Origin of the sequence: Bacteroides sp. AF20-13LB (assembly GCF_003603065.1) — a bacterium.
Classification (GTDB): domain Bacteria; phylum Bacteroidota; class Bacteroidia; order Bacteroidales; family Bacteroidaceae; genus Bacteroides; species Bacteroides uniformis.
Genome location: NZ_QTMH01000012.1, coordinates 85055 through 142725, shown reverse-complemented (window position 1 = coordinate 142725; position 57671 = coordinate 85055). Strand labels below are relative to the sequence as shown.

Annotated in this window: 45 protein-coding genes, 1 tRNA gene and 3 pseudogenes (1 of these 49 cut by a window edge); 10 read left to right on the top strand and 39 right to left on the bottom strand. The window is 47.4% G+C overall.

Annotated elements, in window-relative coordinates; all coding sequences use genetic code 11:
- From DWX62_RS15830 to DWX62_RS15820, 3 genes are all read right to left on the bottom strand, one after another.
- Positions 1-503 carry the 5' portion of a RagB/SusD family nutrient uptake outer membrane protein gene (locus tag DWX62_RS15830; RefSeq protein ID WP_057256579.1) on the bottom strand. The gene continues 1177 nt to the left of window position 1, outside the view, so the window shows 503 of its 1680 coding nt (coding positions 1-503); its start codon is at positions 501-503; its stop codon lies beyond the left edge, outside the window.
- A gap of 24 nt (positions 504-527) precedes the next feature.
- A complete protein-coding gene (locus DWX62_RS15825; protein WP_227187248.1) occupies positions 528-3701 on the bottom strand; it encodes a TonB-dependent receptor in 3174 nt (1057 codons plus the stop codon).
- Between the two features lie 211 nt (positions 3702-3912).
- Entirely contained in the window at positions 3913-6288 is a 2376-nt protein-coding gene (locus tag DWX62_RS15820; protein ID WP_035447362.1) for a TIM-barrel domain-containing protein, read from the bottom strand.
- 256 nt (positions 6289-6544) lie between these two features.
- Between DWX62_RS15820 and DWX62_RS15815 the strand changes: the two genes are divergently transcribed.
- Positions 6545-10456, top strand: a complete 3912-nt coding sequence (locus DWX62_RS15815; RefSeq protein ID WP_005830998.1) for a two-component regulator propeller domain-containing protein — start codon at positions 6545-6547, stop codon at positions 10454-10456.
- A 5-nt stretch (positions 10457-10461) separates the two neighbouring features.
- Here DWX62_RS15815 and DWX62_RS15810 read toward each other — a convergent pair whose 3' ends face one another.
- Genes DWX62_RS15810 through DWX62_RS15800 form a run of 3 tightly spaced genes read right to left on the bottom strand, consistent with a single transcriptional unit; the run spans position 10462 to position 15384 of the window.
- Positions 10462-12192: a glycoside hydrolase family 9 protein gene (locus tag DWX62_RS15810; protein ID WP_120173007.1), complete on the bottom strand. Its 1731-nt coding sequence runs from the start codon at positions 12190-12192 to the stop codon at positions 10462-10464.
- A gap of 40 nt (positions 12193-12232) precedes the next feature.
- Entirely contained in the window at positions 12233-14107 is a 1875-nt protein-coding gene (locus tag DWX62_RS15805) for a hypothetical protein (RefSeq protein WP_243636281.1), read from the bottom strand.
- A gap of 23 nt (positions 14108-14130) precedes the next feature.
- Positions 14131-15384: an AGE family epimerase/isomerase gene (locus DWX62_RS15800; protein WP_008662425.1), complete on the bottom strand. Its 1254-nt coding sequence runs from the start codon at positions 15382-15384 to the stop codon at positions 14131-14133.
- A gap of 339 nt (positions 15385-15723) precedes the next feature.
- Between DWX62_RS15800 and DWX62_RS15795 the strand changes: the two genes are divergently transcribed.
- Positions 15724-18258: a glycoside hydrolase family 9 protein gene (locus DWX62_RS15795; protein ID WP_120173005.1), complete on the top strand. Its 2535-nt coding sequence runs from the start codon at positions 15724-15726 to the stop codon at positions 18256-18258.
- Between the two features lie 154 nt (positions 18259-18412).
- Here DWX62_RS15795 and DWX62_RS15790 read toward each other — a convergent pair whose 3' ends face one another.
- Positions 18413-19834: a sialate O-acetylesterase gene (locus DWX62_RS15790; RefSeq protein ID WP_120173004.1), complete on the bottom strand. Its 1422-nt coding sequence runs from the start codon at positions 19832-19834 to the stop codon at positions 18413-18415.
- Between the two features lie 125 nt (positions 19835-19959).
- Entirely contained in the window at positions 19960-20280 is a 321-nt protein-coding gene (locus tag DWX62_RS15785) for a multidrug efflux SMR transporter (RefSeq protein ID WP_120173015.1), read from the bottom strand.
- 146 nt (positions 20281-20426) lie between these two features.
- On the opposite strand from DWX62_RS15785, the gene DWX62_RS15780 reads away from it, so the two are divergent.
- Positions 20427-20996, top strand: a complete 570-nt coding sequence (locus DWX62_RS15780) for a Crp/Fnr family transcriptional regulator (protein WP_120173003.1) — start codon at positions 20427-20429, stop codon at positions 20994-20996.
- Between the two features lie 125 nt (positions 20997-21121).
- Here the strand turns inward: DWX62_RS15780 and DWX62_RS15775 are convergent, their stop codons facing one another.
- Both DWX62_RS15775 and DWX62_RS15770 read right to left on the bottom strand, forming a co-directional pair.
- Positions 21122-23617 (bottom strand): leucine-rich repeat protein, encoded by a 2496-nt coding sequence (locus DWX62_RS15775; protein ID WP_120173002.1) that lies wholly within the window; start codon positions 23615-23617, stop codon positions 21122-21124.
- 826 nt (positions 23618-24443) lie between these two features.
- Positions 24444-25715, bottom strand: a complete 1272-nt coding sequence (locus tag DWX62_RS15770; protein WP_120173001.1) for an ATP-binding protein — start codon at positions 25713-25715, stop codon at positions 24444-24446.
- Between the two features lie 419 nt (positions 25716-26134).
- Between DWX62_RS15770 and DWX62_RS15765 the strand changes: the two genes are divergently transcribed.
- On the top strand, positions 26135-29479 hold the full coding sequence (locus DWX62_RS15765; RefSeq protein ID WP_120173000.1) for a DUF2723 domain-containing protein: 3345 nt from the start codon (positions 26135-26137) through the stop codon (positions 29477-29479).
- A 144-nt stretch (positions 29480-29623) separates the two neighbouring features.
- The gene (locus DWX62_RS15760; RefSeq protein WP_005831030.1) at positions 29624-30280 is read left to right on the top strand and encodes a polysaccharide deacetylase family protein; all 657 of its coding nucleotides are present in this window, start codon (positions 29624-29626) and stop codon (positions 30278-30280) included.
- A 143-nt stretch (positions 30281-30423) separates the two neighbouring features.
- On the opposite strand, the gene DWX62_RS15755 is transcribed toward DWX62_RS15760, so the two are convergent.
- Positions 30424-31320 (bottom strand): DUF4595 domain-containing protein, encoded by an 897-nt coding sequence (locus DWX62_RS15755; RefSeq protein ID WP_005831035.1) that lies wholly within the window; start codon positions 31318-31320, stop codon positions 30424-30426.
- A 321-nt stretch (positions 31321-31641) separates the two neighbouring features.
- Between DWX62_RS15755 and DWX62_RS15745 the strand changes: the two genes are divergently transcribed.
- Positions 31642-33531: an ATP-binding protein gene (locus tag DWX62_RS15745; RefSeq protein ID WP_061411979.1), complete on the top strand. Its 1890-nt coding sequence runs from the start codon at positions 31642-31644 to the stop codon at positions 33529-33531.
- Positions 33528-34160, top strand: coding sequence for a response regulator transcription factor (locus DWX62_RS15740; protein WP_009037552.1), 633 nt, complete (start codon positions 33528-33530; stop codon positions 34158-34160). Before DWX62_RS15745 ends, DWX62_RS15740 begins: the two co-directional genes overlap by 4 nt.
- Before the next feature lie 78 nt (positions 34161-34238).
- On the opposite strand, the gene DWX62_RS15735 is transcribed toward DWX62_RS15740, so the two are convergent.
- The 3 genes and pseudogenes from DWX62_RS15735 to DWX62_RS22360 all read right to left on the bottom strand — a co-directional run.
- Positions 34239-35471, bottom strand: coding sequence for a DUF4861 domain-containing protein (locus DWX62_RS15735; protein WP_005838041.1), 1233 nt, complete (start codon positions 35469-35471; stop codon positions 34239-34241).
- Between the two features lie 174 nt (positions 35472-35645).
- Positions 35646-36449 (bottom strand): gluconate 5-dehydrogenase, encoded by an 804-nt coding sequence (locus tag DWX62_RS15730; RefSeq protein ID WP_005831048.1) that lies wholly within the window; start codon positions 36447-36449, stop codon positions 35646-35648.
- A gap of 56 nt (positions 36450-36505) precedes the next feature.
- Positions 36506-36640, bottom strand: a pseudogene (locus DWX62_RS22360) (5-keto-4-deoxyuronate isomerase); the annotation flags it as partial.
- 508 nt (positions 36641-37148) lie between these two features.
- On the opposite strand from DWX62_RS22360, the gene DWX62_RS15720 reads away from it, so the two are divergent.
- Positions 37149-37412 carry a hypothetical protein gene (locus DWX62_RS15720; protein ID WP_057098000.1) on the top strand — a complete coding sequence of 88 codons (264 nt, stop codon included), beginning with the start codon at positions 37149-37151 and terminating at the stop codon, positions 37410-37412.
- Positions 37413-37671: 259 nt separating this feature from the next.
- On the opposite strand, the gene DWX62_RS15715 is transcribed toward DWX62_RS15720, so the two are convergent.
- Positions 37672-37929 (bottom strand): hypothetical protein, encoded by a 258-nt coding sequence (locus DWX62_RS15715; RefSeq protein WP_057097999.1) that lies wholly within the window; start codon positions 37927-37929, stop codon positions 37672-37674.
- Between the two features lie 100 nt (positions 37930-38029).
- On the bottom strand, positions 38030-38284 hold the full coding sequence (locus DWX62_RS21825; RefSeq protein WP_133303609.1) for a hypothetical protein: 255 nt from the start codon (positions 38282-38284) through the stop codon (positions 38030-38032).
- Positions 38285-38609: 325 nt separating this feature from the next.
- Here DWX62_RS21825 and DWX62_RS15705 point away from each other — a divergent pair, with 325 nt between their 5' ends.
- Both DWX62_RS15705 and DWX62_RS15700 read left to right on the top strand, forming a co-directional pair.
- A complete protein-coding gene (locus tag DWX62_RS15705) occupies positions 38610-38795 on the top strand; it encodes a DUF6722 family protein (protein ID WP_057097998.1) in 186 nt (61 codons plus the stop codon).
- Between the two features lie 152 nt (positions 38796-38947).
- The gene (locus DWX62_RS15700) at positions 38948-39148 is read left to right on the top strand and encodes a transcriptional regulator (protein ID WP_229095783.1); all 201 of its coding nucleotides are present in this window, start codon (positions 38948-38950) and stop codon (positions 39146-39148) included.
- A 474-nt stretch (positions 39149-39622) separates the two neighbouring features.
- Here the strand turns inward: DWX62_RS15700 and DWX62_RS15695 are convergent, their stop codons facing one another.
- The 23 genes and pseudogenes from DWX62_RS15695 to DWX62_RS22345 all read right to left on the bottom strand — a co-directional run.
- Entirely contained in the window at positions 39623-40105 is a 483-nt protein-coding gene (locus DWX62_RS15695; protein ID WP_117962908.1) for an HU family DNA-binding protein, read from the bottom strand.
- 263 nt (positions 40106-40368) lie between these two features.
- Positions 40369-40491 carry a hypothetical protein gene (locus tag DWX62_RS22500; RefSeq protein ID WP_255425204.1) on the bottom strand — a complete coding sequence of 41 codons (123 nt, stop codon included), beginning with the start codon at positions 40489-40491 and terminating at the stop codon, positions 40369-40371.
- 108 nt (positions 40492-40599) lie between these two features.
- Entirely contained in the window at positions 40600-41115 is a 516-nt protein-coding gene (locus tag DWX62_RS15685; RefSeq protein WP_117962981.1) for an N-acetylmuramoyl-L-alanine amidase, read from the bottom strand.
- A 113-nt stretch (positions 41116-41228) separates the two neighbouring features.
- Complete coding sequence (locus DWX62_RS22540) at positions 41229-41468, bottom strand: DUF4248 domain-containing protein (RefSeq protein ID WP_057098044.1); 240 nt, start codon at positions 41466-41468, stop codon at positions 41229-41231.
- 882 nt (positions 41469-42350) lie between these two features.
- On the bottom strand, positions 42351-42539 hold the full coding sequence (locus DWX62_RS15675; protein WP_229094247.1) for a hypothetical protein: 189 nt from the start codon (positions 42537-42539) through the stop codon (positions 42351-42353).
- A gap of 77 nt (positions 42540-42616) precedes the next feature.
- Positions 42617-42856 (bottom strand): hypothetical protein, encoded by a 240-nt coding sequence (locus DWX62_RS15670; RefSeq protein ID WP_120173014.1) that lies wholly within the window; start codon positions 42854-42856, stop codon positions 42617-42619.
- A 105-nt stretch (positions 42857-42961) separates the two neighbouring features.
- Complete coding sequence (locus DWX62_RS22150; protein ID WP_207389425.1) at positions 42962-44155, bottom strand: DUF4373 domain-containing protein; 1194 nt, start codon at positions 44153-44155, stop codon at positions 42962-42964.
- A gap of 2 nt (positions 44156-44157) precedes the next feature.
- A complete protein-coding gene (locus DWX62_RS15660; protein ID WP_057097992.1) occupies positions 44158-44397 on the bottom strand; it encodes a helix-turn-helix domain-containing protein in 240 nt (79 codons plus the stop codon).
- A 15-nt stretch (positions 44398-44412) separates the two neighbouring features.
- Positions 44413-45672 carry a site-specific integrase gene (locus DWX62_RS15655; RefSeq protein ID WP_120172998.1) on the bottom strand — a complete coding sequence of 420 codons (1260 nt, stop codon included), beginning with the start codon at positions 45670-45672 and terminating at the stop codon, positions 44413-44415.
- A gap of 174 nt (positions 45673-45846) precedes the next feature.
- Positions 45847-45917, bottom strand: a tRNA-Gln gene (locus tag DWX62_RS15650).
- Positions 45918-46041: 124 nt separating this feature from the next.
- A complete protein-coding gene (gene tyrS / locus DWX62_RS15645; RefSeq protein WP_005834072.1) occupies positions 46042-47334 on the bottom strand; it encodes a tyrosine--tRNA ligase in 1293 nt (430 codons plus the stop codon).
- Between the two features lie 107 nt (positions 47335-47441).
- Positions 47442-48107 carry a TatD family hydrolase gene (locus DWX62_RS15640; protein WP_009037550.1) on the bottom strand — a complete coding sequence of 222 codons (666 nt, stop codon included), beginning with the start codon at positions 48105-48107 and terminating at the stop codon, positions 47442-47444.
- The gene (gene yidD, locus DWX62_RS15635; protein WP_005831056.1) at positions 48104-48325 is read right to left on the bottom strand and encodes a membrane protein insertion efficiency factor YidD; all 222 of its coding nucleotides are present in this window, start codon (positions 48323-48325) and stop codon (positions 48104-48106) included. The genes DWX62_RS15640 and yidD overlap by 4 nt, the downstream gene beginning before the upstream one ends.
- A complete protein-coding gene (rnpA, locus tag DWX62_RS15630) occupies positions 48322-48738 on the bottom strand; it encodes a ribonuclease P protein component (protein WP_120172997.1) in 417 nt (138 codons plus the stop codon). Before rnpA ends, yidD begins: the two co-directional genes overlap by 4 nt.
- Positions 48739-48922: 184 nt before the next feature.
- Positions 48923-49675, bottom strand: coding sequence for a uroporphyrinogen-III synthase (locus DWX62_RS15625; protein WP_005834069.1), 753 nt, complete (start codon positions 49673-49675; stop codon positions 48923-48925).
- A 4-nt stretch (positions 49676-49679) separates the two neighbouring features.
- The gene (locus DWX62_RS15620; protein ID WP_005831062.1) at positions 49680-50411 is read right to left on the bottom strand and encodes a DUF4271 domain-containing protein; all 732 of its coding nucleotides are present in this window, start codon (positions 50409-50411) and stop codon (positions 49680-49682) included.
- Positions 50408-50995 (bottom strand): TIGR00730 family Rossman fold protein, encoded by a 588-nt coding sequence (locus DWX62_RS15615; protein WP_034526017.1) that lies wholly within the window; start codon positions 50993-50995, stop codon positions 50408-50410. Before DWX62_RS15615 ends, DWX62_RS15620 begins: the two co-directional genes overlap by 4 nt.
- 299 nt (positions 50996-51294) lie before the next feature.
- Complete coding sequence (locus DWX62_RS15610; protein WP_117878863.1) at positions 51295-52116, bottom strand: RHS repeat-associated core domain-containing protein; 822 nt, start codon at positions 52114-52116, stop codon at positions 51295-51297.
- Positions 52117-52308: 192 nt separating this feature from the next.
- Positions 52309-52581: a hypothetical protein gene (locus DWX62_RS15605; RefSeq protein ID WP_005831065.1), complete on the bottom strand. Its 273-nt coding sequence runs from the start codon at positions 52579-52581 to the stop codon at positions 52309-52311.
- 3 nt (positions 52582-52584) lie between these two features.
- Positions 52585-54006, bottom strand: a pseudogene (locus DWX62_RS15600) (RHS repeat-associated core domain-containing protein); the annotation flags it as partial.
- A gap of 83 nt (positions 54007-54089) precedes the next feature.
- Positions 54090-54356 carry a hypothetical protein gene (locus tag DWX62_RS15595; protein ID WP_225982726.1) on the bottom strand — a complete coding sequence of 89 codons (267 nt, stop codon included), beginning with the start codon at positions 54354-54356 and terminating at the stop codon, positions 54090-54092.
- A 2-nt stretch (positions 54357-54358) separates the two neighbouring features.
- A pseudogene (locus DWX62_RS22350) lies at positions 54359-56045 on the bottom strand (RHS repeat-associated core domain-containing protein); the annotation flags it as partial.
- 530 nt (positions 56046-56575) lie between these two features.
- Positions 56576-57671, bottom strand: a 1096-nt coding sequence (locus tag DWX62_RS22345; RefSeq protein WP_243636280.1) for an RHS repeat-associated core domain-containing protein, incomplete at its 5' end; no start/stop codon positions are given.

Sequence of the window (57671 nt, the reverse complement as noted above, 5' to 3'; positions counted from 1 at the left end):
AACATCGGTACCCTTCCGAAAAGTTTCGTCAGGTAAAGGTAGTTATAACCGCGGATGGCACGTGCTTGCGCTTCATAAACGGTCTTGGAATTGCTGTCCGCAAATATAGAGGCATCCGCCGTCTCCAGGCCAGCCAGGAAACGGTTTGCACGGTCCACTGCACGATAACTCATCCGCCATGCAGTCTCCAGGGAACCCTTATCGGGTTTCCAGGCATGACGCTGCCATTCCGCATCCCAACCGGAAGCCTGACAGTCCATCGTAGAATGGTTGGCAGCAAATACCTGAGGCTTGAATCCCCATGTTTCGTCATCACCGGAACCGTGCTGGTCCGTATAAAAGGTATCATAAAGTCCGTTCAATCCGGAAAGGACATTCTCCTCCGTTTTAAACATGAAATCCGCCGGAAGAATATCGTAATGATCCACTTCCAAATAATCGTCACAAGACGTTACGGTGCTTAAGGCCAGCACACCGATCAACAGTTTATATAAGTTTTTCATAATCATATTTTTTATCCGTTAGTATTAGAACTGTACACTCAGACCGAAAGTAACCGACATCGGGAACGGATAACGTCCTCCGTCAAATCCCGAATACAATACATTGGAGTCACCAACTTCCGGATCGCCGAACTTATTGTACGAAGAGATGGTACATACATTGTCGACACTGGCAAATACGCGTGCATTTTCCATTTTCACCGGTTTCAGCACATTCTTCGGGAATGTATATCCTATCTGAATATTTGAAATCTTCAGATAATCCCCCTTCTGGATGTAGGCGTCGGACACACGCATGTTCTTATTATAGTCTGTCTTGGTGATACGCGGATATTTGGCGCCGGTATTCGAAGATGACCATGCATTATTGATATATTCCTTCAGTACATTCTGATAACCGCCGTCGGGTGCATAGACTGAGGTCAAGCGGGCCGAAGAATAAGAAAGGATATCCATACCGGCTACACCGTACAAGTTCATCGAGAAATCAAAGTTTTTCCAGGAAGCGGTAAGGTTCATTCCGTAAGTGAACTTGGGATATCCATTGCCTATAACAGTACGGTCGGCATCGGTAATCTGCCCGTCACCATTCAAATCAACAAACTTATAGTCGCCGGGCTGGGTAGTCTTGTCCTGATATACACCACTTTCAACTCCCTTTTCAACCGCCAGCCTATTCATTTCATCAATTTCGGCCTGGGTTCTGAAAATGCCTTCTACCTTCCAGCCATAGTAGGAACCTACAGGATAGCCGTTCTGTGTAATGGAGTGGTTGTCCCAGTTGTCGCCATCTTGTGCTGACCCTGACTTGCTGAATATCGGATCGCCGACTTCAATAGCCTCGTTCTTCAGGGTAGACCCATTCAGCCTTATGCCGATATTCCAATCGCTGAAGCTCTTGTTCCACGCAGCAGTAAACTCGAAACCTGAGTTACGGATATGTCCCGCGTTAGTATAGACATTGGAGAAACCGGTAGAAGGACGAATCTGGCGATACAGAAGCAGATCCTTTGCGTCACGGATAAAGTAATCGGCAGAGAAAGAAAGCTCATTGTTCATAAAGGCAAAATCAATACCGATATTTGTCTGCTCATTGGTTTCCCATTTCAGGTTGGTATCAATTTCTTTCTGCTGGGCAATACCGGCACCGTTAATCACACTCGAACCATTAAAGAACCAGTACATTGCATTTGCCGAAGACAACTGTGCTATGGACAAGTTGGTACCATTGCCCGCATTACCGGTCTGTCCCCATCCGGCACGCAACTTCAAGTTACTGAACAGTTCTAAATCCTTAATGAACTTTTCCTCGGAAAGACGCCAAGCTACAGAAGCGGAAGGGAATGTACCATAACGATTGCCGGCACCAAAGTTCGAAGAACCGTCGCGGCGTACCGTTGCAGTCACAATATAGCGGTCGTTCAAAGTATAAGTCAGACGGCCGAAGTAAGAAAGGAATCTTGTCTTCAAATCCAGCCCACCATCCGTTTGCTTAGACGATGGGTCATTGGTCAATGAAATTTTGCGGATGTTGTCTGCCGGGAAATCGTTGGCACTGGAATTCAGCCAGGCACCGTTCGTATCGCTGGTAGAGAAACCGGCCATTGCACTTACGCGGTGATGCTCATTGGACCAGTCATAGTTCAAGAACGCTTCCAGACCGAGTGAAGTGGACTGGCTCTGGTTCAGCGAGAACGAGTCCTTACGGTCTTGAGTTCCAAAGGTTCTATCATTATAGGCTGTATAGCCATTATAACCTTTTGTATAATAATTATAACTGGCAATAGTTTTGAAGGTCAACCCTTTGTACAAATCGAGTTGTAGGAAAGCACTGGCGAGCAGACGGTCCCATTTATTGATGCTGTCGGCAGTCTTGGCAGCAGCAACCAGATTGTCAGCTCCCTTGTTCACATCCCCATTACCTTCTTTCTTGTAATGTCCCCAAGTACCGTCGGGCAACACAATAGGCATGGAATAGAAAACACCGTCCTCTACATAATCCATGGTTGGAATGGCTTGTGCATAGTTTCTCAGGTTGCCTCCTCCCATCTTTTCCGAATGTGCATAGTTCAAGTTCAAGCCTACATGCAGAAAGTCTTTCACTTTGTGAGTGATATTAGCGCGTGCCGTCAAGCGTTTAAAATTCGACTCAATCACGATACCCTGGTTGTTCAAATAACCCAGAGATAAGTTGGCTTGGGTATTTTCGCTGCCTCCCGAAGCAGAAAGGTTATAGTTCTGCTGTAATGCCGTGCGTGACATTTCATCCTGCCAGTCAATGCTGTTCAGTCTGCCTATGTAATCCTCGCCATATGCCAGATTGGTCATGGCAATACCGTCATTCTTGACGGCGGAACGTACAGCACTTGCAAACAAGCCCGCATCAGCCACATCAATCTTATTCGAATTGAACTGGAGGGCATAGTTGGCCGAAAAGTTCACCTTTGCCTTCCCCTTACCACCGTTCTTGGTAGTAATCATAATGACGCCATTGGCACCGCGAGTACCATAGATTGCCGTAGCCGAAGCATCCTTCAGAATTTCGATGGACTCTACATCATTAGGATTCAAGAAATCGATGGAAGTTCCTACCTGCACACCGTCCACTACATAGAGTGGGTCGGCAGAACCATTCACGGTTGCCACACCGCGGATACGGATGGAGAAACCTCCTTCCGGGTCACCGGAAGAACGGATGACAGATACACCTGCCGCAGCTCCCTGCAAACCTTGTCCCAAGTTCACCGGATTCCGCTTCATCATTTCCTCCGCATTCACGGAAGCCACAGAACCGGTGAGGTCGGATTTCTTCATCGTACCGTAGCCCACAACAACTACCTCATCCAAGGTTTCGGTATCCTCCTTTAAAGTAATTTTCAGAGCATTCATATTCCCGGTTACTTTGACCGTTCGCGCCAGATAACCGATGTAACTGGTCTTCAGCGTAGAACCTACGGGACACTGCAAGGAGAAGTTACCGTCCAAATCGGTAATCATACCGTTTGTCGTACCTTCCACAATGACATTGGCACCGATGATGGGCTCGCCTTTCTCATCCACCACTTGGCCCTTCACAGTAACTACACTCTGCTGTACGACAGTGACACCTGCAAACGGCTGTACGCTTGTTGCAAAGAGAGGTCCGGCACATGCCAGCGATACTGACATGATACCCAAATACTTCATCACATTTCTCATAAATACTAAATACTTAGGTTTAACAAATACCCCGGTCATAAGCACATCGGGAAAAAGATATGCGACACAATTTTGTGCCACTATAGAGGCACTGCCGTGCCATTGGGAAGGCACATCTGTGCCACCATAGTGGCACAGATTTCGGTAACTATATCCCTTTCTCTTCCATACCGACAGGGGTGAATTCAATATAGATTTTCAAAGATTAAGTTCAGAAACTCAGGGAAGTGCCTTCAACCTGGTTCAACAGTTGCGGTTTGGCCTTTCCACAATCCACTTTCACAACCTGAATACGGTTGTCGGCAGGTAGACAAACCAATCCTTCTGCCTGCTTCTTGTCAGCACTGTATACCTTCAGGCTCATTTTACTCCAATCCATCTCAGCAGTGGACTGCGCCAACTTCAGATGAGGAAGTACCGAACCGTCACGTACCAGCATGATTATCGGCAGACTGCCTGCTTCAATCCGGTGCCATCCGCCTTCGTAGACTTTCTCTGTCTGGTAGTCTATCCATTTTCCTTCGGGAAGGTAAACTGTGCGGCCCGTCATACCGGATTCAAGCAAGGGGGCAACCAGAATCTGCGAACCGAAGAGATACTCGTCATCCACTTTCCATGCTCCCGGATCATCGGGGAATTCTACAAACAAGGCTCTTAGCATCGGTAAGCCCTTTTCTGTACATTCCTTAGCCTGAGCATACACATAAGGCATCAGACGGTACTTCATCTCCGCACTCTTGCGGAAGACATCCTGCACACGCTTGCTGTCGTACAACCACGGCTCTGTCGGAGGTGCCCCATGCGCGCGGGTATGGGAAGTAAGAAAACCGAACGGTATCCAGCGGCAATACAAGTCCTCCGGAGTGGATTTTACAAAGCCGCCCATATCATGGCTCCAGAAGGAGAAACCGGACAAGCCGAAGGACAAGCCTGCACGAAGCGTACCCAGCAGACCCGTGTTCGTAGTTGCAGCATCACCGCCCCAATGCAATGGATAACGCTGGGAACCAGCCCATGCGGCACGTGCCCACATTATATTCTCGTTGTGCAACTTCTTGGTTATCTCGGACACTGCCATATCATAACGCACCGGATAGAGGTTATGCTCATACCATCCGCTCTTGCCGGAAGCGTAAATACCATTCAGTGGAGCAGCCTCGCCAAAGTCTACTTTAATGGCACTGACACCGATATTCAGCAATCCCGCCAGTTTGTCCTGATACCACTTTACTGTTTCCGGATTGGAAAAATCAAGCACCACATCTTCGTAGGGAAGTTCACCATTTCCATTTTTCACATACATGTCTTTCTCTATCAGTTCAGAGAAATAACGGTTTTTAGGAGTGAAATAAGGCAACTGCCACAAACATACATGGAAACCTTGAGACCTCAAATCCTTCAACATCTGCTGTGGATTCTGGAAACGGTTCTCGGAGAATTTATAGTCACACTGCCAGTCCACATCAAACCAGCCGGTATCGAAATGGATAACATCGCACGGATACTTGTTCTTACGGATATTGGCCGCTACATCATAACCTTCCTTTTCACTGAAATAGGTAATACGGCTCATCCACGTACCGAAAGACCACAAGGGGGGCATGCCCGGCTTTCCTACCAAATCGGTGTACTCGTCCAGAATATCTTTCGGCTCGCCGAAGAAAACGAACAAATCCAGGTTCTCGTCACCCATGAACATTTTGTTCAGCCCAATATAGGTAGCACCAAAATCACAAGTCACGGGAGCGGATGTATGCATAAACATACCATATCCCCGGTTACTCATAAAGAAAGGAATCGGTTTGTACATCTGGTCCGTCTCAGGCCCTTGTGGGTCTGTAACGAACAAGTTCACCTTCTGTCCGGCCTTGTTCAGCCCAGTGGCAGACTCTCCGCAACCAAAAATCATTTCATCTGCAGTCAAGGTAAATACCGGATTGATGCGGCGAGCATTGTCGCTTCCCCGCTTCACAAAACAGAACGGCGTATATTTTACCTGCGTAGAGTCCGCGTCGCTCAAAGCGGCAGTCTGGCTCAAGATACGTCCGGCTTTATCCTTCAAGACGATTCTCCAAGGATTCTTGTTAATCTGAATGGTTCCATAGTCGCTGGAATAGATAATCTTGTCATTCGTCTCGGTAACTTTCCAGCTTCCATCCCTGCCCGGTTCCTTTGCCAACATGATGGAAGCGGCAGGTTTGGGTTCCACCGGGGTCGTTAGCATACGGATACGTACCGTACGCGGAGTTACAAAGTCAATCTTGAATTTGAGGTTAGGGTCATTTTCATAGGCAGTGAAGGGGAAATCGAGCATTCTCATTTTACGGGGCTGTGCACCGTTGGTATTGAAGGCTTGGCGGGGCATCAGATGCCCGCGTTTCCAATTCACCAGCCCTTCACCCGACTTGGCATCGAATGACTCCAGGTGATCTGCAAAAAACAAGGTATTACTCAAGTCACGGAAATCGGTACTCATGTCCAGAGGTTGGTTCATCAAATACGAAGTACCGTCATTGACATGTGGCTGTGCCAACAGATTGCCACCGGCAAACAACAGCATCGCCACTGCTAAAAGTTCTTTCTTCATACTATTAGGATTTAAATGATCTCGCCTGCAAATGTATTTTTCTTAAAGGAAACACAGATGCCTTAAAAATGTCTTTTAATATCCGGTTTTGTTTCATAGAACCCATATAGGGCCATTGGAAACAAAATGCATACTATTTTTCACCAAACGGAGGATATCATCCCACACGAATACGCAAATCTTTCCTTGCTCGTTCGAAGGATTATATTTAAGTTTGCAGTTACAATATTGTTAATCCTTCTAATAAAGAAAATACATGAAACAACTGCTCCTATTCCTTATATGCAACCTGGCCTTCCTCCTTACTGTTCAAGGTAACTCAGCGGAAATCCCGCCGGCTGTCATGTTCAAGCAGCTCTCTACAACAGAAGGACTCTCCAACAACAGTGTCCGAAGCATCTACAGAGACAATAGGGGATTCCTCTGGGTGGGGACAGAATCAGGACTCAACAAATACGACGGCTACTCCTTCCAGCAGTATTACCAGAACAACTCCGACCTGCCGGACGATGCCATCAGCGAAATTTTCGAAGGACCGGACGACAATGTATGGATAAGGACTTCCAGCGGCTACAGTATCTATAATTATAAGACCGGTAAATTCGACAATGACTATAAACCCATACTCGATGGGCTGCAAATCCCCAGTAAAAACATTCTGAGGATGGGAAAAACATCCAAGAATGAGTTTTGGGCCTACGACTATTCCAAACTTTACATACGAAGCATGGACAACAGCTCCATCAAAGCCTATCCACTGGCAGTTGAAAAGATTTCAAACCTCTATATAGGTGTCCAGTTCATTTATATAATGTACTCCAACGGTACCCTATACAGTATCAGCAAGCAGACTTCCGAAGTCAAGGAAATAGCCATTCCCACCATCTATAGACCTTTGCTGGAGAATCATGAGCCACACATTTACATAGACCAAAACGAAAGCCTATGGGTATACACCTTCCAAAACAGCCTACTTTTGCACAAGAACAGTTTTACACAGCAATGGGAGGACATCAGCCTGAACAATAACACTCACATACAGTACAATCGCGTGCAACGCATCCTCGACCTGGGAGACGGCAACGTATGGATACTTACCAGCCATATGGGGCTGTTCGTTTACAACACCCTGACCAAATCGCTTACCAACTTGGTGCACAATCCATTGAAACCGCACACCATTGCCAGCAACAATCTGAATACCATTTACCGGGACAAAGACGGAACCATATACATAGGGAATTTCAAACACGGTATTTCCTATTATAGCCCCATGTCCCAAATCATACTATGCAACAAATCCCTGGAATATGATGATATCCTGACCTTCTGCGAAGACACCAGCCAGGAATACATTTACTACGGAACAGACGGTACGGGACTAATCCGACGTTCACTAGTGACCGATTCATACGAAAAGATAGCAACTCCCGCCAATATTGTAGTCGACTTATCCATCGACTCCAAAAACCGCCTATGGATAGGCACCTTCCAGAAAGGACTGCTATGCTACTCGAAAGGGCAAATCAAACAATACACAGTAAGTAACAGCCAGCTTCTCGAGAACAATGTGTATACAGTAAAGGTAGACAAACACGGATACATCTGGATAGGTACCATGAAAGGATACATACAGAGGTTAAATCCGGAAACCGGGCAGTTTGACACCATCTTGTACCGTCCGGGAGAATTCTTTGTCCGAGATATGTACTATGATAAAGACAGTACCCTTTACGTAGCGACCAAAGGAGGACTCATTATCATCGATACGGAAACCCAAGCCTATAATATCTACGCCGAAGCCGGCCGCTTCAAGGAGAACAATATGCTCACTGTCTATAAGGACAGCCGGGACCTTCTTTGGATAGGACATCCACACGGACTGAGTATATGGAACCAGAAGAACGACTCCATCTACTTCCTTGACCAGAAAAACGGACTTGCCGCCAACCTCGTCAGAGCCGTCACGGAAGACAACAACAACCAGATGTGGATTGGTACCGGCAACGGCATCTCACGAATCAAAATAACAAACGGTACATACGCCATCGTGAACTACTCCGTAAGCGACGGACTGATATGCAACGATACTAATGTCCACGCCATCCTCAAGCTACAGAACGGCAATATACTGATAGGCACGCCACAAGGTTACCAGACTATCATTCCACAAGACATCCTGACCACAAGTTATGATGCCAATATTTACCTTACCGGTATTGAGCTCAAATCCGGAATGACCCATCCGGACATCCTGAACGGCAGCTCACTTGAATGTGCACAACATCTTTCCTTCACTGAAAAGGAAAATTCATTCACTCTGTCCTTCTCTGCCCTCGACCTGGTGGAAACGGATAAGATAAAATATGCCTATAAGATTCATTCCAACTGGATTTATGCTGAAAACAACAAAGTAAACCTATCCATGCTGACTGCCGGAAACTATACTTTATCCGTCAAGGCATGCAACTCACAAGGCATATGGAGCCCCAACGTCAAGGAACTGAAAATAAAGATACTCCCTCCTTGGTGGCGCACTTGGTGGGCTTATACCATATATAGCGGTATCGTTTTGTGCATCCTTCTGTCCATTATCCGCAATCTGCGCTTACGCCAAAAGCAGAAACAAATCATGCAGGCCATCGAGGTGGAAAATGAAAGGCAGCAGAAAATCAACAATATGAAACTGCAGTTCTTTGCCAACATAAGTCACGAACTGCGGACCCCCTTGTCACTTATCATCAATCCGCTTGAAGAGTTTTTCGTAGACCATCCCGAATATCGTAAAGGCATTCTGGATATGGTCAAACAAAATGCCGACTATCTGCTGGAACTGATTAACCAACTGCTGGATTTCAGAAAGCTGGATGCCAAGGCTGAAACCCTGAAATGCAAACATGACAACATCCTTATCATTCTGAGTGAAATATTCCACTCTTTCGATCCGATAGCACAGAAACGGAACATCAGCTATAGCCTTACCGCTCCACAACATTCTGTATTCATGGATTTTGACTATGACAAGATACGCAAGATATGCACAAATATCCTGTCAAATGCATTCAAGTTCACTCCCAATAAAGGAAGCATCTCACTGGATATTGCCGTAAGAGGCACAAATCTGGAACTGACCTTTACCGACACCGGTTGCGGCATAGAGGATGAAGCCAAGGAGAAAATATTCCAAAGATTCTATCAGTCGGGCAAAAACCAGTCGAACAACGGAGGCAGCGGCATTGGACTGCACATTGTTTCCGAATACGTAAAGATGCATCAGGGTACTGTCTGTGTCAGGGATAACCAGCCTTGTGGTTCTGTATTCCTGATTGCCCTACCCCTACACCAGAACAGTAATGAAACCAAAAACGGAGAACCGGTCGAAGGACCGGAAATAAAAGAAGAATCCCATCCATTCACCATACTACTCGTAGATGACAACTACGACTTCTTGAAATTTCTCTCTGAAAGTCTTGCCAGGCAGTATCATGTATTAAAAGCCACAAACGGAAAACATGCACTGAATGTACTGGAAAAGGAAGATATTGATTTAGTGGTCAGTGACATCATGATGCCCGAGATGGATGGTCTGGAACTATGTTCAACCATCAAGAATGACATACGCTACTCCCATATCCCCATTATCCTCCTGACAGCTAAGGCAAGTGAAGAACACCAATTGGAAGGGCTTAGCGTTGGCGCAGATGACTATATCACCAAGCCTTTCAATATGGAAGTCCTCAAGCTGCGCATCAACAAGATTATCGAGATGAACGTCAAACGTCAGGAAATATTCAATCAGGACATTAAAATCGAGCCAAGCCGTATCACCATCACTCCCCTTGACCAGCAGCTGGTGGAAAAAGCTATCCAGATTGTAGAGGACAATATCAGCGAAACCGAGTTTTCCGTCGAGGAGCTTGCCAGCAGCCTGAATATATCACGCAGCTATTTCTACAAGAAAATGATTAAGATAACGGGAAAGAAACCCATCGAATTCATCAGGACCATCCGTATGAAACGTGCACAACAACTCTTGACAGAAAGCCAGATGCAAGTTTCGGAAATTGCATATACCTTGGGGTATAACTCCCCCAAGATATTCTCCAAACATTTTAAAGAAGAGTTCAACATCAGCCCATCCGAATTTATAAGGCAGCAGGCTGAATAGAAACATTATTTTGACATCAAAGCATCCAACGAAGACACCAACGCCACCAAAGCAGCACTCCAATTAATGGCTATTTCATTGGAAGCATACGAACCTTCCACATCTGCATAAGACTCATCCGGCAGATTGGAAGGATAGGGTACACCGTCTTGTTGGCCAGGATTGGGACCGCCAACAAGGAAACCGGGAAGAGGTGCCTCTATATCATCCGATGCAGAAAGACGATGGTGCGGATACAGAGGACTTTTCATCCCGAAACCGGTGACATAACAATATCCCGTGGCATTCTTTCCTAAAATGTAGTCCATATTGCGGTAGGCGTTCGTCAGGTACGACTTCTCACCCGTAAGCAAATAGGCGCAAACCAGTGAAGTGGCTTGGTTAGCACACCCTTCGGCAAGGCATCCCCAAAAGAAATCTTTGGCATCGTTGCCGTAAGGAGCGTGGAAAGGAGAGCGGTCAGCACCCCGCACAGCCTCGGCAGCATAGTCCAGTAGCAGGTCTTTCATGGCATTTGCCAACTCCACGTCTTCACCCTGATATTCCCTGCCCGGTTGCAGCCAGGCAAACACGCCCAACGCAGTGGTATTGCCCCAAGAAGGAGTCTTATATGCAGTGGGCAGATGCTTCTTCACTTGTTCCCGGTAAACGGGCTTTCCCGTAGCAAGATAGAGCTCGGAAGCCGCCCAGAAGAATTCGTCATCGGCACTACGATCACCGTAAGCTCCCGTAACCACGGCAGGTTGATATTGCTTGTTGAGGAGGTCCTGATGATAGAGCGCTTGCGGATGCGCTTCTGCCCAGGCGTAAGCACGTTCGGCAGCCTGCAAAGCCACTTCCGAAAAGCCAGGATAATCCTCTTCGTAAGGAGCAAACAACACGGAAGCTTGCGCTAAAGCCGCAGCATAGTCCAATGCCGCCGTTACTGATTTCTGAACTACATAACGGGGCTGCTTACACTCCGTAGGCTTGATAAATCCCTCGAACGAAGGGGTAGTCAGCTTGTGGTAGACTCCTCCGTCGGCAGGGTCTTGCATGGTCAGCATCCATTTCAGGTTATAGTACATCTCGTCCAGCAAATCGGGCGTGTGGTTTCCGCTTTCCGGGATGTTCACCCGTTGACGGATAAAATAGTCAGGAAAGCGGGCATAAATCGCCTGCATCAATCCGATGGAATAAGCGGAGTTCACAATGTACTTGTTATAATCTCCGGCATCATACCATCCTCCCGGAGAAGAAATCACCGCTCCCGCCTTACGTTCCGGCCCGGCAGCATTGGGATGTACCAGCACCTTGTCATCTGGATGGCCTGCCGGACGGCTCCACCGACCCGCATAAGTCGCTTCGATGGGCATACCCGTACGTTGGTAATAGAAAGATTTCAAAGCGGCATCGGCCAAAGGGGACAGCACCTTTTCCTTTACTTCGAATGCCACTGAATCGCCGTTAACCAACAGAAGATATCTTCCCGGTACCGTGATGTCACTGAAATCCAATATTGTCCTGCTCCTATCCGACCAAGCGGATGAAGCGGTATATCCGGGTTTGCCGGAAAGTAGCCGATTGCCCGTGGCTGCATCTACTATGGTAAATTCACGTACCTCACCGGCATTCACCACAGCTACTTTTTCCTGCTGGGGATAATACCCTAACTGATTCAAACGTACAGTTTCTGAAGGATGCCCTAAAGTGACCATTCCTCCCAGAACTGTAAACAGACATGTAGTTATATTCATATCACTATTCTTTATATATTAATATTATTCCATTTCAAAATTATTTATCCGACAATAAGGTAATGAAACTGATAGCCGGCAAGTGTACCCGTACCAGTCCATTCTCCACCTTCACTGCAGTTTCCTTCATGCAGTCTTTTGTATTGGTCACATAGACTTTCAGTTCCTTCACTTCTGCAGGGATACCGGAGATGACAGCCTCGCAATCCGCCCCATTATTGACCATATGGACGGCATATTCCCCACGCACCATATTTCCGAAAGCCGCACAGTTTAGTTTTTTCTTGCTGCTACTGACCGGAATGGCCAAGGCATCGGCCGGAGTGGAGGCCAGTTGCTTGATATTCCAGAAACGTTGCGTAGGACGCAAAGGACCTTTGGAACCATAAATGCCGTCTCCCCACAACAACGAATAGTCTGAAGTAAGCTGCCACTGCAAGATGGACAATGGCTGGCAAATGGCACAAATACGCGTATACAGATTGATTTCATAAAGTGCAAACGTCGACTCATTGAATATCTCGGCATAACCATGAGCAGCGGCATCCGTACTACCCTCACCAACCAAGAGTGGTACATTAATCGCTTTGGCAGCATCCGCCCACTTCTTTAACGTAACATCATCACAACCACGCCATGAATGGAAAGATACTGCACCAATATACTTATGAATCTCAGAATTGTTCAAAGCAGGAAGGATAAAATCGAAAGTCGTGGCATCCGAATTGTCGCCAAGCAGCATGCGGGTAGGAAGATTCAACCCTGCCAGATAAGCACCGAACTCCTTAATGAAATCTGCATGTTCTTGCGGAGTGTGGAGGACATCAATACCCAAATCCGATTCATTGAACGAGAACATGGAGAACTCAATACCATAATGCTGTTTGGCATACAACAGATAATCTGCCATGGATTTATAAATCTTCTCCTTTTTCCGGTTATCCAGACGATAAGCAATGACACCGCCTTGACGAGCATAACTTGCAGGACCTCCGTCAATGGCCCATGCAGGCGGAAACCAGCAGCTTAGTATTACCGGCATTCCCATCGCCTTCAAGCGCTTTGCCATGAGGAGACTTTCCTCCACCCGCTTGTTCAGTCCCCCATTCTGTGCCACGGCAATAGGATCGGATTCTTCTTCGGGTTGCCACAATCTCCACGGAAATTCCACACGGCCATAAGCTACGCGCAAGTTTTCCAGACAGTAATCTATCACTTTAGGGTCGGCAGCAGGATTCTGCAGGCGGAAATTCCCTCCAAAGCCTGCAAACAAACTTCCCGGATTCTGCATATCCAATGTAATTTCCGCGTCACTGTGATCTATCACTCCGGAAGCATGCAGTTCCATAGACAATGCTGTTCTCCCAGCCTTTTTCAGAATCGGCATTAGCGAGATATACACAACAGTACCGGTAGACTCTTTTTCAACCGTGGCCTTTACAGACTTATTGAACTTGAATTCCAACTTCCTATTGGCCGAAGTAACGGTCAGCTTCCTGCCACTTACCCTTACTTTGGCATCAATGTAGTTTTCCGGACTTAAAGCAATACAGTAATAGGCTGCCTGGTTCAAAGTAGTGTCCGACAGCGCATCAATAGAAATCTCCACCAAGCCTTTTCCCTTATCGGTCACTTTCTGATGGAACTTTACACCTCGCAGAGTAGCCGTCACTTCCTGCATATTCCCCTCACGATGGAAAACGGGACGGACCTGCTTCTCCTTTCCGGTAATCTCCATATCTCCTTTCAAGGTTCCGACACGCAGGGATGACTCAAAGTCTATCAATTCACCGTCTACGCGGACACCCGTGATATTGCTCCATGCCATCACTTCCGTCTGGGCAGAAAGCGGCAGAGATAATATACCACACAGCAATACAACTATTCCAAACTGGAAAATTCGTAAATTCTTCATAATATCAAATCTATAAAAGGTTGTCATTTCAGTCTGGTATCAATCTCAAACCCCATACGGCTGTTATGATAAGGACAATTCCACATACTTGCTTTAGGCTCCTTGTAGCGGGGAGTTCCATCTTCCAGCACCGTTCTGAACCATTCACCATACTCCTTGTCTATCATCCGTGATTTGATGAAGTTCCAGGTGCGGACGGCACTGTCCAGATAAGATTGTTCACCAGTCAGTTGCCAGGCATTGATACAGCCGACCACAGTTTCCGCTTGGCACCACCAGGAAGCGTCCTTCCTGATTTTGTCCTTATGTCGTTCATACATCATAGCTCCCATCGGGTTGATGCCCTCCTTCAAGGAAGCATCTGCAAGTTCCAATGCTACCTTCCTGCACCTCCCGATAACCTCCGGGTCACCCAGAGCCTCTGCAGCTTCCGTCAGCAGCCAAGAAGTTTCGATATCATGCCCGTAAGAGTCGATGTCATCCAGATTATTCCAATTTAAATCACAGTATGATATCAAGTGATGTGTTTGTGGGTTGTACAGCCTGGTTGTTATTAAGTCTATTACTTTTGCAAGGCGCTTGCAAAGGCTGTTATCCTTCCATACTTTATATAAAGCCGTGTATGCCTCTAATACATGGATATGTGTATTCATTGTTTTGGCAGCAATGCCATCTCCATCATACCCCAGCTTTTGGGGAGTTCCCCATTCGCGGGTAAAGGATTCTATATAGCCATCATTTACGGGATCTTTGACTTTGCTCTCCATTATCCGATAAAGCTCTATGGCTTTTTGCAGGCTTTCATTGTTGCCCGTTGCCCTGAAATGTTCGGACAACCCATAGATAGCATAAGAGCAGCCGTAAGTCTGCTTGTTCGTATCCAATGGGGTACCGTCCGCTTTTATCAGCCAATATACGCCTCCATACTGCGAATCAATGAAGTGATCTATGAAATACCGTTGCGCCCTGTCAGCCAATTTACGGTAGGCAGTATCGCCATACATCCGGTAGGCGGTTGAAAAAGTCCAAAGGATGCGGGCATTCAGTACACCACCTTTGGGAGCATCCGCTATCGGGGCACCGTCACGTCCCAATGAACCATAAAAGCCTCCGGAAGAATCTACGCTGTATCTTTCCCAAAAAGAGAGGATATTCTCTTTCAAGTCCGAGGTTATTTCATCTTTTAAAACCTTGTCTACGTGTGACTGTGCTTGCAGGAAAGGTGTAACCAGCAACCATACTGTAATCAGCAAAAAAACGGAAAACATACGTTTCATAATATAGCGATTTAAGGAGTTAGCCATAGTTACATTGCAAATGTACAAAAAAACAAATGGACACTACTCATTGCCATCCTTTTTCAAGGGATACAATTGGTTCCGATAAAGGCTATTTTTGGGTACTGAGTCCTTGTTTTACCAGACATCAGCTTCTATTGGCTCAAACGTGGGTATCCGGCAGCTCAAGCGCCATTGTCTGACAAATATAACAATGAATATCATAAAAATAGAGGAAAAAGACACATTTCATAACGTTATTGGCTACAAACAAAAGCCATCCGTTTCCTTTTTAGTCCGTATATTAGTAGAAAATTTTGTAACTCAAAAATAGATACTATGAGAAAGAAACATTTCCTATTTGCATCAGTCTTGGCACTGCTTTGCGGCAGCAGTGCGCTGCATGCGCAAGACTTCAAGCTGACATCCTCCGGTTATTTCAAGAATCAGGGAGTCGACATCATGGCTTTTGATGATATCTATCCCGAAGGACACCAAGGAGGGGTATGTATCATCATGAACGGACACCGTGTGGCGACGAATGGAGATATCCGTCTGGAAGCCACACCCGGACAATGGCAGCCCGTACCGAAACAGCTCGACCGGAAGCTCGGTGACAACAGCATCACCGCCACGCTGTGCTATCCCGACTCCTCACGCCATCTCACCGGATTCAACCCGATGATTTACCCGGACCTCCACCTTATATATACGATAAACGTGGAAAGCAAAGGTAAAAACATAGAGGTGACCGTAGACCTTGACCGCCCCATTCCCCAGGAATTCATCGGAAAAGTGGGCTTCAACCTTGAATTCTTCCCGGGTTCCCTCTTCGGCAAGCCCTGGATTATGGACGGTCAGAGCGGCATCTTCCCGCAACAACCCAACTCTCCCCTAATGACAACCCAACCCAACTATCTGCATACGGGAAATTATCATGACGGCAAGCAATCGCTGGCAGACATGGACAAACTGATAGGAAAAGGTTACAGCCCGATTGTGGCCGATGACATCATCAGCGAACCTTATGCCAAAGGCCGTAAGTTTACCTCCCGCCCCGACGACCCTTACAACAAAGTAACCATCGAATCATTGAGTGGTGACCTACAACTGTTTGACGGGCGTATGAACCACAACAACGGCTGGTTCGTACTGCGCAGCAACATAAAACCGGGTGTCACCAAAGGTGCCGTCAAATGGATTATCACTCCGAACGTAGTGGCCGACTGGATGTATCAGCCGGTTATCCAGACTTCACAGATAGGTTATCATCCCACTCAGGACAAGGAAGCCGTCATCGAAATGGATATACGTGACAACAGAAAGGAAACGGCACAAATCATCCGCATTGATGCCGACGGCGAAAAGGTTGTCAAGAACGTCACTCCTGCCAACTGGGGTAAATTCTTGAGGTATAACTATCTGAAAGTAAACTTCACAGATGTAAAGGAACCGGGGCTTTATAAGATTAAATACAATACCTCCGTGTCTCCCATCTTCCGCATCGACAATGACGTATATGCCCGTGGCGTATGGCAACCCGTACTGGAATACTTCCTTCCCGTACAGATGTGCCACATGCGCGTCAACGAGAAATACCGCGTATGGCACGACTGCTGCCACATGGACGATGCCCAGATGGCACCGGCACACAATCATATCGACGGCTACGACCAGAAAGAGGGCCTGTCCAAGTTCAAACCGGGTGAAGTGGTTCCCGGAGTGAACATAGGCGGCTGGCACGATGCCGGAGACTTTGACCTCCGCATCGAATCCCAAGCCGGAGAATCCTATATCCTGGCACTGGCCTACGAAGCTTTCCACCCGAATCTCGACGTGACTTCCATCGACCAGATAAACCGTGTGACGGAAATCCACCAGCCCGACGGTAAGAATGACTTGCTGCAACAAGTAGAGAACGGCGCCCTTACGGTAGTCAACGGCTACCTGGCACTGGGACGTCTCTACCGGGGAATCATCTGCAACGACCTGCGCCAGTACGTACTTCTGGGTGATGCCGCCGCCATGACCGACGGGAAAATCGGTAATGAAGATGACCGCTGGATATTTACGGAGGATAACCCCGGACGGGAACTGTCGACAGCTGCCCAGCTGGCTGCCGTATCACGTGTATTGAAAGGTTTCAATGATACATTGAGTGTGCATTGCCTCGACATTGCTCGCAAAGTATATGCTTCTACCGGAAGCGGCAACAACAGAGCCTTGTTCCCCAAAGTGCAGGCAGCCGTAGAGCTGTACCTCACCACCGGCGAACAACCCTATATGGACTTCATTCTGGACAACCAGGAGCTCATCATCAAGCAGATAGGCCGCATCGGCTGGTACACGGCACGTGTGGAAAAACTGTTCGCACAGATGAAGAACAAGAAAGCCAAAGCCTTTTCAGCAGCTTTCCGCAAAGCTTTGACCGGATATGAACAAGAACTGAACAAACAAGTGCAGGAGACTCCCTATGGCGTTCCCTACCGTCCGAACATCTGGGGTGCAGGCTGGGATATACAGCGTTTCGGCTTCCAGCACTACTTCCTGACAACCGCCTATCCGGAAATATTCCCGAAAGCACCGGTATTCAATGCCCTCAACTTCATCCTCGGATGCCACCCGGGCTCCAACCAGGCTTCCTTCGCCTCGGGTGTCGGCGCACAATCGGCCACTGTGGGCTACGGACTGAACCGCGCAGACTGGTCGTACATTCCCGGTGGGGTCATTTCCGGCACGGCGCTTATCCGTCCCGACTTCCCGGAACTCCTCACGTTCCCGTTCCTCTGGCAGCAAACTGAGTATGTGCTGGGAGGAGGTTCATCCCACTATATGTTCCTGGTACTTGCAGCAGAACAGTTGCTGAAACAATAAGAAAGACAGAGGGGGGAACAAAACCCTCTGGATGTTTTCTTTTAGGCGCGGATTACACGGATTTCACGGATTTAGTTTACTGCATCCGTGGATTCCGCGTAACCCGCGCCCAATATTATAGTATAATGAAAGTGTTTATATACTTTTCACTCTTTCACCAATTATCCGTACGGAACGGAATGGTAGGCAGTTCATTCCCACCGATCATCGTACCAATCTGGAAATCATGGAAACAATAGCGCACGCTGACGGGATGGGATACCTTTTCTGAAGAGATTACCACTTCATTCGTCTGCCAGTGCAGCCATACTTTGTCGGCAGGATGGAACACACGGTCCTCACCCGCCACTTCGAAACCGCGAAGGTCATAGTTGCGACAGATACCCATTTCCAAATGGTCGAAGGAAACCCATGCTTCACTGCCTTTAGCAGTCCATGACTTATATTGTGGGCCGAAACAGTGTATCTGCTTCAATCCATAGGTAAGGTTCAATGCCAGATAGCTCAAGCGTTGACCTACCTTTGTCTTGTTGCGGGGATGGATATTGTATATCTCATAAGGCTCTACAAGGTCGTTTGTAGAAATCATGGCACTGTTCGGAATCAGGCTTTGGGCACGGAATTGCGCTTCACGTAGGTAAGCAGCTTTCTCTTGCTGGGTACCTCCATAGGCGTACGGCGCTATTTCGGCAAAGTAGAAAGGCAATTCGCCCAGTCCCCATTCTTTGCGCCACAGCTGCACCATATCGGCCAGACGCTCGGCGTATGTTTCATGACGGCCTACGTTAGACTCGCCCTGATACCAGATGAATCCCTTTATGGTATAGTTCTGAAGCGGCTTCAGCATGGCATTGTACATCAGCATGGGGCGGTGCATGGGGTGCAGGCGTTCGATGGAATCGGGGTTGAGAGATATGTCTGGATAGTTTTCCAGCAGTTCACGGCTTATCCAACCTTCTACAGTGGCTCCACCGTAGGCACTGCTGATGATACCCACGGGAATACGGAGGGCACGGCTCAGTGAAGTTGCGAAATAGTAAGCTGTTGCACTGAAATCGGGTGCGGTCTCGATGGAGGAGAGGTTCCAACTACCTTCGCAGTCTGTTTGCGGTTCATACGTCTGATGCTTGGGAACGGTGAACATGCGCACACCCTTATTTTCGGCAGAAGCTATGATATCATCCACCCCATTCATGATGCAACAGCCGGCAAAGCCTTTCAGGGGCATTTCCATATTACTCTGGCCGGAGGCAAGCCATACTTCACCGATTAGGATATTCTTCAACGTAGTTTTTTCTCCGTCATCAAAGGTTATCTCATAAGGCGTGTATCCTGCTGCCGGAGTTTTCACGGCAAGCAGCCAACGTCCGTCCTTATCGGCACGGCAAGTGGAGGTTTGTCCGTTCCACGAGGGGGTTACACGTACTTCCGCTTTCGGCGTTGCCGTTCCCCACAGTTTTACTTCCGTCTGCTGCTGAAGAACCATATTGTCACTTACCAGTGCAGGCAGTTTTACCTTGGCGCCCAATGAAGCGGCGCAGCATAATAGAATCAATGCAAGAGTTTTACTTTTCATGGCATATTTGTGTTTACTACTTATTCAGAATTCAATAACGTGAGCAAAAATAGGGCTTTTTTGCTCACGTTCACCTTTTTCAAGTCAAAAGTTTACATCGCATTGTTCCGCAACAATCGTAGGAATCAAGTCATCTTTAAGCCTACAATAGAAGCTATCAACGTAGCAATAAAGAACAGACGGATGAAGGAAACCGGCTCATCAAAGAATACAATCCCCAATATTACCGTACTTACCGCACCTATCCCCGTCCACACGGGATAGGCCGTCCCGATAGGTAACGTATGCACCGCCTTGGCAAGCAGCAACATACTGATGGCCAGACAGACAAGAAAACCTGCACCCCACAGATAATATTCCGTACCCGTAACGCCTTTCATCTTTCCCAGACAAAAGGCAAAGCCTGACTCAAACAGTCCGGCTACAACCAAAATAATCCAGTTCATACTCAATTCTTCTGTTTCATTATACATTTAAAGAGGGAGCAAAGATAACCTTTCCCGTACTCCTGCCACTTTACATTTGATAAGAAGCACCGGATAAGGTCGAAAATCGTATCTTTGTCACACTAAGAACCAATACTTGCCTGATAATGAACAAATACGATATTATCCATACCATATATCCAATGCCAAAGGCATCTGTCGACAAGCTGGTGGAGAACATCACGGAAGTGGCTTACCTCAAAGGTTCCCTCATACTGGAAGCCGAAAAGACGGAGAGAAACATTTTCTTCGTCGGGAAAGGTATTGTCCGCGCCTACGTGGAAGCAAAAGGCAAAGAAATCACCTTCTGGATTGGTGCCGAGGGAGCCACAGTCGTTTCACTGAAAAGCTACATCGGCAACGCACCCGGTTATGAAACCGTGGAATGCATGGAGGACGTCATTCTTTACGTCTTGAAACAGAGTGTCCTGGCAAGATTGTTCCAAGAAGACATCCACATCGCCAATTGGGGACGCAAGTTTGCAGAGACAGAATTCCTACAGACTGAAGAGAAATTCATCCCCTTGCTGTTTACTTCCGCAGCCGAACGGTACGAAGTACTGCTGAAGAATAACCCGGAACTGCTGCAAAGAATCCCGCTGGAATGCCTTGCTACGTATCTGGGGATTACTCCGGTGAGTTTGAGCAGAATTAGGGCGGGGATTGGAAAACGATAAAACCATATCGTGAAGTGCCAATAAAAAGGCCCAATTTTCCCCCATTCTCAATTCTCCAACATCTACTATTATAACAAATTAATAGCAGACAACTCTTTAGTCAAAGATTGAATACCTCTTTGAAATTACAAACCTTTTATTATTTTAAATACAGAACTCCATGAGTCATTATTTTTATATTCAATGATATTACTTGCAGGAACACTTAATACAGCCGCTTCACTGATACCTAAGAAACTCATATTTCCTACCGTAGGAGGTATTGTAGTTCCTAATCTGAGTACGTTAAGTTCATCATTTCCATAAAAAGCAGCATCCCCTATTATTTGTAATTGTGTACAGTTTTCGGCATCAAATACTGTCATTTTTTTGCAATACGAAAAAGCACCATTATATTCATCGATACCACCTTCAATAAAAGAAAGTTTTGAGCCTTTTTCAAATGAAACGGATTTTAAAGCTGCACATCCTTTAAATGCTGTGGCACCTATTGACTCAACATTTGCAGGAATACGGATGGAGGTCAATGCTGTACAATCAGAAAATACCCCTAAATAAGCTTTATCATTATATTTGCCTTCTATTGATTTCAAAAGAGAATTATTTTCAAAAATTACGGTTTTCAAAGAAGTACATCCTTTGAACGCTGCTATATCAATTTTTGTCACTGATGACGGAATAATGATTTCTTTTAAAGCAGTACAATCTGCAAAGGCACCGTAATACCATTCATAAGACGTAGGAACATTATAGTACCCTCCACAACCCCCACCAATATGCTCCAAAACAGAACCAGACATAAATATCACACTTTCCAAAGCAATACAACCTTTAAATGCAGCAGGGCCTATTTTGCTTACTTTTGAAGGGATAGAAATACTAGATAATGCAGAGCAATTAATAAAAGCTCCATAAGCCTCTTCTGAAAATGGCCAAAAATCACCAGCAATTTCTTCAAGTTTTGAATCTAATTCAAAAATAACAGATTGTAAAGCAGAACAATTTGCAAATGTTGAAAAGCCTATCTTCTTAACATTCTTAGGAATTAAAATTGTAGTCAATGAAGTACAATCTGCAAATGCACCACGATAACATCCGCCACTACCTCGATAATCATAGGCGCCTTCTAACTCTTCCAGGTTCGAATATTCATCAAATGTTACTTTTGTCAATGATTCACATCCATGAAAAGCACCTCCTTTGATAATTTTCACACTTGCAGGAATATTTATTTCTTTCAACTTACTACAATCTTGAAAAACACCAGTAGGCATGCCTGAAGCACCATACCACCCTCCTTCTATTATTTCAACTTTAGAATCAGACTCAAATCTAACAGTTTCCATGTTTCTGCAGTAACCAAAAGCGCTATTACCAATAAATTCCACACTTGCAGGTATTACAATACTTTCTATTTTACTATCATGAAAGGCATTTTCACTTATTTCAACCAAAGATATCGGCAATAACAGTTTAGTCACATTCTTAGGTCCTTGTTTCATTTTTTGCATATCAACCTCCTGCATATCTAGTTCATTTAATAGAGGTAGATTTGAATTGATAAAATCAATATCATCACTATTCATCATCCCTGAGATTTTCAGCTTAGTAATAGCAGTCAATTCATAGTCAGACAGCAACCTTGATAAAGTTCCTGCAATCTTTTCATTTATCACTATTAATTCTTGCCCTTTCTGCTTAACAATAACCTGCTCCTGCAAATTTCCATTCTTTTCTTTAAAAATGAAAACAGCTTCACGCATAGCATTTGTTTTATTTGGAGCAATTGAATAATATAGGGTATGACTTGATAGAGAACGAGTTCTGTTAGAGATTATCCAATCCACATTGGGTTCCTTAACTTCAAAATCAAAGTTACTTTTAACTTCAATCGATATTGTTTCTCCTTCTGCTGATACCAAATATTCACTCTTAGTCAACAATAAAATGCCTCCTCCAGTCTGATATACCTTCAAAACCTCTTCCAATTCACCGCTTTGGAAGATTATTTCACCTTCACGTTTATCATACTCCTCACTCTTATCAATACCAAACACACATCTGTCCGGACTAATTGTACGCTTATGAATCCAACTTTGGTATTGCTCAGGAATAATAACTTCATAGGAAACATTTGCTTTTACCTCTACCTGAATTTCTCCTCCATTCTTATCTACCTCAAATTTTGCAGTAGTCAAAGTGATGGCATCTTTCTGCTTCTGCGTTACTACAATACTCCTCGTCAAGTCACCGGCTGTCAAGTTCAGTACCACATTACGGTCATCAACTCCTTCATTTCTTGCCACTCTAACCGATACTTGGTTTTCTCCAGCTTTGCCTTTATTGGGGAACACCGTACACCAGCTGACATCACCGCCTGACTGTGAAACATTTATCGACCAATCTTTATTGGTTGTAAAAGAAAGAATCGCTTCGCCACTATCCGAAGTGAAATCCAAGCTTTTAGTAAAGTAAATCTCACTATCAGGGTTAGGGATAATCTCTGCCGGAGCATCATCATCCGAACAACTGCTCAAAGCGGTCAACAGGCACAAGACTGCCATTGAGTACAACAAACGCACATAGATGGAACTTTTAGAATTCACTTTAAATAGAATCATAACCAGATAGTATTAGTCCTCGCGTTCCTCCGAGAATATAAAAAAAGACAGCGTGGAACTGCGTGCTATTCATCGTCTTTGAAGGTCCTAGGAAAACCCGATACACAAATGAACAGACAGCAGACCCACGCCGAAACCAGCGTAGGAATCGTCTGTGCCATTCTTGTGTATCTTGAAAATTTCCTAGGTTCTCAAAGACAAGAATGAAGCACAACGCTTCTTACAATATCATTTCACAAAACATTGAAGCTAAGGACACTTCCTTGCTTCGATGGCAAATTTAACGATAAAGAATGAAAACAAGAAAAAGATTGGAAAGTATTTTTAAGGCTGATACCTACAGAAGATAAATATGATTTTGTCATTCTGACACTTTGTATTTTCTATCGCACGAGAATCCCGTATTTCCGACCGATTATCCACACAGAAAGAAATACGAGAGCGAAAATCCATAAGTGTCAAGTTATAAGCATTATACCAAAACGAACGTCCTTCCAATAAATCGAAATCACACCTCCGAAAGCCCTGATACACCGAAAATGCAAAAGCAAAAGAACGTTTTACTAAAACAGAGTAACCGTTTTACTAAAACGCAATACCCCTTTTAGTAAAAAGCAATCACCCTTTTAGCTTAAAGGTGTAGCCAATTTCTGCATAAAAGCCCTACAAAAGCGGAAGAATATGCAAGAAGAACGCATCTTTATGACCCCAATATCCACAATATATCCTAAATTCGTCCTTCTGCCCAACCATGTGCGGCAGAGAAATCTACAGAAACATTACTTTTTGTCAAAAATATAAGGATATTACTGCCTTTCAGTACCTTTTACAACAACCCATGCAGTTCCCACGCCCGCACATGCCGTATTCCTTCATTGGATGGCAGACAGAAATCATCAAGCGAAACAACCAGTTTCTCATAATTATCTTGTATCGACTCCAACGAAGCATACTCACGACGCATCGTCTGCTCGTCAACCAACATATAAGTGGATTGCAGATAAACCGTGCGGTCGCCTTTCCGTGCCACGAAATCCACTTCCTTCTCTTTGGCACATCCGGTATAGACATCATAGCCTGCCCTGAGTAACTCCAGATAGACAAGATTCTCCAGTTTATAACCCACACCATAGGCTGTTCCGGGATAGAGGAAATTCTTAAAGGCAAGGTCGTTGATGTAATATTTCGCCGTACCGGACAGTATTTCCTTTCCGCGCAAGTCAAAGCGTTCACAACGATACGCCAAGAACGAGTCTTCGATATAGCCTATGTAGGCAGCCACGGCATCATAGCTCGTCTTCCGGCCCTGGCTCTTGAAATAGTTCACGATGTTGCCGATGGACACTAAATTAGAGGCATTGCCTACAAGAAACGCAAAAAGGTCCTCAAGCAGTCGGGGGTCACGTATGCTGTAGCGTTGGATGATGTCCTTCAGCAAGATGGTGTCCTTCAAGGCAGACAAGTAATTGCGCTGCACCTCCTGCTTTTCGGGCAAGACAAAAAGTTCCGGGATTCCGCCCGTATTCATATAGCCCATATAGCTCTCACGGTTCTGTTCCAGATGCCTTATCTCTGTATACTCCTGATAGCTGAAGGGATATACCGGAAATTGGACGTATCGCCCCGAAAGCAGCGTGGCAAGCTCACCGGACAGCATCCGTGAGTTGGAGCCGCTGATAAAGAGCTCGTACTCCTCGGTATAGTCCTGCGAATAAGAATTGACCGACTTTTCCCATTCTTCGATGAGCTGCACTTCGTCGATGAAAATATATATCCTCCCCTGAGGGTACAGTTCGCTTTTATAAAGCGTCACCAACTCTTCCAAATCCTTGTGAGTCTTCAAAAAAGCAAAGTCGCTCAGTTCCCGGTTGATGAACAAAGTGTTCTGCGGAGGGACACCGTTTCTTATCAGTTCCCTTGCTATCTGTCTCAACACATAACTTTTCCCAGCACGCCGCTGGCCGATGAGCACCTTTACAAGACGATTGCCTACGTAGTCCATGATTCTGCCGGTATAAGCTACCCGCATGAAACCGAAGTCAAAATCTCCTTCTGTCCAGAGATTGTACTTCCTAAGTATATCCATTCTTTCGTCCATAACCTAAACTTTAGTTGCAAAGATAACAATTTTCGGTTATAAACGAATATTTCTATCAACTCTTTCGTTCATAACCTAAAAAATTTGCGAAAAAGGCTAGATTTTCGGTTATAAACGAAAGATTCATTTAGACAAGCAAGGAGGATACTTCCTTTCCGCATCCCCCTTTATCGGCCGGATATTCCCTCTATAGAATCATCATTGTTGCATCTATATATCCACCGCGTTGCATCTATACTTCCACCGTGCTGCATCTATAGATGCAGCAAATCCCTTAACCTATCCTAATAATGCTGCTTATTGTCACCTATTTAGAAGCGAAATCATTATATTTGCGCCCATATATGCCAATACGTTGACTAAGCGATGGCAAAACAGCTTGTAAAAAACAAAACTGAATAATAACGAATTTCATCCGAATGAAACAGTACAAAACCGTAAACAACCTTGTAGGCTGGATTACCTTCCTCATTGCAGCGACGGTCTACTGCATGACCATCGAACCTACTGCAAGCTTTTGGGACTGCCCGGAGTTCATCACCACCGGCTATAAGCTGGAAGTAGGACACCCGCCCGGCGCACCGTTCTTCATGCTGGTAGCCAACCTATTCTCACAATTTGCTTCCGATGCCTCCACCGTTGCCAAGATGGTGAACTACATGAGCGCGCTGATGAGCGGCGCATGTATCCTGTTCCTTTTCTGGAGCATCACGCACCTGGTACGCAAACTTGTGGTGACAGACGAAAACAATATCACACGCGGACAGATGGTCACCATCATGGGTAGCGGTCTGGTGGGCGCACTTGCCTACACGTTCAGCGATACCTTCTGGTTCAGCGCTGTGGAAGGCGAGGTGTATGCCTTCTCCTCACTGTTCACTGCCGTCGTATTCTGGCTCATACTGAAATGGGAAGACGTCGCCAACGAGCCTCACAGTGACCGCTGGCTGATTCTCATCGCCTACCTGACCGGTCTGAGTATCGGCGTGCACTTGCTGAACCTGCTCTGCCTGCCCGCCATCGTACTGGTGTATTACTACAAGAAGGTGCCCAATGCCAATGCCCGAGGCTCCCTGCTGGCACTGCTCGCTTCGGGCATACTGGTTGCAGCCGTGCTCTACGGCATCGTGCCGGGTATCGTGAAAGTGGGCGGCTGGTTCGAACTGCTCTTCGTCAACACGCTGGGCATGTCCTTCAACACGGGTGTCATCGTATATATCATCCTGCTGGCAACCTGCCTCATCTGGGGTATCTACGAAAGCTACACCGAACGCAACAAGGCACGTATGGCACTCTCCTTCATACTCACCATCGCCATGCTGGGTATCCCGTTCTACGGACACGGTACCAGCTCGGTAGTTATCGGTGTCATTGTCATTGCCGCATTGTGGCTCTACCTCCGTCCGAAGACGCAGGCAGCCGTCAAAGAGAAATTCCGCGTATCGGCACGCACGCTGAACACCTCGCTGCTCTGCACCATGATGATTGTCATCGGATATTCCTCGTATGCACTTATCGTCATCCGCTCCACCGCCAACACGCCGATGGACCAGAACTCTCCGGAGGACATCTTCACACTGGGCGAATACCTGGGACGCGAGCAGTATGGCACACGCCCGTTGTTCTATGGCCCTGCCTTCTCCTCGCAAGTGGCGCTGGACGTGAAAGACGGTTACTGCGAACCGCGCATCAAGTACAACGGCACGAAGTTCATCCGCAAGGAGAAAGCTACACCCAATGAAAAGGATTCGTACATCGAAATCCCCGGACGCATTGAGTACGAATATGCCCAGAACATGCTGTTCCCGCGTATGTACAGCAGTGCCCATACACAACAATACCATGCCTGGCAGGACATCAAGGGTTACGATGTGCCCTATGACAAATGCGGCAACATGATTATGGTAAACATGCCCACACAGTGGGAAAACATCAAGTTCTTCTTCTCCTACCAGCTCAACTGGATGTACTGGCGCTACTTCATGTGGAACTTCGCCGGACGCCAGAACGACATACAAGGCAGCGGAGAAATTGAACACGGCAACTGGATTACCGGTATCCCGTTCATCGACAACTGGCTGGTGGGCGACCAGAGCCTCTTGCCTCAGGAACTGAAAGACAACAAGGGACACAACGTATTCTACTGCCTGCCCCTGCTGCTGGGTATCATCGGCCTGCTATGGCAAGCCTACCGTGGGCAGAAAGGCATCCAGCAATTCTGGGTGGTCTTCTTCCTCTTCTTCATGACCGGTATTGCCATCGTGCTCTACCTGAACCAGACTCCGAGCCAACCGCGCGAACGTGACTATGCCTACGCCGGTTCGTTCTACGCCTTCGCCATCTGGATTGGTATGGGTGTGGCAGGACTCGTCCGTCTGCTTCAAGACTATGCCAAGATGAAGGAACTGCCTGCTGCCGCCATCGTTTCCGTAGCCTGCCTCTTTGTCCCCGTGCAGATGGCAAGCCAGACTTGGGATGACCACGACCGCAGCGACCGCTACATGGCACGCGACTTCGGCCAGAACTACCTGATGTCCCTACAAGAAAGCGGCAACCCGATTATCTATACCAACGGTGACAACGATACCTTCCCCCTCTGGTACAACCAGGAGACCGAAGGTTTCCGTACCGACGCCCGCACCTGCAACCTCTCGTACCTGCAGACCGATTGGTACATCGACCAGATGAAGCGCCCCGCCTACGACAGTCCTTCTCTCCCCATCACCTGGGACCGAATGGAGTACGTAGAAGGCACCAACGAATACGTCCCCATCCAGCCTGAGTACAAGAAAAGCATCGACCAGCTCTATGCCGAAGCCGAGAAGCAGGCACTGGACGGTAATCCCGAAGCACTGGTCAATGTAAAGAAAGAATTCGGTGACAACCCGTATGAGCTAAAGAATATCCTCAAGAACTGGGTGCGCAACAAGAATCAGGACTTGAAGGTGATTCCTACCGACAGCATCGTCATCAAGGTAGACAAGGAAGCCGTGCGCCGCAGCGGCATGATGATACCGGGCGACTCAATCCCCGACTACATGCACATTTCGCTGAAAGGCAAACGCGCCCTCTACAAGAGCGAGTTGATGATGCTCGAAATGCTGAGCGAGGCCAACTGGGAACGCCCCATCTATATCGCTGTCAGCGTAGGCAGGGAGAACCAGCTGAATATGGAAAACCACTTCGTTCAGGAAGGTCTTGCCTATCGTTTCACTCCGTTCGACACCAGTAAGACGGGCGTGACAATAGACTCCGAAAAGATGTACGACAACCTGATGAACAAGTTCAAGTTCGGTGGCATCGACAAGCCAGGCATCTATATCGACGAGAACGCCATGCGCATGTGTCACTCTCACCGTCGCATCTTCTCCCAACTCGTGCAGCAGCTGATGCGTGAGGGCAAGAAAGACAAGGCAAAAGCCGCCCTGGACTATGCCGAAAAGATGATTCCCGCCTACAACGTGCCTTACGACTGGCAGAACGGTGCCGTACAGATGGCAGAAGCCTACTACCAACTGGGCGAAACCGCCAAGGCGGACGAGATGATGAAAGCCCTTGCTGACAAGGCTGTAGAGTACCTGACCTGGTATCTGAGCCTGGATGACAACCGCTTCATGATTTCTACCCGTGAATTTGAATACCACTGGGCTGTACTCGATGCCGAGGTGAAGGCCATGAAGAAGTACAACTCCAAGCTCGCCGAAATCTACGAGCCGAAGGTGGAAGAACTGTATAATATGTATGTGGACAGAATGAAGGAGTGAGAATAAGGATTAGGGATTAAGGATTAAAGGATTAGGGATTAGCCTGTGCAGTTCATCACTAATCATTAATAACTAATCCTTAACCCCTAATCCTTAATCATTAACCCCTAATCCTTAATCCCTAATCCCTTAATCCTTAATCACGTGTTTATAGAACAACCTCCTGAGTTTTTTCGCAAACTATATCCCGGTGCAGTCTGGAGGATGGACCCCAATGAAAAAGCCGTTTATCTGACTTTCGACGATGGCCCTATCCCCGAAGTAACTCCCTGGGTGCTCGACCTGCTGGATAAGCACAACATCAAAGCCACCTTCTTCATGGTAGGTGACAACATACGGAAGCATCCGGACGAATTCCGGATGGTCGTTGAGCGTGGGCACCGCATCGGTAACCACACCTTCAACCATATCCGTGGATTTGAATACACGGCCAAGAATTATCTGGGAAATACCGAACAGGCGAAGATTTTCATGGAAATGGGTGGGGACATCAATTGCAATGTGGAGAAGGTTCTCTACCCTCTCTTGTTCCGCCCTCCCCACGGCCATATGTTCGCCAACCAGTATCTCACGCTGAAACGAACCTACAAGATTGTGATGTGGGACCTCGTGACCCGCGACTACAGCAAGAAGCTGCGCGGTCCGCAAGTGCTTGCCAACGTGATGCGCTACGCCCGCAACGGCTCCATCATCACCTTCCACGATTCCCTGAAATCCTGGTGCAACGGAAACCTGCAGTACGCATTGCCGCGCGCCATTGACTTCCTGAAGGAAGAGGGATATGAATTCAAAGTATTATAAACTTGAAACAGCAGAAAGTTACCAACATCTGCTGTCACAATAAATTCTACATAAAATAAGAAGGGGTTGTCTCGGCAAAAGGCAACCCCTTACATTTTATAGGCTCATGTCCTGTTCCACAAGAATAAACAGATGTTTTATAATTACCAAGTAAATGTACATCTGTATTCATCCCACTGGTCTTTTACAACCAGTTCCGTAGGATAACTGTCGGAATTCAATGTCCATGTAAAATACATATCGGACACAGAGTCCTCGCCATTGTATGTATAATGCCCTACAAGCGGCAGATGTTTCGTAGCCTTACCAAGCATGCCTCCATAATAGGCATATATCATCTCGTCCATATCCACATCCAGTATTTCATCAAACAACATCAGGCAGCCCTTATTCTCGATAGGAGCTGTTATATTATCCGTCGTATAGTCTATGGCAGCACTATACTCCCACTCGTCATTGCTGTCGATAATTCCGTCACCATTGAGATCCCCACTAGCTACATAACGTGTGGAAGTCTTCACCACATCTCCATCCTTATAGGTGATGTTCGTTATTTCACCATCGCTTTCAGAGCGTTTCATTACAACCAGATGGCCTTCAGTGTCGTATTCCATCTCCCAAGTAAACTCATCGGCATCGGGAGTACCAGCGTGGTCTATTGAGTTGCAAAATTCCACATAACCATCGCTGTTGAGCTGCAAGTTCAGTTCTGTAACATCGCCCTCTTCATCCGTCACGGTGATTCTTGCTCGGTCCTTTGCAACATCTGCCTTTGTAGTAGCGGGAAAGTACTCAAAGACGGCTTTATCCCCATCCTCAGTTGTAATGTTCGTCACCAGCCCTTCTTCATTGTGAGAAATCGCCATGCCCGAAACCGACTTCGGAAGCCCTCCCGTAAACACTTGCGAAGGATTGACCACAGTGGCGGTGTTTTCGCCACCCTCACCATTCTCATTTTCGTCATCGTCACTGCAAGCAGTGAATCCCAAGCACAACGCCACACCCAACATGGAGGCAGCCATCATTTTAAACATTTTCATAAGTTACAAATCTTGTTTTATCCCCATCCCTCTAAGGAAAATCCATAATAACAAAAGTATAAGGAATGCCGTCCGTATCTCACGACAACAAGACTCTGCCATTCAAACCCGGACAGATACTTTTGGCCATTTATCATTCCCAGACAAAGCTTAATATTTTTTGCAAAGTAATAAACTTTTCCTTTCACTCCTTGTCACTGAAAAAGGTGATTTTTCAGCCACATATAGAAAAAATTCAGCATCTCCAATAAAAAGCAAAATGAATAAGACGTATATTTGCAACAACTAAGCACAGATTGAATTCCACTAAAATATACCGATATGAGGGTACGCCATACTAAGCTATTATCACTCCTCTTTTCTTTAACCACTATCCTGCTTCACGCCGGAGAAATACCAACAGACACTCTGTTGGCACACTTCTACAACCGGGCAGCCAATCTCATGGAAGAAGGACACTACGATGAAGCGCAACGTAGCTTCGACAGCGCCTTTGCCACCCGGAACGTAAAGCACTCCTTCATGTATCCCATCTTGCTGAACGAACAAGCCACACTGCTGGTCTATGTGGGAAAGACAGAAGAAGCCTTTGCCATGAAAAAAAATGTGCTCCCCTACCTGCCGCAGATAGATGATTTGGAAAAGCACATCAGCGTATACAACGATTTGGGCCTCCTCTACCGTCAGCACCAAATGAATGACTCTACACTCTACTATTACAATAAAGCACTGGACACTGCCTTGCAATACGGAGACGAAAGCTGGATAGCCCACATCTGCAACAATGTGTCCATCCTATACTTCAATATCAGGCAGCTGGACGAAGCCGAAAAGTATACCGACATGGCCGCCGAACATGCCGCCAGAACCGAAGACCCATTCGTAGCCTTCACCACCTGGCAAATCAGGGCAACCATAAAGGCTGAACTGAACAAGCTGGATGATGCTGAAAAATCCAACCGCAAAGCCTGGAACATTGCCTGCCACGGAGAGGGAAACGAAGACCTATGGAAGATACGCTGCCTGCCCGGCATGCTGAGACTCTTTGAACGAAAAGAACAACCCGATTCCATAGACCACTACTTGAAATTGGGGAACAAACTACTACAACGGGTACCATCCAACTCCATCGCTGCCATAGGATTCATACAATCGAGGGCAGCCACCGAAACAAACCGCAAAAACTATGCCCGCGCCTTGAAGGACTTCCACTGGCTGCGTAACCGGAAAACCGGTACCGAGCCCAAAACATTATTTACACAAATGGCACGATGCTACGATGCCTTGGGAAACCCCAAACTGGCCTACACCTATATGGATAGTGCCCGCATGTGGACTGATACGCTGGCACAGCACAATCTGACGCAACAAATGGCAGAATTCAACGTGAAATATCACACACAAGAAAAGGAATTGGAGATAGCCCACCTGCAACAAGAACAACTGGAACACCAAGCCTTCCTGCTAAAAGCCTCCATTGCTGTAGCCCTTCTGTCCGGTCTTGCTCTCATTACTTTGTTGACGCTCCGCCACAAGAAACGAATAGCCGAAAAGAAGATTGAACTGCTAAAGCAAGAAAACGAACTGAACTCGGCACGCCGTTACATTGAAGGGTTGGAAGAGGAATGCAAATATTTTGCCAAGGAACTGCATGACGGCATAGCCAACGACCTGCTGGGGCTGCAAATGAAGATAGAAACTTCTGCCAGCAAAGGGAATGAGCAGGAACTGGCCTCACTCGTCAGCAAACTGAGAAACAACGTGCGGAATATCTCACACGAACTGATGCCTCCCGAATTCGAGCATCTCAGTCTAGACCAGATACTCGACCGTTATGCTGCCAAACTGACCGAGAACACCGGCATAGAGGTCAGCTATCATCCAACGGAGAACAACGCATCACGCCATCTTCCCAATGAAACCGCTTATGAGCTGTACCGCATCGTACAAGAGCTCACCATGAACATCGTGAAACATGCCTCAGCCAGTCATATAGTCATCAGTCTCCGTGCCGACAATGAAAATAAATATACCCTGCAAATTACAGACAACGGTAAGAATGCAAACAAGCAACAAACAGCAACAAACAACAATGACGGCATAGGATTGCGCACCGTAAACGACCGTATCAGAGCCATCAACGCTACCGCCAATGTATGCTCGTCAACAGAAAACAACGTTTTCACCCTACTGCTTAACATAAACGAATGAAACCAAACAAAGAAACATACAGAATACTGGTAATAGATGACCACCCGATTGTTGCTGAAGGCATCATCGCATTGGCCTCGCAACTCGAAGGAGTGACGTGCAAAGGAGCCACTTGTGCAAAAGACGTGGAACAACTGACCCTCAAAGAGAGATTCGACCTTTGCATCATTGACCTTGAACTACCGGATATGAATGGATTCCAACTCATATCCCACCTTCACAGCCAGATACCCAAATGCGGCATTTTAATCTATACCATGCATGAAGAACCTTGGATCATAGCCAAATTATCCACCCTAAACATCAACGGAGCTGTTTCAAAAAATGCCAGCACCAGCGAATTGAGAGACGCCATCAGTACACTGAAAAACGGAACCAGATACTTCAGCAATGTTTTCAGCGAACTGGACAAGGAAAAACAAAACACCCTACCACATGCACTTCCCGAATTGTCGAGACGTGAAAAAGAAGTGCTCGCCTATCTCTCGCAAGGACTGAGCACTTCTGAAATATCCCAATTACTATTTCTCAGCATCAATACAATACAGACTTACCGGAAGCGCCTGATGGAAAAACTGGAGGCCAAAAACGTTGCAGAACTTGTCTACAAGGGGAAGAGCTTATTCTGAGAACACTTGTCATTCGCCCGGACAGTTACAAGCCTCCAGCTTCTCAAGCTTCTCCGTCTGAAAAGGAAGAAAATCAACTTAGCGGATACTCACCGTCATCGGATTGCGCACCTTCTGTGCAAAATCAGCCATGTATCGGTTCCAGGCTTCAGCAGTCTTGATGTCTGCGCGGTCCCAGGCAAAGCCCCAGTAATACACGTAGTCAGCGCCCGGCTCATAGTCGCTGACAACCAGTACATGACCGTCCGCATTGTTACGCATCTTCTTCTCCTCTATGGGGAAAAGCACGGTTTTGGCTTCCTTCACAACGGCAGGGAAAGCGGCCCCCATAAATATCTTGCCATTATCCGGTCCGGTAGTGGGGTCTACATACGTCATATAACCACCGGCGGCATCAGCCACCACAGCACCGTCCGGTTCGTGCAGCACAATACCGGTAACAATGGGCAAAGATTCCTTTAGATTGCTATACGAAACGGCAGTACGGTTCAGATGAGAACCGGCATCCAGCGTAATCAGACGCGTTTCCACCACCGCAGTATCCCCTTTCACAGCCAACGGATTGAACTCCAGCTTCACGGTGAAGCGCAACGGACCGTTGTCCAGCACCTCCTGCGTCTTGTAGCACCACGGATAGATAATGGTATCATTCACCATCAATGCAGACACTCCGGCTCCCAATGTTGGGCCTACTGCATAGCAGTCCATGCCATAACCGTGGTCTATATGATAGGAGAATGTGCGTACCAGCTCATCGGCTGCCTTCGGGTCTGTCTTGCGCAATTCATTAACCTGCTTCCAGGAGTCTGCATCCAGTTCCTTGGCATACATGTCTTCCAGTACCGGTGCAGCAGTGCCTCGCTTCGTGAACAAGTCGTAGCCGAAACCGCGTTCACCCCTTGCCTGCAATGCAGGACCGTAGGCACGGAAGCCTACCAAGTCGTTCTCCCAGGCCATGTCGTCCAGACGTTCGGGATACTGCCGCCCACAAGCCCTTACCTCCACATCGACGGGAGTACCGGCCTGGACGGTATATGCAGCCGATGCATTGGCGGCTACCGTAGCAGGGAAGATTAATTTGTCATCGTAGGTCACTTGGTAAGGCACCTGCTCCCCTTCGACATTCAGAACCACAATCTGTGCGGTGTCTGCCAGATTCAGAAGGTTTGAGATTTCGGTCATGGACACCTCTACCATCTCATCGGAACGGTCCATCGCTAACGGATTGGTTACCGTAACAGTCACTATCTTGCTATCGTTGCAAGCAAGACAGCAGAGGGCCGCCATACATAATAAAAGAAAGTTTCTCATATAATCATTGCTTTTTCCTAATCAGTTGTATAACTTTCTTTTAGGCGCGGATTTCGCGGATTATACGGATTTTCCTTATCCTTTCCGCGAAATCCGCGTAATCCGCGCCCAAAAGAAAAAGGTGACAAGTGACATTATCCTGCCACTTTATCACCTTCTCAATTATCCTTAAATTTATTTCGGTTGCTTTCCGATATAAGCCAAGATACCTCCGTCTACATAGAGGATGTGACCGTTTACCGCATTAGAGGCTTCCGATGCCAGGAACACTGCCGGACCGGTAAGTTCTTCCGGAGCCAGCCAGCGGCCTGCCGGAGTCTTGGCGCAGATGAACGAGTCGAACGGGTGACGGCTACCGTCGGCCTGCTTTTCACGCAGCGGAGCAGTCTGCGGGGTAGCGATGTAACCCGGACCGATACCGTTACATTGGATGTTATATTCACCATATTCAGAGCAGATGTTGCGAGTCAGCATCTTCAAGCCACCCTTGGCAGCGGCATAGGCCGACACAGTCTCACGACCCAGTTCGGACATCATAGAGCAGATATTGATAATTTTACCGTGGCCCTTCTTCATCATGGCAGGCAGAACAGCCTTTGATACGATGAACGGAGCATTGAGGTCGATATCGATTACACGACGGAAGTCAGCAGCCTCCATCTCGTGCATAGGAACACGGCGGATGATGCCGGCATTGTTTACGAGGATATCAACAGAGCCTACTTCCTTTTCAATCTGGGCTACCATGGCCTGAACAGCAGGTTCATCTGTCACATCACATACATAACCGCGTGCCTTGATACCCTTTTCAGTATAGGCAGCCAAGCCTTTGTCTACCAACTCCTGGTTGATATCGTTGAAACAGATAGTTGCTCCTTGCTCTGCAAAAGCTGAAGCGATAGCAAAACCGATACCATAAGAAGCACCTGTAACAAGGGCTACTTTACCTTCCAAAGAAAAATTCAAATACGGATTCATAACGTTAAATTATTAAGTTTAAATAAGTGATATTCTATTTATGTACGATTTGCAAGTAGTTTATACTCAATGGAAACTTTATTTTGGGAGAATGCCTTCCCTATAAGGAAATCGCAGCGAATGCTTTTCATATCGTAGCTTTTCACATAATCGGGATGCTCAGCATAGCGAATTTCATAGTTCGTTTTCATGATTGCACTACATTTAATAGGTTATAACTTCAGCCATCAAATACACATCGTTTGCGTACACGATGCAAATGTAACAAAAGAAAATGGAGAAACCGTATAAATTTGTGTCAATTATATAGCAATATCGTTCAAAGATTCGTAAAAAGAAAAAATCTATACCTATAGTGCCAACAAGAGGGGGAAAGAATAACAAAAAAACCCACTAAAACTTGCGATTTTAGTGGGTTTTTAGCTGCAATTAGCTGTATCGTAGTTGGACTACCAGAAAACAAACTTCTTTAATAATCCAATATGATATTCAATATCTTAGCAAACATGTTTATCATACATGGCACCGATTTTGGCACCTAATAGTACGCAAACATACCCATCCGCAATCTGGAAAGAACTCTAATTATAAGGACAAAGGTATGAGTTATTTCGGAATTAATAGACAAAAACGGATAAAAATCGTATTTAATAATGGTATATTTGCCAAGCCAATTGATACTAATTATTCAAAAACAATATGGAAAATGACCCCTATACACAAGGAATAATACGAAATGTAAAGCACAATCTCATCGCAGGTATCATACTCGCCGTCATAGCTACACTCGTAAGTCTCATTGCATGCTCTCCGGGAATGACTATCGAAGAGAACGAAAAGCCGCCGCATATCGTTGACGATTGGCCGGAGGCTACTGATACAATCAATATCATACCTGACAGTGTTCGTGACATGACTCATGCAGACAGTATCCGCTTTGGATTGCTTCCTCCGGATGATTGATAGCAAACCGAAGTCCTGCAGCAACAGATGGACTCCGGAACCTGCCGATAGGTGATAGCAATCAATAGCAGCTCAAGAAGATTGGCCAATGAAAATTGATAGCAGATTTCCCTTCAGGAATGGCAGCCGGTTAAAAGATTTGCCACCAGTCCTATTGTGCGTTGTGCACGGAGCATCCGGCTCTTCGTCTGCCCCTGCCCCCAATGCGTGCCGCCAGCCCGCAGGCGGGCACCCAGGCAGCACGCAAAGGGTGCAGCGGCTACGGCGGTACTCCGTCGCGGGCATAGGCAGGAGAGATGGTGTTGCCGCGCGGGCTTCCGGCTTCTGTGGCCGTGCCGCCTCCCCCTTTGGGATTGCTTGTACATGGCGGGGCAGGCCGCCCTGGGACAGTGTTGCCGCGCTCCCGGTATCGTCGGGCCCGTCGCCCGCCGATGTTGCGGTGGCCGTATGCTCCAGCGGTATTGCCTTTTTTCTCTGCCGGGGCAGAAAAAAGAGAGAGGTTCTTAGTATTCAACATAATAATCCATATCGAGGGGGCGTCGCAAGCGCCGGCTATTCCCCTCGATAAATATTATTATATTTAATACCGGTACCTACGTCAGCGCTCCCTCCGGTCGTCAGAGCTGCCGTAATATCGCAGTTCCTCGCCCCCACGCCTGGGGTGGAGGCATCTCCCTCCGGCTTCGCCGGGCTGCATGCTCCCTGCGGAGCGTGTCTCTGTGCGCCGCCTGCCGTCCGGCCAAGCCTTGGGGTGTGTCCGCGAAGCGGCCAATACCTTTCCCACCGGCTTCACCGGACGATGCCGGGAAGCCTCCCATACCCCTGCATATCCATCGGGCAGTTACTCCGTATATTTTCCTTTTTTTCTTCACAAAGATAGGCTCCGGCCGCCATGCAATCAAGAACCGGCTGCGCCTATCCGGAAGAAAAAAATCCTGAGCGCCGGGACGGCGTGCGGTTTTTTCCTCCCGGATTTCTTGCTTGCATGTCGTCCTCCACCTGGGTGGAAGTTTAGAAAAAAGGGAAAAAATGTGGTGGGCGTGCGCGGTGGAAAAGCTGTCAATCCGTCATTCGCGGCACAAGAGACGGGAAGTTTTCACACTAATTATTAGGAATTTACAAGAAAAAAGCCTATCTTTGTGTTACTGAAATAGGGAGACACCCTGCCATCAATAACTGTAATACGGAAACAAAAGCATGAAAAAGGAATTGGGAAAATGGCTGATGGATATAGCCAAGTACATCACCACCGCCGTGGTGCTGACCTCGATTTTCGGAGAAGTGGAACAACAGTGGATAATCTACGCGGGAGGTACGCTTGCCGTAGCCTTGTCACTGGGCTGGGGCTTGTACCTCGTACGCGACAAAAAGGAAGGAGTATAATATGGGAGCACTGATAATGTTTGCATTTATAATCGTGGTTGCCAACGCAGCCGGATTGTATTACTGGTACCAGGAACATAAGAGCAAGCCCAAGAACACGGGCTGCTAAACCTCTAAACGCTGCGCTATCGGCATGACGGGCTTCTTCATCCATGACCAACCCCAACAGTACCCGAATTCTGAAAACGTCCACCTACGGGCTGGAGACTTCGCCCGACGGGCAGGAACTCTTCTTGTGCCGTTACAAGAAACCGGGCTGGAGGCTTCGCCTCGATGATGCCGCCACCGACAAGACCAAGCTGGCCGCAACGTTGCGCAAAGCCGCCGAATGGCTCACCAAACGGCAGGGATAACCGCACACCGGCACCATCACAGCGCACGCCCACCACATTTTTTCCTTTTTTTTCTAAACCCCATTCAGGTGGAGGACGGCATGCAAGCAAGAAATCCGGGAGGAAAAAACCGCACGCCGCCCCGGCGCTCAGGATTTTTTTCTTCCGGATAGGCGCAGCCGGTTCTTGATTGCATGGCGGCCGGAGCCTACCTTTGTGAAGAAAAAGAAGGAAAATCCACAGAGTAACTCTCTTTGAACGCTATCTACATTTACATCGCATTAGCTTATGTTTTTCAACCCTACATCATCCTGCGGCAAGTACGGAAAAATGTCCGGAATGTCTCCATGGCAGCACATATCCATACGCCCGGCACCACCCGGCCGTTTTTTGCTTTCGTTTTTTCAAATCCTGCCGGGACAAAAAAAAATCGCCCCGACGTTTTTTCATTTCGTCGGGACGATTTCAAGTGTTTCTTGCGTGGAAAACGAAGGATTAGCCCAACGGATTCTCGCCCTGGTCGCCATCACTTCCACCGCCTCCGGGATTCTCACTTCCACCGTCCTCGGAGCCGCCTTGGCCTTTGGTTGCAACAGTAGAGGTTTTCTTGTAGGACAATGTCTTGCAAATGTCCTTCAGTTCCTTGCAGGGAACAAACACGATACGCGCCTTCTTGATGTTGGCAGCGGTGAATTTATCGGCAGACACTACGCCTTCGGTACTAATGGCCAGACGGAAGGAGCCGAGGTCGTTGATACGGACAATCTGACCGCTGGCCAGCTTTTCCTTGGCAATGTTCATCACGTTGTCCATCACGGCCTTGGCATCGGCACTGGTCACGGTGGAACGGTCGGCAGCGGCACGGGTAAGCACGTCAAAGGTACATTCGTCAGTAGCTTGCACCTGGGCGTAGAACTTGGGGGCTTCCTGCGGTTTCGCAGGATTCTTGCGGGCTGATACGGAATAGGATACAGACATGGTAAAATAGGGGTTAAAGGGTTGATGTATATGTTACGCCTCCCCATCGTGAAGAAGCAGAACAAATGTACGCATGTACGCGCGTAAAGTCGGGCGGTTCATGAGGATGCGTGCTGATTTGTGCAGATATATGCCGGATTGTTACCGGTTGTTACCCCGACTGTTACGGACTGTTACCATTGTTACCGGTTGTTACCTACTGTCCGGGCACGAAAAAGCCGCTCCGTGATGGGGCGGCTTCCTCCGGAACTCACGTCGGGCGGCTACTTGTTCCCAGCTTTTTTATCACCCGGTTTTCCCAGCAGGGAGGCGATGAAGTTGCGGAAACTCTCGTTTGTAAATACGAATTTCAGGACACTGAGTGTCCATTTCAAAGCGGTTTTCATAGCGGTATCACGTTTTAAATGTTCGCTGGCGAAGGTACGGAGCAGTGGAATAGCCACGGCCGCTATGTGTGGTTGTGTACGGATGAGTGTGTTTTTCGTGCGGTTCTGTCACCCGTTGCGGTGGAAGGCCTCGGCGCAAAGCGGAGCATATTCCGTGGAGGCGTCGAAGCAGGGACACTGCTTGAGCCACTCTTGCGGCTCAATGACGCCGTTACCGTTCAGGTCGGGACTGAGGTCGCGATGGCCGCAGACGGTGCTTTTGGGGTACAAAACGAGCAACTGCCGGATGAGGAAGCGCAGCGCTTCGCGTTGCTGCGGTGTACGTGTATCGGCGGCGGCCCCGTCGGGCTGCAGACCGCCTTCGTAGGCAATGCCGATGCTGTGGGCATTGAAGCCCCGCACATGGGCGCCGACAGTATCGAGAGGGCGCATCGGGAATACGGTGCCTTCCCGGGTGATGTAGAAGTGATAGCCGCAGGCGGTGAAACCCCGCTGCCGGTGGAGGCGGTCGAGGCTTTCCGGGGTAAGCTGGCGGTCGCACCGGGAAGCGGTGCAGTGCACTACGATAAGGTTGACGTTTCGGTTACAGTCCAGACGGAGCGTCGGCAGATTGGCGGTAGACATTGCGGCAGTGGCGGCTGCAATGGGTTGGGAAACGATAGCGGGTTGTGTCATGAGCGTGCTGAAGGTTGGGGTTACTGTATAAAGGTATAGGTGGCAAACGCAGTGGCAGAACGTCAGAATGGGGAGCCGAAGGCAACCGCTATCAGGTCTTTCTGCCGGGGTGTCAGTACGCGGGCCGTCAGGTGGTAGTGGGTTTCGTCGAGGGCTTGCAGCAGTTCGGGACTGTCTTTTATCCAGGCTTTCAGGCGGATGCTGGCGCTTGCCGGCGCGATGTTGGGGAAGTAGAGCACGGCCAGCTCCTTGAAACCGTAGGAACGGTTCTCCAGCTGGCGGGCGGCAGGGTGACGGGCAATGCCGGATGCAGGACGGCAGGTGTCGGTGTTGCGTAGGGATGTGCGGAAAACGTCGGAGGTCATAAGCATAAAGGTTTGATTTACATCAGTAAAGGTACGTCTTTTTGTACGGAATGCCACGGATTGCAGGCCAAGACTATATATAAGTATAGTTAGGGGTACCCGATAACTACCCGATGTGTGTGCAAAGATGTGTGCAGACTGCCCGGCATCGTCCGGCGAAGCCGGTGGGAAAGGTATTGGCCGCTTCGCGGACACACCCCAAGGCTTGGCCGGACGGCAGGCGGCGCACAGAGACACGCTCCGCAGGGAGCATGCAGCCCGGCGAAGCCGGAGGGAGATGCCTCCACCCCAGGCGTGGGGGCGAGGAACTGCGATATTACGGCAGCTCTGACGACCGGAGGGAGCGCTGACGTAGAAGCAAGGGCGTATTGTTAACATAATAGCGAATATTTTTAGCGTAGCGCAGCCGGGAATCAAGCGAAGCGCCCGGCTGAAAAATATTCTTATTATGTTATAAAAACTCGCCCTCCTCTCTCTTTTTTCTGCCCCGGCAGAGAAAAAAGGCAATACCACTGGAGCATACGGTCGCCGTAACATCGGCGGGCGACGGGCCCGACGATACCGAGAGCGCGGCAACACTGCCCCAGGGCGGCCTGCCCCGCCGTGTACAAGCAATCCCAAAGGGGGAGGCGGCACGGCCACAGAAGCCGGAAGCCCGCGCGGCAACACCATCTCTCCTGCCTATGCCCGCGACGGAGTACCGCCGTAGCCGCTGCACCCTTTGCGTGCTGCCTGGGTGCCCGCCTGCGGGCTGGCGGCGTGCATTGGGGGCAGGGGCGGACGAAGAGCCGGATGCTCCGTGCACGACGGGTGGCAGCACTACTCCCTCAACGCCACCGCCTGCAACCGTTGCAGTGCCTCGACATAACCGCACAACGCGCGGCGCATCTCGGTAAACTCCTGCTCCCTCTCCCGCCGCTGCTTCGCTTCCTCCCGATAATGGGCACAGAAACGGGGATACTCCTTCATCACGTATTTCAGCGCTTCGCTGCCGGTAGATTTACCCACCAGCGCCTTCAGCCGCTCCAACTGCTCCGCTTCCTCCGCTGTCAGCCGCAGGGTGAGTGTCGATACCTTCTCCGTGCTCATGGCCGTATCTCCTTCCCGTTTCCGGACGCTGCCCGAAGCGCTGCCGCCACTTCCTCACGGTTCATCCACCCGGCACGCTCGAAAGCTTCCCGATAGGTCCGGTACTTCACGCCGAAGCGCTCAATCGTTACTCCGCATGCCGTGATGCGGTGTGCCACACACCACCCGTGCGCCATCTTGCGAGGGTAGTACTTGCCGCTAATCGGAGCGGCTGCCGTCTGTTGTCCATTCGTCATTTTCGATGTTTTTTTGCTCATGAGGCGTACCACATGAGCGTTTTTCCACTGTTTTCGCTCACGACACACACGCCGGGAGCGCACTTTGTCTCTGGCTTCCCCCCCTCACGAAGCCTTGGCAGGCACCGCCTTCCGCAGCTTCGAGAGGATGTACCTTGCCGGCATGTTTATCTTGCCCTTCGACCTCCGCACTTCGTCGATTGCCTCGCGCAACGCCCTCTCCTGCCCTTGCGCCGCCTCGAGCACCCGTTCGAGGTCATAGCTCGGCACCTTGACCTGCCGCAGCATCTGCCGCAATTCTTCGGACGTGTCGGCCGCCTGCCGCCTTACCGTGAGCCGCCCCGCCGCCACCAGCGAGCGAAGCGAAGGCAGCAGGTAGCTGCACACCGTGAGCCTGCCCCGGCTCTGCCGCACCTCGTCGGCCAGCGCCCACAGCGGCGAGCCGTCGGTATCGATGCCCTCTATCGTGCCTATCCAGCGGACATCATCCGGGGCAATGCTCATCGACCTGAACAGTAGCTGCAGTCTCTCCTTCCCCGAAGAATGCGAAGCTCTCTCCTCCTCCTCCCTTGAGGGGGAGTTTGAGGAGGAGTTTTTATTAGCATAACTCTTAATAGATTTGTCGCATTCTTCTGAGAAGTTTCCAGAAGTTTCCGGAAATTTCTGGAAATCTTCCGGAAACGCTTCCTCCTCCTTTGCTTCCAGCTCCGACAGAACCCGCTTCCCAACGCCCTCTGCCCCCGTTTCCGTCTGTGCGGTTACAGCCGGAACGGCAGGCACCGGCGCAGCGGTTCCCGGCACATCGGTAACGGCTTTCGGCACTGCACCTCCCTCGGCTTTCGGGATGATCCGCATCGGCGGCAACTCTTCCCTCGGGAAAAGCTGCGGCAACGGTTCCGGCGCCTGGACGGTCTTCTCCGTTTCAACCAGCCGTAGGTCTTCCTCGATGGCGGGTGTCTTCTTGCACACCTTGCAGATGTCGATGTAGCGCGTCTGTATGCTCCTGGCCGTCAGCACCCCCTTCTCCTGCCACAGCCGGTTGTCGAAAAGCCCTATCTCGGCGCAGTAGCCGATGATGGCCGTCACCTCTTCCTCCTCGATGTCCCAGTATTCGGACACGTCGAAAAGATGGTCTTCGGTGAACGTCAGGCAGTAGCCCCTCACCCGGTAAATCTCGTTGAGCACGTACTGATAGACAGCATACCCTGCACAACGGTACTTCTTCTTCAGGCGCTTTATCTTGATGTCCTGAAAGCGGTCCGTCTCCGCCTTGTAGTAACTGAAACCCTGCTTAGCCATACTCACTCCTTTCCTGCTATGATTTTCACCAGACACGCCTCTATCTCCTCGCGCTTGTACAGATAGGTTTTCCCGAAGCGGTAACAAGGCAGCTCGCCCTTCGTCCGCAGCAGCTTCAGCGTGGAGTTGCTGATAGAGAATATACGTGTCACGTCCGCACTGCGCAGATACTCCTTATCTGTCATTTCCGTCAGGCATTCTGCCGCCTGCAGGGCATTCTGTTCAAAAAGTCTCTTCTTCATATTGATAATGTATGTTTATTGATTACTTGCATGATTGTCGCCCTCCTTGACCTTGTTGGCATAAAGCTCTTTGAGTTGTGCCATGTCGTCCATCACCTTTTTGTCCACAATCTTGGCATACAGCTGCGTGATGGTGAGCGAGGCATGCCCCAGCATCTTGCTGACCGTCTCGATGGGGATGCCGTGCGATAGCGTGATAGTGGTGGCGAACGTGTGCCGGGCCATGTGGTAGGTGATGTCTTTCCGGATGCCTGCCGCTTTGGCGATGGTTTTCAGATAACGGTTGATTGCCTGGTTGCAAGGCACGGGGAAAATGGGCTGCTTCGCCTTCTCTCCGTGATAAGTGGCATACCTCGCTATCAGCTCCTCGGCAGGCTCCAGCAGCGGCACCGCCACACGCTGCGAAGTCTTCTGGCGGTGGTAGTTGAGCCAATGCGAGCCGTCTATCCCCAACGTGATGTTCTTATTCGTCAGCATCAGAATATCCACGTAAGCCATGCCCGTATAGACGGAGAACATGAATATGTCCCTCGCAATGCCCAAGTGGGGCGGCAGCGTGACTGCCTTGAGCCGCCTGATTTCTTCCTCCGTAAGATACCCTTTTTCCACATACTCCTTGTGCACCTTCAGCAGGCATACCGGGTTGTTCGTTATCCACTCATTCTGTATGGCCAGATTCATAATCCGCTTGAACCGTGCGATATGCTTCAGCGCCCCGTTGACGGCACAGCGAACCGTACCTTCACGGCGGTAGCCCTGCAGGTAGGCGAAGAACTCATAGACAAAAGCCTTGTCTATGGCCTCTATGGAATAGTCTGAGAGATGGAACTTGATACGAACGAAATCGAGCAGGTGTTTTCTTGTGACGATATATCCGCGGTAGCTTCCCGGGCGCAGGTTCTTGCGCTCTACGGCCTCGTGATAGTCGAAAAGTTTGGTGATGGTGGAGTATTCGTTCTCTTTGGCCTTGAACTGCAGCTTGAAGTTTTCGATGCTCAGTTCATAATGTTTCTGCTGAATCCGTTCGACGGTTTCAGTGACGAGCAGCCCGGTTTCCTCGATAACCCGGTTTGCTTCCCGGTCAGCTTCTGTCTTTCCGGCAGCCCTCTGCGCCTTGGCAATCCACGATGCCGGACGTATTGATACATTCAGGGGAAAGTCGTATCTTTGTCCCCCGACAGTGACTCGGCAATACAGCGGGACTGTATTCGCCTCTTTTTTGGTTCTGCTCTTTCTTGCCCAGAACAGAACTGAGATTTTCTTCGTTACACTCATTTTTTAGTAGTTCATGAGTTCCTTCGAAGATTGCGGTAAAGGGAGGTTGCTGTGTCACCTAATTTGGCACCGAAATCGTGTCTGTTTTTTTCGATGCCTATTTAGAAGTAACAAAAAAACCCACTAAAACTTGCGATTTTAGTGGGTTTTTAGCTGCAATTAGCTGTATCGTAGTTGGACTACCAGGATTCGAACCTGGACAAACAGAACCAAAACCTGTTGTGCTACCATTACACCATAGTCCAAACATAGGGCTTTCTGTTAAAAAGCGGTGCAAAGATAAAAGGAAGCCCCGAAATATCCAAATATTTCGGGGCTATTTTTACTGCCGAAGCATCATTTCCTTAATTACTTCTCTTTAGGCTACCGTTATTTGGCGATAATCAGATAGTAATTCTTCTTGCCGCGCTGTACCAGCAGGTATTTTTCGTCCAGCAGGTCGGCTGTCGTAATCACCTGGTCGAAAGCAGCCAGTTTCTCCTTATTCAGAGAAACGCCACCGCCTTGCACCAGCTTACGCATCTCGCCCTTGGAAGCGAATACAGCAGCATTATCCACGAACAAATCCACCGCCTTCACACCGGCAGCCAGTGCATCACGGGATATTTCGAACTGGGGAACACCCTCGAACACAGCCAGCAGCGTATCTTCGTCCAACTTCTTCAGTGCATCGGAAGTTGCATTGCCAAACAAGATGTTGGATGCATCCACAGCAGCGTTATAGTCCTCTTCGGAATGAACCATGATAGTCACTTCCTTGGCCAGGCACTTCTGAAGGACGCGCAAATGGGGAGCAGCCTCGTGCTCGGCCGTCAGAGCATCAATCTCCTCCTTGGACAGTGCAGTGAATATCTTTATGTAGCGTTTGGCATCCTCGTCGCTCACGTTCAGCCAGAACTGGTAGAACTTATATGGAGAAGTGTAGCGCGGGTCGAGCCAGATGTTTCCGGACTCTGTCTTGCCGAACTTGCCACCGTCGGCCTTCGTAATCAGCGGGCTGGTCAGTGCAAATACCTCCCCACCGTTCGTACGGCGAATCAGTTCGGCACCGGTGGTGATGTTACCCCACTGGTCGCTGCCACCCATCTGGAGCTTGCAGCCTTTGGTTTCATACAGATGAAGGAAGTCGTACCCCTGCAACAGCTGGTAGGTGAATTCCGTGAAGGAAAGACCGTCACGTGCCTCACCGTTCAGACGCTTCTTTACAGAATCTTTCGCCATCATATAGTTCACGGTGATGTGCTTACCCACTTCACGGGCAAAATCGAGGAAAGTGAAGTTCTTCATCCAATCGTAGTTGTTCACCAACTCGGCACGGTTGGGGGCATCCGAATCAAAATCCAGGAACTTGGAGAGCTGGGCCTTCATACCGGCCAGGTTGCGCTGCAACGTCTCTTCCGTAAGCAGATTGCGTTCGGCAGACTTTCCGGAAGGGTCACCAATCATACCCGTAGCACCGCCAATCAGTGCCAACGGCTTGTGTCCGCAACGCTGGAAGTGACGCAAAATCATCACACTGCAAAGGTGCCCGATGTGCAAAGAGTCCGCAGTAGGGTCGAAACCAATGTATGCAGTCACTTGTTCCTTAGCCAGAAGTTCTTCCGTACCCGGCATCATATCGTGGAGCATGCCACGCCATCTTAATTCTTCTACAAAATTCATCGAATGATTAAGTTATCTGATTAATTATTTAAGTGATTATCTATGAATTGTTTGATTCCTATTTTAATCTGCGCAAAAATACGACTCTTTATCCGAAGAAACAACTCTTAGGGTTTAAAAAAGACTTTGCAGACATTTCTCCGGAGTGTTTCTCCAAGCTCCTCGGGAGAGATGCCGCGCACTTCGGCAGCGCGTGCATACAATTCCCCGATGGAAACTTCGCTTTCATCCGTTTCGATGAACAGCCGGTCGGCAGGTACCCGGCACAAGGCTGCTTCCTGGTATTTCTCCCCGAATGAAAGGTAAAAACCATGTTTCAGATATTCCTCCGCCAGCGCCGCCTTGCCACGGAAACCATGTATTATCCACGGATTCGACGGGCGCAAGTCCCGCTTCACCTTCAGCAGTTCATCGACCGCCTTCACCAGATGAATCACCAGCGGCTTTCCCACTTCCTCTGCCAAACATGCCTGGCATCTGAACACTTCCACCTGCAAATCCATCGGAGCATCTGCCAGCTTGTCCAGCCCGGCTTCGCCCACGGCAAGTACTTGGGGATGGCGCACTAACTCCTCCAGGCCGCACACCCTGCTAGCCACAGCACCTTCAACTCCTGAGTGTTCACCTCCACTCCGACCTATATGCCAGGGATGTATCCCCACCGAATACCATCCGCCGCTCTGTGGAGAGAACGTTTCGGGATAGCAATTTGCAATGGCAGTTCCGGGTACTTGCGGAAGCCGGTGTGTATGTATGTCAACTGGAATATTCATGGAACGGGATCATATCCGGAACCTCCCCAGGGATGGCAGCGCAGAATGCGCCTGACTGCCAGACAAAACCCCTTGAAAGGTCCGTGTTTCTTGATGGCCTCCACCGCATATTGCGAACAAGTGGGGGTAAAACGGCATGAAGGCCCTATCATGGGCGATATGCACTTCTGATAGAAATAGATGGGAAGCAGCAGCAGATATGAAAGCAGACGCTTCATGACACCTGCGGAGTTTGCTCGGCTTCAGCATTTGCCGCTACCTTCTCGGCAATGCGTGCCAAAGCTGTCTTCATACGGTCCTCAATGACAGAAGAGTCTACCAACTGGTCCGAAAGATAGATGAAGGCCACGGCCAGACGGCACTTTTTTTCCGTCAGCACGGCCAGCAGTCCGTGTTTGTTCATGCGGTAGGCTTCACGTATCTGGCGTTTCACGCGGTTGCGCTTCACCGCCCGCTTGAAACGGCGTTTCGAAACACTTACAAGAATGGAAACGGGTGCCTCCAACTCCTCCACCGGCAGATACACCACACGCAAAGGGAAAACCGAAAACGAGCGTGAGCCGCCCGCAAACATCTTCTCTATCACTTTCTTCCTGTCCAACCGTTCGGACTTACGCAAGGTATTTGGCATGGGGTGATGAGTTATAAGTTATGGGTGATAAGTTATGAGTGATAAGTTATGGGGCGATACAAAAACGAGCTACAAGTACCTGGCGACATAAAAGCACAACCACTTGTAGCTCAATTTTATAAATCCATTGTTATGCCTACAAGCTATAAGCAAATCACTCATAACTTATAACTCATAACTCCTTTTACTTTCCTTTATTATTCTCCTTGATAAACATGTCAAGCGCCGCCGTCATTGAGGGTGCCTGCACGCTGGGAGCTTCCAGGTCAAGACGAAGTCCGGCATCACGGACTGCCTGGGCAGTGGTAGAGCCGAATGTTCCGATCTTGATTTCCTTCTGGTCAAAATCAGGGAAATTCTTCTTCAAGGCACTGATGCCTGCCGGACTGAAGAACACCAGCATGTCATAATCAAAAGCCTCATCTGCAGCAAAATCATTGCTGACAGTGCGGTACATGACAGCTTCCGTGTGCTGAATCTTATTCTTATCCAGCAGATTCTTCACGTCATCATTGTGTACATCCGACATCGGTACCAAGTACTTTTCAGTCTTATGCTTAACAATGGAAGGTATCAAATCGTCAATCTTCCCGGTGTTTCCGAAGAAAATCTTACGCTTACGATACTGCACATACTTTTGGATATACAGAGCAACGGCCTCCGTCACGCAGAAATACTTCATTGTTTCGGGAATTGTCACACGCAATTCTGTACACAAGTGGAAGAAATGATCAATAGCATGACGCGAAGTAAAAATAACGGCAGTATGATCCAAGACCGAAATTTTCTGTTGTCTGAACTCTTTCGCTGAAAGGCTCTCCACTTTGATAAATGGGCGAAAATCTATTTTCACACCATACTTCTCGGCGATGTCGTAGTAAGGAGATTTCTCTGATGCCGGTTTCGGCTGCGACACAAGTACTTTCTTAATTTTCAACGTCCTAAAATTTTATTATCAAATAATCGTTTAGCTGCGTCACGCCTTGATATAACACAAAACAAGGCATGATTTCAAGGGCACAAAAGTACACAATTAAAAGCAAACCGCCATATAAATTGTTACAAAAAAGCTTTAACCACTTGTATAACATCAATATTTTAGCAAAAAAGGCTAAAATCAATCCTATTATTATCGTCAGCTGCAAACTCAAATCAAAATAGACTATGAACAGAGCAAACGGGAAAAGGGCGAATCCCAAGTAATAAAGTAGCGTAGAATAGGACTCAAGCCATAGCGTTGTAACACTTTCGTCAAAAAAAATCCAACCCAGAAAAGAGTAGAGCATCCACTTCAAGCACAAATAGAAGAGACACACACCGATGTAAATCCCCAGCAGAAGCCCCGGCGACACATGACGTACCAGTTCCGGCTGTATATCATTGAAGTAGCTGAAGATACAGACACCCGCAAGGATGCAAGTCTGCAGGATGAGCAGCAGCAAATAGCGCATATCGGCGGCTGTGGAAGTGGCAAATATGCTGGTACGTTCGCGATGAAGCAGGAAATCCTTCACCAGCTGCAGCAGGAACTTGCGGCTGCGTGACAAAACATAGGCCGACAGAAAGAAACAGCACAAAAGAACCACGGTGATGCCATCGTCCATTCTCGGAGAATATGGAATAGGAATCCCCTCCGTCCCCACTACTGCCCAAGCCATCAACAGCCCTATCATATTGCAGCGAATTTACGGATGGAGGCGTCCCACAAGGGAGTGGTATACATCAGTTCCACGGCTTCCTGCGGTGTCTGCGCCACATGCCAGATGGCACCGTGCTGCACGCGCATGAAGTTTTCGTCCACTGCCTGCCGGAGCATATCGAGCAGAGGGTCGAAATAGTTCTTGACATTCAGTATCACAATCGGGTTCAGATACAGTCCGAGTTGCTTCCAAGTGATGATTTCCAGCAGTTCTTCCAGGGTGCCGCAACCACCGGGCAGGGCGATGACGGCATCGCTCAGGTCGGCCATTGTCTTTTTCCGCTGGTGCATGCTTTCCACTTCCACGAGTTGGGTAAGTCCGGTGTGATGCCATCCCTGCTCCACCATGAAGCGGGGAATGACGCCCGTCACCTCTCCCCCTGCCCGGAGTGCCGCATCGGACACAGCGGACATCAGTCCCATATTTCCCGCACCATTAATCAGGCGAATTTGCCGCTGCCCCAGCAGAGTGCCCAACTCACGGGCTGCATCGAAATAAACGGAATCTATCTTTGTGCTCGAAGCACAATATACGCATACGGAATTTATCTTGTTCATCATCTTGTTACTTCCTTTTTTAGGTACCGCCACAAAGGTACATGATTTCGGGGAGATTTGAAACAAATTTCTTTCTTCCCACTTACGACGGGGGATTTTTCATGAGTCAATAACGGATTATGTGTGCCGCAGGCACTGATAAGGCACATTAAACAGAGCTACACCCTTTGCCCCGGATAGCTACACCCTTTGGGGTAAATGGCTACACCATGTCAGGGAAAGGGTGTAGCCTTATATAAAAGGTAAAATTCCCTGTTGACATATAGTGATGAAAGCAGGGAATCGTTCACTTTATTGAATCAGAGGACCTTATATATCAATATTCGAGCCAAAAGTAATCCGTCAAGGTCAATCCGATTAATAGGATTATTCCCGCAATAAGCATAGAGACTTGTATTGAAGTAATTTTCAGCAGAAGGGTCCACCGTCGTAAACCTTCCCAGCGCAGCATCATACATGCGTGCCCCATAATCATACAGATTCAACCCCTTCTTGCCATCGTACTCCTTGCCGTTGTATTTATAAGGCTGCACATTGCCTGAACTTGCAAACACACCACCGAAGGGATAGTAATGGTTCGCTTCCTCAACAGCACCGCTGGAACTGAGGACAACGCGGTTGTTTCCCTGATGGTCCTGCAGGTAATAGTGATACTTCTTGTCCGAAAGCGTAACATACCCCTCTTCCGTAAGAAGAAGCTTGGCAACACCGTTTTCATAGACCACATTGCAGCAATACACAGTAGGAACCGGATTGCCCGAACCATCTGCCTCCTTATACATCATGCGCCGCTTGATGCCGTCGGCAGTATAGCCATACTGTATGAAACCGCCGGAAGCAAAAGTGACGCCCGTTGGCAAATTTAATACATTATACGTAATATTGCTAATTCCCTTGTTTAAATCTTTGGTCAAATTGCCGTTCGCATCATAAACGTACTCGTTCGCCTGCTTAACACCGTCCTTGAACTCGAAGCCATTGTTGTAAGCAGAAGTCGTAGCGGTATCGTCCACATGATTCAGCAGATTGCCCGTAAGAATGATTAGGGCGTAGACTGATGCGGAGGTCTGCCCGTAGCACTGCGAAGACAGGACATTGTCGTTCTTGTCGTAACCGGTCACCTTTTCTGTATAGCGGCCTGCGCCGTGGGTGAAAGCAGTCAGACGGTTAAGGCCGCCGTATCAGTATTAGAAAGAAAAAAGCTATCCTAACATGCAAGATATAAGATATCTGATGTTAGGATAGCGATAAAATAGTCAATTCATATCAGGTCAAGACGCCCTAATTATCAATACAAAAGAGACTGCGTTTGTTTATGATAAACTGCATTTTTCTTTTGAAGATTTACGGCTATTGACAAGAGAAGCTATTAAATAAAAGATATTAATGATTACATAGCATAGAAAAAACTGCCACACTTTAATCGTTTCTTTTAGCCACTCCTCAACCCATAAGATATCAATTTTATCCCCACATCGATTTTCAATCTCATATTTATAACTAATTTCACAATTAATAATTGCGCATACAATTACTAATGAAAGAATTATTGATGTGGCAACAAACACAATTCTAAGCCATTTCATAATCTATCTTGTTTTATAAACTACACCTCCAGGTTTGGATATTCTCACTAAATGATTCTGCATTGATATTGGAAGAATAAATCTGTTGACAATAGGAATAGTAGTCCATGTTCCAAAATTGCTTGTTTGTTGTAGCCTTGTCTCTTTCAGAGCATTTGACCCGCTTTTATTCAATACATCAGATACCATTGTTGTACAATTATTACTTGTCAGCTTATATTCATCAATAATACGAGCAGAAGAACTGTTATAATAATCACTTTTAGGATTATCTGGCATTGTAGTTGACATATTAAACTTTTCGTCTAAAATATTAGCAACTTTTTCATCTGCCACATCTGTTACTACAAATACAGACATTCCGCCAGCTGCTTTTTTGTCATTGTAAGCTTTTGCTTCATCCCCCATTAACTTTAAAAGAACACCGGAACCGTTTCCTAAAGAATTAGAGCTTCTATCTGGTCCTTTGTTAGTCCCATTGTATCGTCCGTAGCTATAAACAGTCATATTAGATCCTTCACCAACACTAATCCACGTGTGACCAAAGGACTGAGTTTCAGTGTAAACTCTAATACTATCTCCATTCACATCAATATTCCCAACCGGACTATTCGCCCCATACTGATACGGAGACATCGAATAATATTTCTCGGCAAATCTGTCATTCGTCGTAAACCTACCCAATACCGCATCATAATGCCTCGCCCCATAATCATACCAGTTCACCCCTTTCTTCGCATCAAGCTCCTTGCCGTTGTACTTGTAAGGCTGCACATTGCCTGAACTTGCAAACACCCCTCCGAATGGATAGTAATGGTTCGTCTCCTCTACCGTGCCGCTCTGGTTGATGACTACCCGGTTGTTACCCTGATGGTCTTTCAAGTAATAGTGATACTTGCTGTCACTCAGAGTAACATAACCCTCATCAGTCAGCAGCAACTTCTGAACACCGTTCTCATAGACCACGTTTCCGCAATAGTCCGTCGTGGTGGTAGTGCTGCCTGTCTTATGGACAGTTTTCAGCTTTGTGCCGTCGGCTGCATAGGTATAGGTGACGGTGCTGCCGTCATTGAACGTCACCACACTGGGCAAATTTAAGCAATTATACGATATATTGGTAATTCCCTTGTTCAAATCTTTAGTTAAATTCCCGTTGGAATCGTAGTTGTATTCATTCGCCTGCTTCACGCCGTCCTTGAACTCGAAACCGTTGTTGTAAGCAGAAGTCGTAGCGGTATCGTCCACACGATTCAGCAGATTGCCCGTAAGAGTGATCAAGCCGTAGACTGATGCGGAGGTCTGCCCGTAGCACTGCAAAGATAGGATATTGCCGTTTTTGTCGTAACCGGTCACCTTTTCTGTATAGCGGCCTGCGCCGTGGGTGAAAGCAGTCAGACGGTTAAGGCCGTCGTATCAGTATTAGAAAGAAAAAAAGCTATCCTAACATGCAAGATATGAGCTATCTGATGTTAGGATAGTTATTAAAGAGATTAGTCAACTAAGACAGATTATTTCTTATTAATGTTAAGCAACCAATATACAGCCAATGATAAAGCATAAATTGCATATATAACTACTATTTCAGCATAATTGACAAGAGCATGTATTTCATCTAATCTGTCACTCACTACCGGGAAAGTGCCTTTACCACCTAAGGGCAAACAGTCTTCTATGGAATATTTTATCACTAAATAATAATTAAGAATAAAACCTATCCCATAGACAATCATCAACAATGAGAATATCAGAAATACCATTAAAATAACCTTTTTCATAATTACCATTTTGTTCCAGCTCCATGCAAATTAAACTCTTTCTTTATTTCATTATAAGTAATTCTTCTGATACTATGCTCATCCTCTTTAGACATTACTTTCAAACGGTCTCCTAAAGAAGCAGGGGCTTTAGAATCTTTCAAATCCAAATCTTTTTTTACTCCCTCTTGTATACCTTTTATGGAAGTGGTAGCGCAGTTGTTAATAAATAAATTATATTCATCAATAACTTTCGCATTTTCTTTACCTGCATACTTACCTTTTTGAGGTATTTTATTACTATTATTTAATTGCTTATCAAAGTGTTTCGAAACAAGTTCATCTGAACCTTTTGTAAACTCATATCCCACTGCTTCATTAGCAAGCATTTGATCCTGAATAAAGCTAATAGCATCTCTACCCGTCAATTTAATAAGCACTCCTTCTCCTGTAGGCGAAGTATTCCGTGCCGAACTTTTATCTTTTCCCAATTCTCCATATCTACCATAGGTATACACAATTGTATTATCACCATTGCCAACTGTTACAAATGCATGTCCAAAACCTTTTCTTTCGATATAAATTCTTGGCAGTCTCCCGTCTGCATCAATAAATTTGATAGGATTATTCAAACAATACCCATACGGACTCATCGGATAATACTTCTCTGCCAGTGGATCAACTGTCATAAACCTACCCAATGCTGCATCATACATACGTGCTCCATAATCATACCAATTCAACCCCTTCTTGCCATCATACTCCTTCCCGTTGTACTTGTAAGGCTGCACATTGCCTGCACTTGCAAACACCCCTCCAAATGGATAGTAATGGTTCGTCTCCTCTACCGTGCCGCTCTGGTTGATGACTACCCGATTGTTACCCTGATGGTCTTTCAAATAATAATGGTACTTGTTGTCGCTCAAAGTAACATAACCCTCATCAGTCAGTAGCAGCTTCTGAACACCGTTCTCATAGACCACGTTTCCGCAATAGTCCGTCGTGGTGGTAGTGCTGCCTGTCTTATGGACAGTTTTCAGCTTTGTGCCGTCGGCTGCATAAGTATAGGTAATCGTGCTACCATCACTAAAAGTTACTACACTAGGCAAATTTAAACAATTATACGATATATTGGTAATTCCCTTGTTTAAATCTTTAGTTAAATTCCCGTTGGAATCGTAGTTGTATTCATTCGCCTGCTTCACGCCGTCCTTGAACTCGAAACCGTTGTTGTAAGCAGATGTGGCTACAGCATCATCTACACGGGTCAACTGATTACCACCGAGGGTGAAAGTCAGGTTATCTATCAGACCATAGGTAGAAGCTCCGGTTTGACCGTAGCGTTGCAGGGTCTTGATGTTGCCGTTCTTGTCATAGGCGGTTACATTCTCACTGAAACGGTCGGTGTTCGTATTGATGCCGGCTGTTTCGCCGTAGGTCGCGTTCAGCAGCCTGTCCAGCCCGTCGTAGGTGAACTTGTAGCCGCGGACGGTGCTTTCCGTTCCCGACTTCCAAGTCATGCTGCTGATGCTGTTATTGTATTTGGCTGTTGTAAAACAAATTCCGCGTAAGCTTGCTTCCACTGATACCCGTCAGTCAGCCGCGGACATTGTAAGTGTACGACTGCTTGTTCACGGCAGAACCGTGCAACGACTTGCTCTGTAGACGGCCCAGATTGTCATAAGCGTAGGCGGCAAGCGTTACCTTACTCGAATCATCAACCTGATACTTCAAGAATAGTTCACGTTGAACAGGCTGATTATGAGATGTCCGACAAGACAATACCTCTCAAGGTGTCAGGAATACTAAAAAGTCCAAAGATTAGATACAATGCCCCCTAAAAGTTGGATAAAATACTTTTAGGGGGCATCTCAGCAATATTAAAACACATCAGATGAAGAATATCTGCTGCAAATCACTTCGTTACCTTCGTCCATACTTCCTTAACATATACACCAAAACTATAAAATTCATAATAGGGACCAATATATATATCATAGGCAATTCAAAGAATAGAAATAAAAGGAACATTATAAGACCTAAAGCTACTGAATATAAAAAGCATATACCTAAAAATATAATGTTATAGGTATTACTCTTAATAACTATTCCAAGAAATGATATTAATAACAATATGATTGCGGCAATAAAGGTCTCAATGGATTTAAACGATAAAAGCCAAATACTTTGTACAGCCCCAAAAAACGGTATTGTTAATTTTAATATATTCCCTTTTAGTATCATTTATTTCTCCTTATTATGTATCCTAATGGATTGTTCTTTTCTATAGCCTGATATGCCTTACTTGGCAAATAAGGATTTACTTTTACATTGAAAATGTTCCCAGTTTGCCTATTGGTTACTTTCATTTTGTTCATTGTTTCTATACCAGCTTTATTTAATGATTTTTGAACTACGATGGAACAATGATTGCCCACTAAAGAATACCCTTGATCTACAGTTTCAAGAAATGTATTCTTGATGATTCTATCCTGTTTCTCCGTTGTCGGAATAAGATAGCCTTCTTGATAGCCATAACCATTAACCTTGCCACTTTCTAGGTCCTCCTTAGAAGTATTCTGATTATACTCACTATCCAGAAATGCTTGGGGAGTAGGCCAAGAAAGCTCCCCTTTATTATCTTGAGGACCGCCTCCTAAACTTCCTTCTGTCGAGTTATATATTTTATCGCCATTGAAAGAATAGTATTCCCAACGATTAGAACTATTCTGAATTAATAAACCTAAATGTTCACCACTCGTATAATTAAGTACTACAATACTATCTCCGTTCACATCAATATGCTTAACTGGATTATTAGCCCCATACTGATACGGAGACATCGAATGATACTTCTCAGCAAATCTGTCATTAGTCGTAAACCTACCCAATGCCGCATCATAATGCCTTGCACCATAATCATACCAGTTCAACCCCTTCTTCGCATCAAGCTCCTTGCCGTTATACTTATAAGGCTGGGTATTGCCTGTACTTGCAAACACACCACCGAACGGATAGTAATGGTTAGTCTCCTCTACAGTGCCACTCTGGTTGATTACTACACGGTTGTTCCCCTGATGGTCTTTCAAGTAGTAATGGTACTTGCCGTCGCTCAAAGTAACATAGCCTTCATCGGTCAGCAGCAACTTCTGAACACCGTTCTCATAGACCACGTTTCCGCAATAGTCCGTCGTGGTAGTAGTGCTGCCTGTCTTATGGACAGTTTTCAGCTTTGTGCCGTCGGCACCATAAGTATAGGCAATCGTACTACCGTCACTGAACGTGACCATATTGGGCAAATTTAATACATTATAGGTAATTGTACTAATTCCCTTG

Bases quoted from the DNA above. Each gene is read 5' to 3' on its own strand.
- DWX62_RS15770 (WP_120173001.1), bottom strand. From the start codon at position 25,715: ATGGACGAAAGAATGGATATACTTAGGAAGTACAATCTCTGGACAGAA.
- DWX62_RS22150 (WP_207389425.1), bottom strand. From the start codon at position 44,155: ATGGCTAAGCAGGGTTTCAGTTACTACAAGGCGGAGACGGACCGCTTT.
- DWX62_RS15685 (WP_117962981.1), bottom strand. From the start codon at position 41,115: ATGTCTACCGCCAATCTGCCGACGCTCCGTCTGGACTGTAACCGAAAC.
- DWX62_RS15775 (WP_120173002.1), bottom strand. From the start codon at position 23,617: ATGATTCTATTTAAAGTGAATTCTAAAAGTTCCATCTATGTGCGTTTG.
- DWX62_RS15810 (WP_120173007.1), bottom strand. From the start codon at position 12,192: ATGAATATAACTACATGTCTGTTTACAGTTCTGGGAGGAATGGTCACT.
- DWX62_RS15595 (WP_225982726.1), bottom strand. From the start codon at position 54,356: ATGAAAAAGGTTATTTTAATGGTATTTCTGATATTCTCATTGTTGATG.
- DWX62_RS15820 (WP_035447362.1), bottom strand. From the start codon at position 6,288: ATGAAGAAAGAACTTTTAGCAGTGGCGATGCTGTTGTTTGCCGGTGGC.
- DWX62_RS15805 (WP_243636281.1), bottom strand. From the start codon at position 14,107: ATGAAGAATTTACGAATTTTCCAGTTTGGAATAGTTGTATTGCTGTGT.
- DWX62_RS15670 (WP_120173014.1), bottom strand. From the start codon at position 42,856: ATGACGAATGGACAACAGACGGCAGCCGCTCCGATTAGCGGCAAGTAC.
- DWX62_RS15640 (WP_009037550.1), bottom strand. From the start codon at position 48,107: ATGAATATTCCAGTTGACATACATACACACCGGCTTCCGCAAGTACCC.
- tyrS (WP_005834072.1), bottom strand. From the start codon at position 47,334: ATGAATTTTGTAGAAGAATTAAGATGGCGTGGCATGCTCCACGATATG.
- DWX62_RS15765 (WP_120173000.1), top strand. From the start codon at position 26,135: ATGAAACAGTACAAAACCGTAAACAACCTTGTAGGCTGGATTACCTTC.
- DWX62_RS15705 (WP_057097998.1), top strand. From the start codon at position 38,610: ATGAAAAAGGAATTGGGAAAATGGCTGATGGATATAGCCAAGTACATC.
- DWX62_RS15795 (WP_120173005.1), top strand. From the start codon at position 15,724: ATGAGAAAGAAACATTTCCTATTTGCATCAGTCTTGGCACTGCTTTGC.
- yidD (WP_005831056.1), bottom strand. From the start codon at position 48,325: ATGAAGCGTCTGCTTTCATATCTGCTGCTGCTTCCCATCTATTTCTAT.
- DWX62_RS15745 (WP_061411979.1), top strand. From the start codon at position 31,642: ATGAGGGTACGCCATACTAAGCTATTATCACTCCTCTTTTCTTTAACC.
- DWX62_RS15655 (WP_120172998.1), bottom strand. From the start codon at position 45,672: ATGAGTGTAACGAAGAAAATCTCAGTTCTGTTCTGGGCAAGAAAGAGC.
- DWX62_RS15660 (WP_057097992.1), bottom strand. From the start codon at position 44,397: ATGAAGAAGAGACTTTTTGAACAGAATGCCCTGCAGGCGGCAGAATGC.
- DWX62_RS22500 (WP_255425204.1), bottom strand. From the start codon at position 40,491: ATGAAAACCGCTTTGAAATGGACACTCAGTGTCCTGAAATTCGTATTT.
- DWX62_RS15730 (WP_005831048.1), bottom strand. From the start codon at position 36,449: ATGAATCCGTATTTGAATTTTTCTTTGGAAGGTAAAGTAGCCCTTGTT.
- DWX62_RS15740 (WP_009037552.1), top strand. From the start codon at position 33,528: ATGAAACCAAACAAAGAAACATACAGAATACTGGTAATAGATGACCAC.
- DWX62_RS15735 (WP_005838041.1), bottom strand. From the start codon at position 35,471: ATGAGAAACTTTCTTTTATTATGTATGGCGGCCCTCTGCTGTCTTGCT.
- DWX62_RS15785 (WP_120173015.1), bottom strand. From the start codon at position 20,280: ATGAACTGGATTATTTTGGTTGTAGCCGGACTGTTTGAGTCAGGCTTT.
- DWX62_RS15715 (WP_057097999.1), bottom strand. From the start codon at position 37,929: ATGTTGAATACTAAGAACCTCTCTCTTTTTTCTGCCCCGGCAGAGAAA.
- DWX62_RS15755 (WP_005831035.1), bottom strand. From the start codon at position 31,320: ATGAAAATGTTTAAAATGATGGCTGCCTCCATGTTGGGTGTGGCGTTG.
- DWX62_RS15720 (WP_057098000.1), top strand. From the start codon at position 37,149: ATGGAAAATGACCCCTATACACAAGGAATAATACGAAATGTAAAGCAC.
- DWX62_RS15780 (WP_120173003.1), top strand. From the start codon at position 20,427: ATGAACAAATACGATATTATCCATACCATATATCCAATGCCAAAGGCA.
- DWX62_RS15615 (WP_034526017.1), bottom strand. From the start codon at position 50,995: ATGAACAAGATAAATTCCGTATGCGTATATTGTGCTTCGAGCACAAAG.
- DWX62_RS15695 (WP_117962908.1), bottom strand. From the start codon at position 40,105: ATGTCTGTATCCTATTCCGTATCAGCCCGCAAGAATCCTGCGAAACCG.
- DWX62_RS15700 (WP_229095783.1), top strand. From the start codon at position 38,948: ATGACCAACCCCAACAGTACCCGAATTCTGAAAACGTCCACCTACGGG.
- DWX62_RS15825 (WP_227187248.1), bottom strand. From the start codon at position 3,701: ATGAGAAATGTGATGAAGTATTTGGGTATCATGTCAGTATCGCTGGCA.
- DWX62_RS15620 (WP_005831062.1), bottom strand. From the start codon at position 50,411: ATGATAGGGCTGTTGATGGCTTGGGCAGTAGTGGGGACGGAGGGGATT.
- DWX62_RS15800 (WP_008662425.1), bottom strand. From the start codon at position 15,384: ATGAAACGTATGTTTTCCGTTTTTTTGCTGATTACAGTATGGTTGCTG.
- DWX62_RS15790 (WP_120173004.1), bottom strand. From the start codon at position 19,834: ATGAAAAGTAAAACTCTTGCATTGATTCTATTATGCTGCGCCGCTTCA.
- DWX62_RS15605 (WP_005831065.1), bottom strand. From the start codon at position 52,581: ATGAAATGGCTTAGAATTGTGTTTGTTGCCACATCAATAATTCTTTCA.
- rnpA (WP_120172997.1), bottom strand. From the start codon at position 48,738: ATGCCAAATACCTTGCGTAAGTCCGAACGGTTGGACAGGAAGAAAGTG.
- DWX62_RS15815 (WP_005830998.1), top strand. From the start codon at position 6,545: ATGAAACAACTGCTCCTATTCCTTATATGCAACCTGGCCTTCCTCCTT.